The 57671-nt window shown below is 60.7% G+C and carries 48 protein-coding genes and 1 other RNA gene (2 of these 49 only partly in view); 25 read left to right on the top strand and 24 right to left on the bottom strand.

Annotated features, from left to right (window positions below):
- From alg8 to KW849_RS00755, 11 genes are all read left to right on the top strand, one after another.
- On the top strand, positions 1-242 hold the 3' portion of the coding sequence (alg8, locus tag KW849_RS00805; protein ID WP_371319101.1) for a mannuronan synthase. 1240 nt of this gene lie to the left of the window's left edge; only the last 242 of its 1482 coding nucleotides appear in the window; its start codon lies off the left edge, out of view; it ends in the stop codon at positions 240-242.
- A gap of 36 nt (positions 243-278) precedes the next feature.
- Positions 279-1448, top strand: a complete 1170-nt coding sequence (locus KW849_RS00800; protein WP_218426804.1) for an alginate biosynthesis protein Alg44 — start codon at positions 279-281, stop codon at positions 1446-1448.
- A 153-nt stretch (positions 1449-1601) separates the two neighbouring features.
- Positions 1602-2981, top strand: coding sequence for an alginate biosynthesis TPR repeat lipoprotein AlgK (gene algK, locus KW849_RS00795; protein ID WP_256357038.1), 1380 nt, complete (start codon positions 1602-1604; stop codon positions 2979-2981).
- Entirely contained in the window at positions 2978-4459 is a 1482-nt protein-coding gene (locus KW849_RS00790) for an alginate export family protein (protein ID WP_108214946.1), read from the top strand. The genes algK and KW849_RS00790 overlap by 4 nt, the downstream gene beginning before the upstream one ends.
- 26 nt (positions 4460-4485) lie before the next feature.
- Positions 4486-6072, top strand: a complete 1587-nt coding sequence (gene algG, locus KW849_RS00785; RefSeq protein WP_108214945.1) for a mannuronan 5-epimerase AlgG — start codon at positions 4486-4488, stop codon at positions 6070-6072.
- Between the two features lie 10 nt (positions 6073-6082).
- Positions 6083-7534, top strand: coding sequence for an alginate O-acetyltransferase (locus tag KW849_RS00780; protein WP_218426799.1), 1452 nt, complete (start codon positions 6083-6085; stop codon positions 7532-7534).
- An 8-nt stretch (positions 7535-7542) separates the two neighbouring features.
- On the top strand, positions 7543-8667 hold the full coding sequence (locus tag KW849_RS00775; RefSeq protein ID WP_218426797.1) for a mannuronate-specific alginate lyase: 1125 nt from the start codon (positions 7543-7545) through the stop codon (positions 8665-8667).
- 151 nt (positions 8668-8818) lie between these two features.
- Positions 8819-10384, top strand: coding sequence for an MBOAT family protein (locus tag KW849_RS00770; RefSeq protein WP_218426795.1), 1566 nt, complete (start codon positions 8819-8821; stop codon positions 10382-10384).
- Positions 10385-10395: 11 nt separating this feature from the next.
- Positions 10396-11571 carry an alginate O-acetyltransferase gene (locus tag KW849_RS00765; protein ID WP_218426793.1) on the top strand — a complete coding sequence of 392 codons (1176 nt, stop codon included), beginning with the start codon at positions 10396-10398 and terminating at the stop codon, positions 11569-11571.
- 14 nt (positions 11572-11585) lie between these two features.
- Positions 11586-12242 carry an alginate O-acetyltransferase AlgF gene (locus KW849_RS00760; protein ID WP_218426791.1) on the top strand — a complete coding sequence of 219 codons (657 nt, stop codon included), beginning with the start codon at positions 11586-11588 and terminating at the stop codon, positions 12240-12242.
- 208 nt (positions 12243-12450) lie between these two features.
- A complete protein-coding gene (locus KW849_RS00755) occupies positions 12451-13902 on the top strand; it encodes a mannose-1-phosphate guanylyltransferase/mannose-6-phosphate isomerase (RefSeq protein WP_218426788.1) in 1452 nt (483 codons plus the stop codon).
- Positions 13903-13997: 95 nt separating this feature from the next.
- Here KW849_RS00755 and KW849_RS00750 read toward each other — a convergent pair whose 3' ends face one another.
- Positions 13998-16694, bottom strand: a complete 2697-nt coding sequence (locus tag KW849_RS00750; protein ID WP_371319100.1) for an RHS repeat domain-containing protein — start codon at positions 16692-16694, stop codon at positions 13998-14000.
- Between the two features lie 172 nt (positions 16695-16866).
- Between KW849_RS00750 and KW849_RS00745 the strand changes: the two genes are divergently transcribed.
- The 3 genes from KW849_RS00745 (at position 16867) to KW849_RS00735 (ending at position 18715) form a co-directional block, all read left to right on the top strand.
- Entirely contained in the window at positions 16867-17331 is a 465-nt protein-coding gene (locus KW849_RS00745) for a multidrug transporter (RefSeq protein WP_108214937.1), read from the top strand.
- A 34-nt stretch (positions 17332-17365) separates the two neighbouring features.
- A complete protein-coding gene (locus KW849_RS00740) occupies positions 17366-18190 on the top strand; it encodes an SDR family oxidoreductase (protein WP_218426786.1) in 825 nt (274 codons plus the stop codon).
- A gap of 135 nt (positions 18191-18325) precedes the next feature.
- The gene (locus tag KW849_RS00735; protein ID WP_218426784.1) at positions 18326-18715 is read left to right on the top strand and encodes a DUF4440 domain-containing protein; all 390 of its coding nucleotides are present in this window, start codon (positions 18326-18328) and stop codon (positions 18713-18715) included.
- A 122-nt stretch (positions 18716-18837) separates the two neighbouring features.
- Here the strand turns inward: KW849_RS00735 and KW849_RS00730 are convergent, their stop codons facing one another.
- From KW849_RS00730 to KW849_RS00715, 4 genes are all read right to left on the bottom strand, one after another.
- Positions 18838-19701 carry an HlyD family secretion protein gene (locus KW849_RS00730; RefSeq protein ID WP_057395860.1) on the bottom strand — a complete coding sequence of 288 codons (864 nt, stop codon included), beginning with the start codon at positions 19699-19701 and terminating at the stop codon, positions 18838-18840.
- A 39-nt stretch (positions 19702-19740) separates the two neighbouring features.
- Complete coding sequence (locus KW849_RS00725; protein WP_007896379.1) at positions 19741-19941, bottom strand: DUF1656 domain-containing protein; 201 nt, start codon at positions 19939-19941, stop codon at positions 19741-19743.
- Positions 19931-22123 carry an FUSC family protein gene (locus tag KW849_RS00720; protein WP_218426782.1) on the bottom strand — a complete coding sequence of 731 codons (2193 nt, stop codon included), beginning with the start codon at positions 22121-22123 and terminating at the stop codon, positions 19931-19933. Before KW849_RS00720 ends, KW849_RS00725 begins: the two co-directional genes overlap by 11 nt.
- Before the next feature lie 183 nt (positions 22124-22306).
- A complete protein-coding gene (locus KW849_RS00715; RefSeq protein WP_218426780.1) occupies positions 22307-23806 on the bottom strand; it encodes an efflux transporter outer membrane subunit in 1500 nt (499 codons plus the stop codon).
- A gap of 201 nt (positions 23807-24007) precedes the next feature.
- Between KW849_RS00715 and KW849_RS00710 the strand changes: the two genes are divergently transcribed.
- From KW849_RS00710 to KW849_RS00680, 7 genes are all read left to right on the top strand, one after another.
- The gene (locus tag KW849_RS00710) at positions 24008-24976 is read left to right on the top strand and encodes a LysR family transcriptional regulator (RefSeq protein ID WP_218426778.1); all 969 of its coding nucleotides are present in this window, start codon (positions 24008-24010) and stop codon (positions 24974-24976) included.
- A gap of 344 nt (positions 24977-25320) precedes the next feature.
- Positions 25321-26481: an efflux RND transporter periplasmic adaptor subunit gene (locus KW849_RS00705; protein ID WP_218426776.1), complete on the top strand. Its 1161-nt coding sequence runs from the start codon at positions 25321-25323 to the stop codon at positions 26479-26481.
- On the top strand, positions 26478-29579 hold the full coding sequence (locus KW849_RS00700) for a multidrug efflux RND transporter permease subunit (protein ID WP_218426774.1): 3102 nt from the start codon (positions 26478-26480) through the stop codon (positions 29577-29579). The genes KW849_RS00705 and KW849_RS00700 overlap by 4 nt, the downstream gene beginning before the upstream one ends.
- Positions 29580-29588: 9 nt before the next feature.
- Positions 29589-30266 (top strand): heavy metal response regulator transcription factor, encoded by a 678-nt coding sequence (locus KW849_RS00695; protein ID WP_218426772.1) that lies wholly within the window; start codon positions 29589-29591, stop codon positions 30264-30266.
- Positions 30256-31620: a heavy metal sensor histidine kinase gene (locus KW849_RS00690; RefSeq protein WP_218426770.1), complete on the top strand. Its 1365-nt coding sequence runs from the start codon at positions 30256-30258 to the stop codon at positions 31618-31620. The genes KW849_RS00695 and KW849_RS00690 overlap by 11 nt, the downstream gene beginning before the upstream one ends.
- A gap of 196 nt (positions 31621-31816) precedes the next feature.
- Entirely contained in the window at positions 31817-32041 is a 225-nt protein-coding gene (locus tag KW849_RS00685) for a hypothetical protein (protein ID WP_218426768.1), read from the top strand.
- A 246-nt stretch (positions 32042-32287) separates the two neighbouring features.
- Positions 32288-33790: a sensor domain-containing diguanylate cyclase gene (locus tag KW849_RS00680; RefSeq protein WP_218426766.1), complete on the top strand. Its 1503-nt coding sequence runs from the start codon at positions 32288-32290 to the stop codon at positions 33788-33790.
- Positions 33791-33948: 158 nt separating this feature from the next.
- Here KW849_RS00680 and lpxC read toward each other — a convergent pair whose 3' ends face one another.
- The 18 genes from lpxC to rsmI form a co-directional block, all read right to left on the bottom strand.
- Complete coding sequence (gene lpxC, locus KW849_RS00675) at positions 33949-34860, bottom strand: UDP-3-O-acyl-N-acetylglucosamine deacetylase (protein WP_007939852.1); 912 nt, start codon at positions 34858-34860, stop codon at positions 33949-33951.
- Between the two features lie 112 nt (positions 34861-34972).
- A complete protein-coding gene (ftsZ, locus tag KW849_RS00670; RefSeq protein ID WP_108214923.1) occupies positions 34973-36166 on the bottom strand; it encodes a cell division protein FtsZ in 1194 nt (397 codons plus the stop codon).
- Between the two features lie 65 nt (positions 36167-36231).
- On the bottom strand, positions 36232-37491 hold the full coding sequence (gene ftsA / locus KW849_RS00665; protein ID WP_007989901.1) for a cell division protein FtsA: 1260 nt from the start codon (positions 37489-37491) through the stop codon (positions 36232-36234).
- Between the two features lie 15 nt (positions 37492-37506).
- Entirely contained in the window at positions 37507-38376 is an 870-nt protein-coding gene (locus tag KW849_RS00660; RefSeq protein WP_218426764.1) for a cell division protein FtsQ/DivIB, read from the bottom strand.
- Positions 38377-38380: 4 nt separating this feature from the next.
- Positions 38381-39364 (bottom strand): D-alanine--D-alanine ligase, encoded by a 984-nt coding sequence (locus tag KW849_RS00655; RefSeq protein ID WP_218426762.1) that lies wholly within the window; start codon positions 39362-39364, stop codon positions 38381-38383.
- Positions 39361-40821 (bottom strand): UDP-N-acetylmuramate--L-alanine ligase, encoded by a 1461-nt coding sequence (gene murC, locus KW849_RS00650; protein ID WP_108214920.1) that lies wholly within the window; start codon positions 40819-40821, stop codon positions 39361-39363. The genes KW849_RS00655 and murC overlap by 4 nt, the downstream gene beginning before the upstream one ends.
- Positions 40814-41884, bottom strand: coding sequence for an undecaprenyldiphospho-muramoylpentapeptide beta-N-acetylglucosaminyltransferase (gene murG / locus KW849_RS00645; protein ID WP_218426759.1), 1071 nt, complete (start codon positions 41882-41884; stop codon positions 40814-40816). Before murG ends, murC begins: the two co-directional genes overlap by 8 nt.
- Positions 41874-43091, bottom strand: a complete 1218-nt coding sequence (ftsW, locus tag KW849_RS00640) for a putative lipid II flippase FtsW (protein ID WP_046041925.1) — start codon at positions 43089-43091, stop codon at positions 41874-41876. Before ftsW ends, murG begins: the two co-directional genes overlap by 11 nt.
- A complete protein-coding gene (gene murD, locus KW849_RS00635; RefSeq protein WP_218426757.1) occupies positions 43088-44434 on the bottom strand; it encodes a UDP-N-acetylmuramoyl-L-alanine--D-glutamate ligase in 1347 nt (448 codons plus the stop codon). The genes ftsW and murD overlap by 4 nt, the downstream gene beginning before the upstream one ends.
- A 6-nt stretch (positions 44435-44440) precedes the next feature.
- On the bottom strand, positions 44441-45523 hold the full coding sequence (mraY, locus tag KW849_RS00630) for a phospho-N-acetylmuramoyl-pentapeptide-transferase (RefSeq protein ID WP_108214916.1): 1083 nt from the start codon (positions 45521-45523) through the stop codon (positions 44441-44443).
- Positions 45523-46890, bottom strand: coding sequence for a UDP-N-acetylmuramoyl-tripeptide--D-alanyl-D-alanine ligase (gene murF, locus KW849_RS00625; RefSeq protein WP_218426755.1), 1368 nt, complete (start codon positions 46888-46890; stop codon positions 45523-45525). The genes mraY and murF overlap by 1 nt, the downstream gene beginning before the upstream one ends.
- The gene (locus KW849_RS00620) at positions 46883-48346 is read right to left on the bottom strand and encodes a UDP-N-acetylmuramoyl-L-alanyl-D-glutamate--2,6-diaminopimelate ligase (RefSeq protein WP_218426753.1); all 1464 of its coding nucleotides are present in this window, start codon (positions 48344-48346) and stop codon (positions 46883-46885) included. Before KW849_RS00620 ends, murF begins: the two co-directional genes overlap by 8 nt.
- Positions 48346-50085, bottom strand: coding sequence for a penicillin-binding protein 2 (locus KW849_RS00615; RefSeq protein WP_218427855.1), 1740 nt, complete (start codon positions 50083-50085; stop codon positions 48346-48348). The genes KW849_RS00620 and KW849_RS00615 overlap by 1 nt, the downstream gene beginning before the upstream one ends.
- Positions 50085-50378 carry a cell division protein FtsL gene (ftsL, locus tag KW849_RS00610; RefSeq protein ID WP_057398001.1) on the bottom strand — a complete coding sequence of 98 codons (294 nt, stop codon included), beginning with the start codon at positions 50376-50378 and terminating at the stop codon, positions 50085-50087. The genes KW849_RS00615 and ftsL overlap by 1 nt, the downstream gene beginning before the upstream one ends.
- On the bottom strand, positions 50375-51322 hold the full coding sequence (gene rsmH, locus KW849_RS00605; RefSeq protein ID WP_007972589.1) for a 16S rRNA (cytosine(1402)-N(4))-methyltransferase RsmH: 948 nt from the start codon (positions 51320-51322) through the stop codon (positions 50375-50377). The genes ftsL and rsmH overlap by 4 nt, the downstream gene beginning before the upstream one ends.
- Entirely contained in the window at positions 51319-51774 is a 456-nt protein-coding gene (gene mraZ, locus KW849_RS00600; protein ID WP_090286131.1) for a division/cell wall cluster transcriptional repressor MraZ, read from the bottom strand. Before mraZ ends, rsmH begins: the two co-directional genes overlap by 4 nt.
- A 452-nt stretch (positions 51775-52226) precedes the next feature.
- Positions 52227-52580: RNase P RNA component class A (rnpB, locus tag KW849_RS00595), an RNA gene on the bottom strand.
- Between the two features lie 75 nt (positions 52581-52655).
- On the bottom strand, positions 52656-53561 hold the full coding sequence (rsmI, locus tag KW849_RS00590) for a 16S rRNA (cytidine(1402)-2'-O)-methyltransferase (protein WP_218426751.1): 906 nt from the start codon (positions 53559-53561) through the stop codon (positions 52656-52658).
- Between the two features lie 177 nt (positions 53562-53738).
- Between rsmI and KW849_RS00585 the strand changes: the two genes are divergently transcribed.
- The 4 genes from KW849_RS00585 to KW849_RS00570 all read left to right on the top strand — a co-directional run bounded on the left by KW849_RS00585 (position 53739) and on the right by KW849_RS00570 (position 57185).
- Positions 53739-55550, top strand: a complete 1812-nt coding sequence (locus KW849_RS00585) for a penicillin-binding protein activator (protein WP_218426749.1) — start codon at positions 53739-53741, stop codon at positions 55548-55550.
- The gene (locus KW849_RS00580) at positions 55550-55912 is read left to right on the top strand and encodes a YraN family protein (RefSeq protein WP_218426747.1); all 363 of its coding nucleotides are present in this window, start codon (positions 55550-55552) and stop codon (positions 55910-55912) included. The genes KW849_RS00585 and KW849_RS00580 overlap by 1 nt, the downstream gene beginning before the upstream one ends.
- Positions 55913-56016: 104 nt before the next feature.
- Positions 56017-56610 carry a phosphoheptose isomerase gene (locus KW849_RS00575; RefSeq protein WP_007972584.1) on the top strand — a complete coding sequence of 198 codons (594 nt, stop codon included), beginning with the start codon at positions 56017-56019 and terminating at the stop codon, positions 56608-56610.
- Positions 56607-57185 (top strand): BON domain-containing protein, encoded by a 579-nt coding sequence (locus tag KW849_RS00570; protein ID WP_108214909.1) that lies wholly within the window; start codon positions 56607-56609, stop codon positions 57183-57185. The genes KW849_RS00575 and KW849_RS00570 overlap by 4 nt, the downstream gene beginning before the upstream one ends.
- Before the next feature lie 165 nt (positions 57186-57350).
- Here KW849_RS00570 and KW849_RS00565 read toward each other — a convergent pair whose 3' ends face one another.
- Positions 57351-57671 carry the 3' portion of a ClpXP protease specificity-enhancing factor gene (locus tag KW849_RS00565; RefSeq protein WP_085715923.1) on the bottom strand. 93 nt of this gene lie beyond the right edge of the window, so 321 of the gene's 414 nt are visible here — the last part of the coding sequence; its start codon lies beyond the right edge, outside the window; the stop codon is at positions 57351-57353.

The raw sequence follows: 57671 nt of genomic DNA, 5'->3' as shown, positions 1-57671 counted from the left end.
CGTGCTCCGGACACCGGATCGGCCCGGCCTACCCGGCGATTCTCTATTACAACCAGATCGTCGGCGCGCTGGTGAAGATCTACGTGTTCTTCCGCCTCGATAAACAGTCCTGGACTCGCCAGCCCACTTCTCTGACCCGTGATCTCGCCAGCTTTCAACGTTGGTTCAACACCTGGTCGTCTCGGACCATGACCTTCTCTGCCGGCAGCATTTTTGTCGCCGTGCTGCTGTTGATGGTCTGACCGAACTCGCCTGAATTAACTAGGAAAACGCCCCCTATGAATACCGCCGTCAACGCCAACGTAGTGCATGAATCCGAAGCCCAGCGCCAACACGCCCGCGTGAAAATCCCGGCCAAGCTGCGTTTCTTCGGCCCCGACCGGACACCGGTCGAAGCCCGGGTGATCGACCTGTCCGCCGGTGGCCTGGCGTTCAACGCCGGTCAATTGCCGCTGAAGATCGGTGACGTGTACAAGGCCCGCCTGCAATTCCTCATCGACAACCTCGGCCTGGCCATTGACGTCGAATTGCAGGTCCGCTCCTTCGATCGCGAGACCGGACGCGCCGGCTGCCAGTTCCAGAACCTGGAACCACGGGACATCTCGACCCTGCGCCACCTGATCACTTCGCACCTGGCTGGCGACATCGTCAGCGTGGGTGAAATGCTGGCGACCCTGCAGCGCGACAACTTCACCAAGGCTCGCAAGATGAAGGACGGCGGCCACGGCATGACCGCGTTCGGCCGCCTGAAAGCCGTGACCTTCAGCCTGGGGGTCTTCGTTGTCGGCCTGACAGCATTCGGCTTTGTTTTCAAATCGGTGTACGGCATGTACTTCGTCAGCCACGCCCAGGCCGGTCTGGTCAGCGTGCCGGGCGTGAACATCACCATGCCTCGCGACGGTACCGTGCAGAGCCTGGTGAAAGCCGACGGCGTGGCCGCCAAGGGCGCACCGCTGGCGACCTTCAGCACCAGCATGCTCGACGTGCTCAAGGGCCATCTGGACGAAGACCAACTGGCCCCGGCCAAGGTTGCAGAACTGTTCGGCAAGCAGATGACCGGCACCCTGACCTCGCCGTGCGACTGCACCGTGGCCCAGCAAATGGTTGCCAACGGTCAGTACGCCAGCAAGGGCGACGTGATCTTCCAACTGGTCCCGCGGGGCGGCGAAGCCAACGTTGAAGCGCGCTTCTCCTATCGCCAGTTCGGCGACGTGCGCCCGGGTACTTCGGTGCGCTTCCAGATCGCTGGCGAGGACAAGAGCCGCACCGGCAAGATCGTCAGCAGCACCAGCCTGAAAAGCGCCGATCTGTCTTCGGACATCCGCGTGCTGATCCAGCCGGACGAAACCCTGGACAGCTCCCTCGCCGGCCGCCCGGTGGAAGTCAACAGCGACCGTGGCCCGAACCTGAACTGGCTGATCGACAAAGCCATGGCTGTCGGTCTTTAAGTCGAGGACATGCTTGTGACCATCACAAAAATCTCGAACACACCGCAATCCCTGTGGGAGCGAGCCTGCTCGCGATGGGCCGGGGTCGCGCTCGACCGACGCGGTCTGTCTGATGTACCGAGTTGCCTGCATCGCGAGCAGGCTCACTCCTACATGGGAACACTGTGTGCAGTGGCATTGGCGGTGAGCCTGGCCGGTTGCGCCGGCCTGCCCGACCAGCGCCTGGCCAACGAAGCGCTCAAACGTGGCGATACCGCCACCGCCGCGCAGAACTACCGGCAACTGGCAGACCTGGGCTACAGCGAAGCGCAGGTCGGCCTGGCCGACATCCAGGTCGACAGCCGTGACCCGGCGCAGATGAAACAGGCCGAGGCGACTTACCGCGCTGCAGCCAGCGTTTCGCCGCGCGCCCAGGCACGCCTCGGTCGCTTGCTGGTGGCCAAGCCCGGTTCCACCGAAGCGGAACAACACGAAGCTGAAACCCTGCTGAAAAAAGCCGCCGCCGCAGGCGAAGGCAACACGCTGATCCCGCTGGCGATGCTGTACCTGCAATACCCGCACAGCTTCCCCAACGTGAATGCGCAACAGCAGATCAGCCAATGGCGTGCCGAGAACAAACCGGAAGCAGGTCTGGCGCAGGTGCTGCTCTATCGCACCCAGGGCACCTACGACCAGCATCTGGATGACGTGGAAAAAATCTGCAAGGCCGCACTCAACACCAGCGACATCTGCTACGTCGAGCTGGCCACGGTCTATCAGAAACAGGCCAAGCCAGAGCAACAGGCCGAGCTGATCAAGCAGATGCAAGCGGCGCACGCCCAAGGCACCGTTTCGGCGCAGCGCGTCGACAGTGTCGCCCGCGTGCTCGCCGATGCGTCCCTGGGCAAGACCGACGAGAAAACCGCACAGTCACTGCTCGAACCGATCGCACCGGGCTACCCGGCGTCGTGGGTCAGCCTCGCGCAACTGCTCTACGACTTCCCGGAACTCGGCGACGTCGACCAGATGATGAAGTACCTGGACAACGGCCGCGCCGCCGACCAGCCCCGCGCCGAACTGTTGCTGGGCAAGCTCTACTTCGAAGGCAAACTGGTGCCGGCCGACGCCAAGGTCGCCGAAGAGCATTTCCAGAAAGCCGTCGGCCGCGAAGTCGCTGCCGATTACTACCTCGGCCAGATCTATCGCCGTGGCTACCTGGGCAAGGTCTATCCACAGAAGGCCCTCGACCATCTGTTGACCGCTGCGCGCAACGGCCAGAACAGCGCCGACTTCGCCATCGCCCAATTGTTTTCCCAAGGCAAGGGCACCAAGCCTGATCCGCTGAACGCCTACGTCTTCAGCCAATTGGCCCTGGCCCAGAACACCCCGCAAGCCACCGAGCTTGCGCAAACAATCCAAACGCAATTGCCGCCCGACCGGTTGGCCGAAGCCCAACGCCTGTTGAAACAAGAACAGGCCGTGCGCGGTGCCCTGAGCCCGAACACGCCGGAACTGCACACCCTGCAAGAAGAAGTCAGCGAGGAATCCCAATGAAGTTGAATCCATTCATGAAGGCCGGCATCGGCCTGACATTCGCGCTGATCTGGTCTTGCCCGACGCTCGCTGCGATGACTGAAACCAAGAACTTTGGCCTGGACGTGAAAATCACCGGCCAGTCCGAAGACGACCGCGACCTCGGCACCGCTCCCGGCGGCGACGTCAACGGCGTCGGCCTGGACCTGCGTCCGTGGGTCTACGGCGAAAGCGGCGCGTGGAGCGCCTACGCCATGGGTCAGGCGGTGACGTCCACCGACATCATCGAGACCGACACCCTGCAACAATCCGATGGCGCCGAGAACACCGACAACGGTGATCGCGAGACCAAGAAAAACTACCTGGCCATGCGCGAATTCTGGGTCGGCTACAGCGGCTTCACGCCCTACCCCGGCGAGATCCTGAAACTCGGTCGCCAACGCCTGCGCAACGACGACGGTCAATGGCGCGACACCAACATCGAAGCCCTGAACTGGACCTTCGACACCACCTTGTTACGCGCCAACGTCGGTATCGCCGAACGCTTCAGCGAGTACCGCACCGACCTCAAGGAGTTGTCGCCGCAAGACAAGGATCGCCTGCACGCCTACGCCGATGCCGCATACCAGTGGACACCCGGCAACTGGGTCGGCATTCGCGGTCATCACACCCATGACAATGGCAAGCTCGACTTCCCGGAGCCAGGTGTGCCGACAGATTCGCTGGACAAGAAACAGAACGGCGACATCAGCTGGCTCGGCCTGACCGCCGACAGCGACGCCTACAACTGGCGCAATACCAACACCGTCAATTACTGGGGCAGCATCACCGGCATGAGCGGCGACATCGACAAGGTCAACCCGCTGAACGCCGATGGCACGCCGCCGGCTGAAGCCAAGCGAGGTGAAAACCTCAATGGCTGGGCTACCGATCTCGGCGTGCGTTTGCGCCTCGATCCGCAATGGCAAGTCGGTGCCGCCTATGCCCGCGCCAGCGCGGAGTACGAACAGAACGGACTGGAAAGCAACCGCTCGAACTACACCGGCACCCGCTCGCGGGTACACCGTTTCGGCGAGGCCTTCCGTGGCGAAATGAACAACATGCAGAGCGCCACCCTGTTCGGTTCGTGGATGCTCAACGACGAATACGACGCCAGCCTGATCTACCACAAGTTCTGGCGCGTCGACGGCAACAAGCCGGTCGGCAGCAATGGCATCAACGCCGTCCAGAACAACACCGACGACGTCACCGGCGCGATCCTCTCCAGCACTTCGCTGCCGCTGAACGATGGCGAGAAAGACCTCGGTCAGGAAATGGACCTGGTGGTCACCAAGTACTTCAAGCAAGGCTTGTTGCCCGCGTCGATGAGTCAGGCGATCGATGAGCCTTCGGCCCTGGTGCGCTTCCGTGGCGGCGTGTTCAAGCCGGGCGATGCGTACGGCAAGGAAGTCGATTCGTACATGCACCGTGCGTTCGTCGATGTGATCTGGCGCTTCTGATGCGAACCGCGAAGGGAGTGCCCGACATGAACAGTGCCAAGAAAGGTTCCTTGACCTTGCTGGCCGGCGCAATGCTGCTGGCCAGCGCGGCTGCCTTCGCCAATGTGGAGCCGGCGGTGCCTCAACAAGGCAAGCCGGCCACCGTCGCCAAGGGACTGCAACAGGCCAAGACCTACACCGTCAGCAGCGCACCGACCGCGCCGCTGGAACTGGCCAAGCCGAAACTGCCGGACGTTTCCGGCTACACCGCTGAGGCTATCGCCGCGAAAATCGTGCGCAGCAAGGCCGGCAAGATCAGCGTGCGCCGGATGATGCAGGAAGACGCCCTGAAGGACTTCATCGGTGGTGACAACAAGATGGCCGAGTGGGTGGTGCGTCAGCACGGCATCCCCCAGGCGATCTTCGTCGACGACGGCTACATGAACCTCAAGGACCTGGCGAAGAAGCTGCCCAAGCAGTACTTCAGCGAAACCTCGCCGGGTGTGTTCCTCTCGCGGTTGCCGATCGTGGTCGGTCGCCACGGCATCCTGGAAATCGACAAGCAGACCCAGGAACTGCGCCTGTCCCAGGAGGCCGGTACGTTCCTGGTCAACGACGGCCAGCTGTTCGTTCGCGATACCAAAATCACTGGCTGGCGCGAGAAAGACAACGGCCCGGCGACGTTCACTTCGCCCAAGGAATTCCGTCCGTTCCTGCTGGCCTGGGGCGGTACCGAGACCTACATCGCCAACAGCAAGATCGCCAGCTTCGGCTACGCCAACAGTAAGTCCTATGGCGTGAGTATTTCCCAGTACACGCCAAACATGGCCAAGGTGCTCAAGCGCCCTGAGCCGACCGGCTGGATCGTCGGCTCCGAATTCTCGGACATGTGGTACGGCTTCTACTGCTATGAAACCCGCGACTTCGTGGTCAAGGGCAACACCTACAAAGACAACATCGTCTACGGCATCGACCCGCACGACCGTTCCCACGGCCTGATCATTGCCGACAACACGGTGTATGGAACGAAGAAGAAGCACGGGATCATTATTTCCCGTGAGGTCAACGACAGCTTCATCTTCAACAACCGCAGCTACGACAACCACCTCTCGGGGCTGGTGATCGACCGTAACAGCGTCAACAACCTGATTGCCCACAACGAGATCTACCAGAACCACACCGACGGCATCACCCTCTACGAGAGTGCTGACAACCTGCTGTGGGGCAACCGCGTGTTGAGCAACAAGCGCCACGGCATCCGCATTCGTAACAGCGTGAACATTCGCCTCTACGAAAACGTCGCCATGGCCAACGGCCTGACCGGCGTCTACGGGCACATCAAGGACCTGAGCAACACCGACCGTGACATCAAGCTCGACCCGTTCGACGCCCAGGTGTCGCTGATCGTGGTCGGCGGTGAGCTGGCGGCCAACGGCAGTGGCCCGCTGTCCATCGACTCGCCACTGAGTGTCGAGCTGTATCGCGTGTCGATGCTCGCGCCGACCAAATCCAGCGGCATCAGCTTCACCGGCATCCTTGGCGAGCGCCAGGATGAAATTCTCGACCTGCTGGTGCGCCAGCAGAAAGCCGTGCTGATCGACCCCGTCGAACGCCAGACCGAAATGCGGGACTGAGGATAATCTTATGCACCCACACCTGATCAAATTACTCAGCCTGTCGGCCCTGACCGCCGGCATTCTCGCGGCCAGCGGTGGCGCGCGTGCCGATGAAGTTGCCCCACCAAAATTCTCTGCCGAACCGTGCTGCAGCCTGTGCCCGGCTGCTCACGATCCGAAGAACTACACCACCCGTTACCAGCAGAACTTCACCACGCTGGTACAGGCCCAGGGTGACTGGTTGTTCCGTACTCAAGAAGACTTGCGCACCGAATTCGACACCACGCCCGCCGGCTACAAACGCATGAAGCAACTGCACGATGCGTTCAAGAGCAAAGGCGTGGAGCTGGTTGTCGTGTACCAGCCGACCCGTGGCCTGGTGAATCGCAACAAGCTCAACCCGGCGGAGAAAGCCAGCTACGACTTCGACAAGGCACTGAGAAACTACAAGTCCATGCTCGGTCGTTTTGCGCAGATGGGCTACGTCGTTCCGGACCTGTCGCCGCTGACCAACGAGTCGTTGCCCGACACCCTGCCCGCCCACGATTTCTACTTCCGCGGCGACCAGCACTGGACCCCGTACGGTGCCCAGCGCACGGCGAAAATCGTCGCCGAGAAGGTCAAGCAATTGCCTGAATTCGCCGACATTCCCAAGCGCGAATTCGAGACCAAAAAGTCAGGTCGCATGGGCAAGACCGGCACCTTGCACAACATGGCCGGCCAACTCTGTGGCACCAGCTACGCAATCCAGTACATGGATCAGTTCACCACCGAGCCGAAGGGCGAAGCGGGCGATGGCGACTTGTTCGGCGAGTCCGGTAACCCGCAAATCACCCTCGTGGGTACCTCCCACAGTGGCAAGAACTACAACTTCGCCGGCTTCCTCGAAGAGGCCATCGGCGCCGACATCCTCAACGTAGCGTTCCCCGGCGGCGGCCTGGAAGGTTCGATGCTGCAGTACCTGGGCAGCGACGAGTTCCAGAAGAACCCGCCGAAGATTCTCATCTGGGAATTCTCGCCGCTGTACCGCCTCGACCAGGAAACCATCTACCGCCAGATGATGGCGCTGCTGGACAACGGTTGCGAAGGCAAGGATGCGCAGATGTCCGGCAGCGCCACGCTCAAGCCGGGCAAAAACGAATTGATGGTCAACAGCAAGAACCTGGACCTGCGCAACGGTAGCCACCAGGTCGACATCCGCTTCGCCGACACTTCGGTGAAAACCCTGCAAGCCACCCTCTGGTACATGAACGGTCGCCACGAGGACATCAAGATCGACAAACCGGAAACCTCCGAAACTGACGGGCGTTTCGCCTTCGAGTTGCGCACGGACGAAGACTGGGCCTCGCAGAACCTGCTGGCCGTCGAAGTCCAGGGCCCGGAACAAGCCGGTGCCGCGCCACAGAAAGTCGAAGCGAAAATTTGCAAACGCAACGTTTTCCCGGGCGCCGAGCAGCGTACTGCTTCGGTCGGGCAATGAGGTCTGCCATGCGCAATCCGAAATTTTCAACACTGTTGGCACCGACGCTCTTGAGCCTGGCGATGTTCGCCGGGGCCACGCAAGCGGCTGCGCCACTGCGTCCACCCCAGGGCTATTTTGCGCCTGTGGATAAATTCAAGACGGGCGACAAGAGCGAAGGCTGCGATGCAATGCCGACGCCGTACACCGGCTCGTTGCAATTTCGCAGCAAGTACGAAGGTTCGGACAAGGCACGCGCGACCCTGAACGTGCAGTCGGAAAAAGCCTTTCGCGAGAGCACCGCCGACATCACCAAGATCGAGCGCAGCACCAGCAAGCGCGTGATGCAGTTCATGCGTGACGGCCGTCCGGAACAGCTGGAATGCACGTTGAGCTGGCTTGCTACTTGGGCTCGGGCGGATGCATTGATGTCCAGGGACTTCAACCACACCGGCAAGTCGATGCGCAAATGGGCGTTGGGCAGTATGGCTTCGGCATATATCCGCCTGAAGTTTTCCGACTCCCACCCGCTGGCCACCCATCAACAGGAAGCCCAGTTGATCGAAGCCTGGTTCAGCAAGATGGCCGACCAGGTGGTCAGCGACTGGGACAACCTGCCGCTTGATCAGACCAACAACCACTCGTACTGGGCCGCCTGGTCGGTGATGGCAACGTCCGTCGCCACCAACCGCCGCGACCTGTTCGACTGGGCGGTGAAGGAATACAAGGTCGGCGCCAATCAGATCGATGCCGACGGCTACCTGCCCAACGAACTCAAGCGTCAGCAACGGGCGCTGGCTTACCACAACTACGCCCTGCCGCCGCTGGCGATGATCGCCAGTTTCGCCCAGGTCAATGGCGTGGACTTGCGCCAGGAAAACAATGGCGCACTCAAACGCCTGGGTGACCGGGTACTCGCCGGGGTGAAAGACCCGGATGAGTTCGAGGAAAAGAACGGCAAGGAACAGGACATGACCGACCTGAAAGAGGGCATGAAATTCGCCTGGCTCGAACCGTTCTGCTCGCTCTACACCTGTACGCCGGACGTGCTGGAGAAGAAGCACAAGATGCAACCGTTCAAGAACTTCCGCCTCGGCGGTGATCTGACCAGGGTCTACGACCCGGCCAATGAAAAGGGCAGCAAGGGTTCTTAGACCAGACACCCCCCCTGTAGGAGCAGCCTTCGGCAGCTCCTACAGGGTCGGTGTCGAAAGTAGGTTTTGTGAGTTAGCCCCCCGGATTTCTGTGGGGGGTTTGGGGGGGCCGTTGGCCCTTGACTGTTGGTTCAAACAAGGAGAGACCGGGATGGTTTTTTCATCCAACGTGTTCCTGTTTTTGTTCTTGCCGATCTTCCTCGGCTTGTACTACCTGAGCGGGCAACGCTATCGCAATCTGCTGCTGCTGATTGCCAGTTACGTGTTCTACGCCTGGTGGCGTGTGGACTTCCTCGCGCTGTTCGCCGGCGTCACGCTGTGGAACTACTGGATCGGCCTGAAAGTCGGTGCCGCCGGGGTCAGGACCAAACCGGCGCAGCGCTGGCTGCTGCTCGGCGTGGCCGTCGACCTGTGCATCCTCGGCTACTTCAAGTACGCCAACTTCGGCGTCGACAGCATCAATGCGATGATGACGTCGGTGGGTCTTTCGCCGTTCATCCTGACCCACGTGCTGTTGCCGATCGGCATCTCGTTCTACATCTTCGAGTCCATCAGCTACATCATCGACGTCTACCGTGGCGATACCCCGGCGACCCGCAACCTGATCGACTTCGCGGCGTTCGTGGCGATTTTCCCGCACCTGATCGCCGGCCCTGTACTGCGTTTCCGCGACCTGGCCGACCAGTTCAACAACCGCACCCACACCCTCGACAAGTTCTCCGAGGGCTGCACGCGGTTCATGCAGGGTTTCATCAAGAAAGTCTTCATCGCCGATACCCTGGCGGTGGTGGCCGACCACTGTTTCGCCCTGCAAAGCCCGACCACGGGCGATGCCTGGCTCGGCGCACTGGCGTACACAGCGCAGCTGTATTTCGACTTCTCCGGTTACAGCGACATGGCCATCGGCCTGGGCCTGATGATGGGTTTTCGCTTCATGGAAAACTTCAAGCAGCCTTACGTCAGCCAGTCGATCACCGAGTTCTGGCGGCGCTGGCACATCAGCCTGTCGACCTGGCTGCGTGACTACCTGTACATCACCCTCGGCGGTAACCGCAAAGGCACGCTGATGACCTATCGCAACCTGTTCCTGACCATGCTGCTCGGCGGTCTGTGGCACGGCGCGAACATCACCTACATCGTCTGGGGTGCGTGGCACGGCATGTGGCTGGCGATTGAAAAAGCCATTGGTCTGAATACTTCTCCACGCAGCTTCAACCCGATCCGCTGGGTGATGACCTTCCTGCTGGTGGTGATGGGCTGGGTGATCTTCCGCGCGGAAAACCTGCACGTCGCCGGGCGCATGTACGGCGCGATGTTCAGCTTCGGCGACTGGTCGCTGTCGGAACTCAACCAGGCCAGCCTCACCGGCCTGCAAGTGGCAACGCTGATCGTGGCTTATGTGACCCTGGCGTTCTTCGGCCTGCGCGATTTCTACACCAATCAGCCACCGGCCAAGACCAAGCCGGCCGTGAACGTCGATGCCGACGGCCCGGCTGCTGCGACACCGGGAACGATCAAGGCCGTGCCTGGGGATAACCCGGCGAGCATCCACCAGCCTGGCTACACCGTCGGCGTCGAAGCCCAGGTGCAACCGGCCTACTGGACCGCTGACTGGTCGCGCTACGTGATGCGCGCCCTGGTGCTGCTGCTGTTCATTGCCTCGATTCTCAAACTCTCGGCGCAAAGCTTCTCGCCGTTCCTTTACTTCCAGTTCTGAGGGATCTGACCATGACCCGCTCATTACGCATCTTCTACATCGCGCTGTTCCTGGTGACCCTGCTGGTGCTCGGTCTGTGGTCGGTGCGCAGCTTCTTCGGTTTCAGCACCAACGCCGACGCGACGGTGCTCAACGGCCGCTGGAGCAAAGCCGTGGAAACGCACTACGACGACGAGTTCCCGATCAAGCGCCTGGGCACCAACCTCTGGGCCGCGCTGGATTTCAAACTGTTCAACGAAGGTCGTCCGGGCGTGGTGCTCGGTCGCGACCAGTGGTTGTACAGCGATGAAGAATTCCACCCGGTGGTCAACGAAGAGCTGAACCTGCAAGGCAACTACGCGCTGGTCGAAGGCGTGCGCCAGACCCTGAAAGAGAAAGGCGTGCAACTGGTAATGGCGGTGGTGCCGGCCAAGGTGCGCCTGTACCCGGAACACCTCGGTGAGGTGAAACCGGCGAGCATCCACGCCAACCTCTACAAGGACTTCCACCAGCGCCTGGCCGCCGACCGGATTCCGGCCCCTGACCTGCTCGGCCCGCTGCAACAGGCCAAGCAGGATGGCCAGCAAGTGTTCCTGCGCACCGACACCCACTGGACGCCGCAAGGCGCCGAGATCGCCGCCAACCGACTGGCCAAAACCATTGCCGACAAGTACCCGCTGAGCGGCGAGCCGCAGCGTTTCGTCACTGAACCTGCGGAAACCATCACCCACAAGGGTGACCTGCGTCTGTTCCTGCCACTGGACCCGCTGTTCGAAAACCTGATGCCCAAGGAAGAACCCTTGCAGAAGCGCAATACGGTCGCGGCTGAAGATCAGCCCGCCGGCGACGACGCGCTGTTCGCCAACACCGAAGTACCGGTGGCCCTGATCGGCACCAGCTACAGCGCCAACCCCAACTGGAACTTCGTCGGTGCGCTCAAGCAAGCGCTGCACAGCGACGTGGTCAATTACGCCGAAGACGGCCACGGCCCGATTCTGCCGATGCTCAGCTACCTGAAAAGCGATGCCTTCAAGAACAGCCCGCCACAGGTGCTGATCTGGGAGTTCCCTGAACGATATCTGCCTGTGAACAACGAAATCGGCGACGCCGACCCGCAGTGGGTCGCAGAGCTTAAACAAGCCGGCGCCCGCCAACAAAACGTAGCCATCACCAACAAATCCGAGACGCCCGACCGGGCGCAAAACTGAAAGAGAGGTACACCATGACTTTCACTACAACTCCTCGTCGTCTCGCTAAACGCTTTGCCCTGGTTGCCGGCCTCAGCGTGCTGTCGGTACAGGCTTTCGCCGCTGGCGACGCCGCCCTGTACGGCCCGGTCGCGCCGAAAGGCTCGACCTTCGTGCGCATCTACAACGCCAGCAACGCCGAAGTCAGCGCCACCGTCGGCAGCACCAGCCTGAGCGACGTCGCACCACTGTCGAGCAGTGACTTCAGCTTCATGCCGGGCGGCGACTACAGCGCCAAGGTCGGCAGCCAGACCCTGCCGGTCAAACTGGCCGGCGACCACTATTACACCCTGGTCAACAACGCCAGCGGCGCACCACAACTGATCGAAGAGCCGCCGTTCAAGAACAAGCAGAAGTCCCTGGTACGCGTGCAAAACCTCAGCGACAAGGCGCTGACCCTGAAGACCGCCGACGGCAAGACCGACGTGGTTCCGAACGTGGCAGCCAAAGGCCGTGGCGAGCGTGAAATCAACCCGGTGAAGGTCAGCCTGGCGCTGTATGACGGCACCACCAAAGTCGGCGACGTGAAACCGGTCGCCCTGGAACGCGGTGAAGCCGCGGTGCTGTACGTCACCGGCAGCGGCAGCAGCCTGTCGCCGGTCTGGGTCAAACGCCCGGTGTCGACGCGCTAATCAATTTTCCGCAGAGGTAACGTCGATCTCTGTAGGAGCTGCCGCAGGCTGCGATCTTTTGATTCTCGGCGTCATTGAATACGCCAAAAGATCGCAGCCTTCGGCAGCTCCTACACAGGCAGCGCAACCCCTGCGACACGGAACAAAAACAAGAGTGAAACGACAGAACGCAGTAGCTCTAACCAATCGATATTCAAGGAGTAACAACATGATTCCGGTGATCTTGTCAGGTGGTAGTGGCTCACGTCTTTGGCCGCTTTCCCGCAAACAATTCCCTAAGCAGTTCCTGGCCCTGACCGGCGAACACACCCTGTTCCAGCAAACCCTGGAACGCCTGGTGTTCGAAGGCATGGACTCGCCAATCGTGGTCTGCAACAAGGACCACCGTTTCATCGTCAACGAGCAGCTGGCCGCCCGCAAGCTGGAATCCCAGCGCATCCTGATGGAACCGTTCGGTCGCAACACCGCGCCGGCCGTGGCCCTGACCGCGATGATGCTGGTCAGTGAAGGTCGCGACGAGCTGATGCTGGTATTGCCGGCCGACCACGTGCTGGAAGACCAGAAAGCCTTGCAACGCGCCCTGGCCCTGGCCACCGTCGCCGCCGAAAACGGTGAAATGGTGCTGTTCGGCGTGCCGGCCACCAAGCCGGAAACCGGTTATGGCTACATCAAGTCGACCAACGACTCGCTGCTGCCTGAAGGCGTCAGCCGCGTCTCGCATTTCGTCGAAAAACCCGACGTGAAGCGCGCCACAGAGTTCGTCCAGTCCGGCGGTTACTTCTGGAACAGCGGCATGTTCCTGTTCCGCGCCAGTCGCTTCCTCGAAGAGCTGAAAAAGCACGATCCGGACATCTACGACACCTGCCTTCTGACCCTGGAACGCAGCCAGCAGGATGCCGACACCATCACCTTCGACGAAGCCACCTTCGCCTGCTGCCCGGACAATTCCATCGACTACTCGGTGATGGAAAAAACCCAACGCGCCTGCGTCGTGCCATTGACCGCCGGCTGGAGCGATGTCGGTTGCTGGTCGTCGCTGTGGGAAGTCAATAAAAAAGACGCCAACGGTAACGTCACCAAAGGCGACGTGGTCATCCAGGACAGCAAAAACTGCATGATCCACGGCAACGGCAAACTGGTGTCGGTGATCGGCCTGGAAAACATCGTCGTGGTGGAAACCAAGGACGCCATGATGATCGCCCACAAGGACAAGGTCCAAGGCGTGAAACAGATGGTCAACACCCTCAACGAACAGGGCCGCAGCGAAACCCAGAACCACTGCGAGGTCTACCGTCCGTGGGGCTCCTACGACTCGGTGGACATGGGCGGGCGCTTCCAGGTCAAGCACATCTCGGTCAAACCGGGCGCGTGCCTGTCGCTGCAGATGCACCACCACCGCGCCGAACACTGGATCGTGGTCAGCGGCACCGCTGAGGTGACCTGTGACGAGAACGTGTTCCTGCTGACCGAGAACCAGTCGACCTACATTCCGATCGCTTCGGTGCATCGCCTGCGTAACCCGGGGAAGATCCCGTTGGAGATCATCGAAGTTCAATCGGGCAGCTACCTGGGCGAAGACGATATCGAGCGGTTTGAAGATATCTACGGGCGGTCTACGCCGATTGAGCGTGGGGTTGCGGTGAAGACTATCGCGCAGTAAGGGTTCAGCAAAAAACGGCCCCCATCCAGCTCACTGCGTTCCCTATCCGCAGTGGGTTGGATGGACCTTTTTTGACTGCCGTTGAACAAATGACCTCAGCTAAAATAGTCAGGAAAAATATTCATCCCCAAAAATAGGAAATTGAAAGGAGTCAGCTGTATTTCCTTATGCATTTTCAATTCGATGAACGGACTACCCTGAGTAATCGAACCTAAATCTTCCGGGACCTGGTCGGTACTAAAAATCACCATGTAGTCACCACTGCCCTTGTAACGCTCGTTACCTAAAAACAGCAGGCTCTCGACATTCTCATTATTGAACTGCTGACCTGGTGGATTGACATAGACGCCTCCCTTTGAACCAGCGCGTTTTTCACCTCGAGCTCTGTCATTGATACTTTTCTCACGAGAGATAGCTTCAGCACCCAAAGCGCTGGTGTAGTGAATATAGACAGGTTGACCATTGTGGATACCTGAATCCAGCACAGACAACCACTGCGGATCGTTTATGAGTTCCGCAGTAATGGGGGTTTTCTTGCTCTCAAGGCTCCTCTCCATCTCGGTTTTCGAGCGTTCTTTTTTACCACCCCGGGATGATGGTTGTGATAACGACATATTCGAAAGATCAGCTTCAATTTTTCGGGTTTTAAGGGCAAAGGCTTTCTTTGAGACTCGCTGGACGGCGTTTAATGAAACCGCCTGTTCACTTGACTGCAACTGCTCAAGCACCTGTTTTGCAGACGAAGCTTTTGTAGATTTTTTGACTGTGAAATTTGCGTTGTCGGTTAACTTTCCAGATAACGATCTCTTATTCGCACTCAGCCCGACAGAGTCAGTCAAAAGCATTGGATTATTCCTGACCATCCAATAGAAATTAAGACCGTCAATCGCTCCGGCAGGATCAGCATTAATCCATCGCTGCCATCCAGCCACGTAATACCTGAACCCATAGTAATAAAGCCCTGTCGCATCCCGCTCCTTCCCCGAATAACGCACCGTTCGGTAGCCCGCCTCAACCTCCCCGCGCCCTGCGAACCACGCGGTGGTGCCGTACGGGTGATAACGCTCCTGGCTGATCAGTGCTCCGTCGTCGTCGAGTTCCAGGGTGCAGGAACTCAGATGATCATTCAGGTGGTAGCGGTATTGATCATTGGCGCTGTCCTTCGGTGGCGCCGATTCCCAGTGCAACACCCGTACACTGCTGCGCCCGGTCTGCACGCTGATCACCTGTAACACTTCGCCCGTGCCACTGTAATTGCGCAGCTCCAGGTTCGGCAGATAGCGGGTTTCAGCGATCAGCGTCCGGGCATTGGTGTGGGCCTCACGGACTTTGCGCAGGCGCATGCCATCGGCACCGTAGACGTAGCGTTCGCGGTCATTGAGGCCCGAATCGCGCTCCACCGGCCGCACTTCGCCCAACTGGTTGGGCAGGTCCCATGCCAAGGGCTGCCCCGGTTGCAGGTTGAGCAGGTTGCCGTTGCCATCGAAGCCTCGATGGAAGGCCTCTTCGTCCGGTTCCACGCCTTCCAGCACCGGCAGGCAACGGTTGCCGTGCGCCGCCGCGACCAGTCGATGGCCATGGCTTTGCGGGCCTTCGTGGACCAGTTCCAGCAAGTTGCCGCCCGCGTCGTAGCGATAGGTCTGGTGGTAATTGGCGCGGGGCGCGGGGTCATCAAAGGTCGAAAACTGCGGGCCTTTATTGGGGCCGCCCGCTTCCCAGCCAGTGGCTTCGATCAGTTGCGACAGGCTGTCGTAGGAGTAGCGATTGACCGGTTCGATCCGCTGGTTGGCGAAGTAGTAAACCGGCAACGCGGCATCCTCGATGCTCAGCACATTACCCACCGGGTCGTAGGCATAGCGCAGGTCTTGCAAGGCTTCGGTGCCGCGTTGGGCGTTGAGGCGGATCAGGCGGCCATCCTGCGCGTCGTACTCCTGCGTGGTGATTACGCCATTGCCGGCTACTTCCCGTTCGGTCTGGCCATGGGCGTTGTAGGTGATGGCGCTGACCAGCGTTTTCAGGGTGGGTACGCCGTTGAGTTGCAGGCTGACCGCGCACAATTGGCCGTCGAGGGTCTGACTGAACAACTGGCGGTGGCCTTTGGCATCGGTTTGATTGATTGTTTCGCCCAATGCATTGACGTGCGAACGGGTGATCGCACCCTCGCCCGGTTCCAGAAGCAATTCGCGCTCCACTATCGACTCGGGCCAGTCCGGTAGCGTTAACGCTTGCAGAAAATGCCGCGTCTGCTCCAATGCCGCGCCGTGCAATCCGAACTCGGTAAACCGCTGCGTGCCCGCCGGGTCATCATGGCGAATCAATTGGCCGCACTGGTTGCGCTCGGCAAAAGTCGGTCCGCTCGCGCCGTAACTCAAACGCTCCGCGCAAAGCGCTTCGCCGTCCATCGCCTGTTCGAACACCGATTCCGGGCGCATCTGAGCGTCGTATCGCAGCCAGCGCTGCGAACCCCGGCCATCCCAGGCATGAACCGCTTGCCCCGCCTCACCCAACAGCGCCACACGCCACCCGGCATCGACACTATTGGTACTCAACACCGCACCGGACAGGGCATGAATCGTTTGCAGATTAGGCGGCGCCGAAGCGTCCAGAAACAACCGCGGGTCCCACTGCGCAATCGCTCGCCCCGCCCAATCATGGACCGTACGGTTGACCCGTGCCTGGGGGGACACGTCGTCGATATCACGCCAATAACCGACCGCGCGCACCGCCAGCCCCCGAGGATCAATCGCGATCAAGGTCGGCGTGTGGCGGTGGATTGAAAGGGTCGCTGGCACAGTAGCCGCTCCTGGAGCACTGGCCTCAACTAAACCCGCCGCTCAGACACCTGCCTACTGTCAGAAATTACAGATCAGACGGACGGCCTAAAAGCCATGATCTTGTCCCGCCCATCGCCAACCCCACCTGCGCTTAGGTAGGATGACCCTCTCTACTCCCGAGACTTACGTCATGTTCATCGGCGTCCTTCTGGTCATCACCTGGCTGATCCTGTTGCTGCGCTACCCGGCCAAGGCCTTGCCCGTTTCCATGGCTGCCGCCGCGGGGTTGGGCATCGTCGCCACCTGGGTCATCTGGATGGATCACCGCGAACTCAAGCAGCTACAACGCCTGGAGTTGCGCATCAGTTACGCGCCACAACAATGTCCCGCCGATCGGCCACTGCAATTGACCCTGAACAACGGCAATGACGTGCCGCTGACTGAGCTGCGCTGGCGGGTCGCGGCTTATGCACCGGGCGATACGGTGAACCTGGCCGACAACCAATACACCGCCCCACGCTATCGTGGCCCCGGCGAATTGCAGGCCGGTGGCAACTGGGAAGATTGCTTGCCGCTGCCGCCACTGCGCCCTGGCTACCGTCCGGAAACCCTGGAGTTTCGCGCCGAGCGATTGCAGGGTAGTTTTTCCGACTGATCCCTCCCCCATTTTTTTGCACAAGGAATGCGCCATGCCCGTTGCGTTGATTACCGGTTGTTCCAGTGGCATTGGCCGTGCTCTTGCCGATGCGTTCAAGGGCGCCGGCTATGAAGTCTGGGCCAGTGCGCGCAAAGCCGAAGATGTCGCCATGCTGAGCGCTGCCGGATTTACCGCCGTGCAACTTGACGTAAACGACGGTGTTGCCCTTGAGCAGTTGAGCGACCGCATCAACCAGGAATGCGGTGGTCTAGACGTGCTGATCAACAACGCTGGTTATGGCGCCATGGGACCGCTGCTCGATGGTGGTGTGCCAGCCATGCAACGCCAGTTCGAAACCAATGTGTTCGCCATCGTCGGCGTCACTCGAGCGATGTTTCCTGTGCTGCGCCGGACCAAAGGATTGGTCGTGAATATCGGCAGCGTTTCGGGGGTGTTGGTCACGCCATTCGCCGGCGCCTACTGCGCCTCGAAAGCCGCAGTGCATGCCTTGAGCGATGCCTTGCGCATGGAACTGGCGCCGTTCGGCGTGCGGGTCATGGAAGTCCAGCCGGGGGCTATCGCGTCCAGTTTCGCCAGGAATGCCGGCCATGAAGCCGAGCAACTGATCAGTGAGCAATCGCCATGGTTCCCGCTGCGTGAAGGCATTCGCGCCCGGGCCAAAGCCTCTCAGGACAACCCGACTCCGGCCAATGAATTTGCCGCCGGGTTGCTCAAGGCTGTGCAGCAGAACAAACCTGCGCGACTGGTGCGCCTGGGCAATGGCAGTCGTGCATTACCGCTGATGGCCAGTTTGTTGCCCAAGGGGTTGCTCGAATCCGGGCTGATGAAGCGGTTCGGGTTGCGTGGGCAGCTCTGAGACCGATTCGGTCGAGCGCGACCCCGGCCCATCGCGAGCAGGCTCACTCCTACATTGAAATGCGTTTCCCTGTAGGAGTGAGCCTGCTCGCGATGGCGTCAGAACAGACACTGCAAAATTTCAGGAATGACTTCCATGACCGACTACACCGAATACTTCGACGAAGTGATCCAGGCCCACGTGGCCATCGAACAATGGCTGGCCGAAGAACGGGACGCGTCCGAACTCGAACAACTGCTGACCCGTTTTTCGCCGCAATTCTCCATGGTCTCGCCGCTCGGTCGGGTGCTGGATTTTGACGCGCTGAACGAACTGTTCACGTTGGCGGGTGGCAAGAAACTCGGGTTCCGCATCGAGCTCAGCGAGTTGCGTGGCATTGCGTTGTACGATGGCGGCGCCACCGTGAGTTATCGTGAGCAACAGACCGATGCCACCGGGCTGCATTCGGATCGTCGCTCCACGGTGGTGTTCGAGAAGGTAGATGACAGGATTCTTTGGCGGCATTTGCAGGAAACTTTCTGCTGAAACCGAGGGCGATCAACTGTAGGAGCGAGCTCGCTCGCGATGGACGTCAACGATAACGCGGACATTCGGGTAAGCCTGCGTCGCTCTCCGGTTTTTCGCGAGCGAGCTCGCTCCTACAAGGGTTAAGCACCATCACCTTGCTTGACCACCACCGTACACGTAATCCCCGCCGCCAACAGCACCCCCTCCGGCACTTCATCGATGTGAATGCGTACCGGCACCCGTTGCGCCAGGCGCACCCAGTTGAAGGTCGGGTTTACATCGGCGATCAACTCGCGGCTCTCCGGGTTGTCGCGGTCGTAGATGCCACGCGAGATGCTTTCCACGTGGCCCTTGAGCACTTCGCCGCTCATCAGTTGCATGTCGGCCTTATCGCCGACGCGCACATGGGGCAGCTTGGTTTCTTCGAAGAAGCCGTAGACCCAGAACGAGTTCATGTCGACCACGGCCATTTTCGCCTCGCCGATGCGCGCGTAGTCGCCGCGATGCACGTTGAGGTTGGTGACGTAGCCGTCCACCGCCGCGCGCACTTCAGTGCGCTTGAGGTTGAGTTCGGCGGCTTCCAGTTGCGCCTGGGCCTGCTGGTAATCCGCCAGGGCCGAGTCGGCGAGATTACTGGCATCGTCGCGGTTTTCCCGGGAGATCACCAGGTTGTCCATATCGGCGCGACGATGGGCGTTGACCTTGCGCATCTCCCAGGTCGCCTTGCGCGATGCCACCAGGCTTTGCGCCTGCTTGACTGCAAGGCGGTAGTGTTCGGGGTCGATCTGCATCAGCAAATCGCCCTTCTTCACCAGTTGGTTGTCGCGCACCGGCACGTCTACCACTTCACCGGTGACGTCGGCGGCGACGTTGATGATATCGGCGCGCACACGGCCGTCACGGGTCCATGGCGTGTTCATGTAGTGCTCCCACAAGGAGCGGCCGATCCACAGCGCGAGGGCCAGCACCAACAGGGTCGCGAGCAGGCTGAAAAACTTTTTCATCGGGGCATTCTTCAGAGATAGAGAGTCAGTGATAGAGAGTCAACGGTAGACAGTCAGCGCCAACGCGCCGAACAGACAGGTAAACAGGCTCAGGCGCAGCAACGCCGGATGCCAGAAAAAACGGTACAGGTCGAACCCGGACAGGAACCGGTCCAGCGCCCAGGCAAGCGCCGCCGCGATGAAAAACATCAGGGTCATGGTCGGCATGTACACGCCGTGGAAGGCGATTTCACGAGGCATGTGCAAGTCCTTGGGAATGACTGTTTGCGAACGTAGCAAGCGGTGATTGCGGATCGAGCAGCGAGGTACGGATGAAGTGCAGATAGCTCTTCACCCGGCGCAACGCCGAGGTATCGAAGTGCGGGGCGAAAGGTTCGTCAGTGGACTGCACACGACTGATCGCGTGATCGACGGCGACCAACGCGCGTTCGAGGTTGCTGCTGTTCGGTTGCAGGAACAGCCGCACCAATGCACGCCCCATCACCCGGATCGCCTGGCGCCATGGCTGGGATTCGGCATAGGCCGGATGCACCGGCAGAATCACCTGCTCCTTGCGCAGCTCGATAATCGCGTGGCCGACCTCCAGCACCACGAACATCCAGCGCAGCAAGTCCCGCTGCACTTGGGGTTGCCCCGCCGCGAAGCCGTAGGCCTGATGCACCAGATCGCGGGTGCGGCTTTCGAAACTCGACGCCAAACCCTTGAGCTTGCCACTGATGGCGTACACCACCTGAGCGCGCAAATCCTGCTCCAATCGGCGCCACAGCCAGCGACTGTTGGGCGGCAGAATGATCGCCCCGGCCGCTGCGCACACCAGCATGCCCATTACCATGGCGATGTAGTCGTTGATGAAGGTGTAGGGGTTGTAGACCGTGAGGTTGTCCGGCACCGAACCGGTGCTGAAGAAGATCAGCAAGCCCAGGCCGACGCCGACGTATTGCGGCCGCGAAGTCAGGAACGAGCCCAGTACGATCACCGGTGCGAGCATCACGCACAGCAACGCAAATCCGTCGATCCACGGGAAAATGAAAAACATCTCGACGAAGCCGATCAGCGCCCCGAGCAACGTCCCGCACGCCATCTGAAAGGCCATGCGTTTCGGGTTCGGGGTGGCGGCGGACAAGCCCACGGTCGCAGCAGCGATCAGGGTCATGGTCGCGCCGCTCGGCCAGGCGGTTGCCACCCAGTAGCTGCCCAAAACCACCAGGATGAACGCCGCGCGAATCCCCGATGCCGCCGCCGCCATCCAGTTGGTTTGCGGGGTGAACGGCTCGTCCCAGCGCTCCCGTTCGTGACTGTGATCGGCCAGGGAGGCGTGGGTCTGCGCATAACTGTGCAGATCGTCGACGAAGCGATAGAGCAACTCGTACGCAGTGTGGAAATCCAGTTGTTCGGCATCGCTCGGGCTGCTCTGCTGGAACGTCGCCCGCAGACAGCGTACCCGCGCCGGCAAGCCTTCCTTGTAGGCGCTCAGCACTGTGACCAACCGCGCCGCATCGGCGCTGGTCAGGGCACGACCGCTGAAACCGTCGAGCAGTTCGGCGAGGTCTTGCAAGCCCGGTTTTATCGCCGCCACGGCATGGTCCGTATTGTTGTTGTGCAAGCGTTCGAGCAACTGATGCAGGGCATTGAAGCGCGTGGTGATGCCCATGAACTCACTGTTCAGGCGACTGAGTCGTCCATTGCGCCGACGCATGTGCGGGTCTTCGAACACGGTGACGCTGCGCAACCCTTCCAGTCCGACTGCCTCGGCAATGAAACGCACGTTGCCGGTCTCGAACGCCTCGCGCTGACTGCGGCCACGCAAGCCGTCGGTGACGAACAGGGCAAACACGCCGAAGCGCTGATACAGGGCGTTGCGCATGGCGGCGCTGGCGGTTTGCGGCAGGATTGCAGCGCTGACCAATGTCGAACAGAGAATGCCCAATGAGATTTCCAGCACCCGCCAGACCGCCGCCATGAACGCACCCTCCGGATGGGCCAACGCGGGCAAGCCGACCATAGCGGCGGTGTATCCGGCGAGTACGAAACCGTAGGCGCGGAAGTTGCGGCAGCGGGCGGCGCCGGCCGTGCAGATACCGACCCAGATCGCCAGCGAACCGAGGAACAATTCTGTGTTCTGCGCAAACAGCGCGATCAGCGCGACCATCACCGCCGACCCGGCCAGGGTGCCGAGGAAACGATAGAAACTCTTGGCGAACACCTGGCCGCTTTGCGGCTGCATGACGATGAACACGGTGATCATCGCCGTGCGCGGTTGCGGCAGTTCCAGGCGCATGGCCAGCCACAGCGTCAGGAATGCCGCGAACAGCACCTTGAAGATATAAACCCAGGTCACGCCGTCGCTGCGTGCCCAGTCGAAGAACCCCCGGCGCCATTCCAGGGAGTACAGCCAGCGCAAGGGTGCGGGCAAGGGAGTCATCAAATCCTGCTCAGTTAGAAAAGACTTGGCATGAGGGAAATCCCGTGGCGAGCGAGCTTGCTCGCGCTGGGCTGCGTAGCGGCCCCAAAACTCCGGCACCCCGTGAACATTTTGTGAGTGCTGCGCACTCAAGCGGGAGCAAGCTCCCTCGCCACAAAAGCGGGTGTGCCTGAAACAATCTGGTCACTTCAAAAGACTCGGGGTTTTCGGCGCTTGTGTCTGGCTATCTTTCGGCACATTGTCGCCCGCGCCCAAACCACCGCCCAACGCCGTCACCAGTTCGGCGTGAGCACTCAAACGCGCCGCCTGAACCTGCTGTTGCACCTGCTGCTGCTTGAACAACAAGGTCTGGGCATTAAGCACGTTGAGGTAGTCGGTCAGGCCACGCTGGTAGGCGATCATCGCGATGTCGTAGGTCTTCTGCGCCGTGGCCACCGACTCGGCGGCGAAAGCCTGTTGCTTGTCCATGGACTCGCGGCGGATCAACTGGTCGGAGATGTTTTTCAGGGCATTGACCAGGGTCTGGTTGTACTTGGCCACGGCGATGTCATACCCGGCCGAGGCTTCGCCCAGTTCCGAACGCAAACGCCCGCCGTCGAAGATCGGCAGCGAAATCGCCGGCCCCACGCTGTAGTTGAGTTTCTTGCCGGTCAGGAACTCCAGCGCCCCGCCGCCGGTGGCCATGTAGCCGAGGCTGCCGACCAGGTCGACGTTCGGGTAGAAACCGGCATGGGCGACATCGATGCCCCGTGCCTGCGCCGCCACTTGCCAGCGACTGGCGACCACGTCCGGACGCTGCCCGAGCAATTGCGCCGGCAGCGAAGACGGCAGTTTCAGTGGCGCCCCCAACGACAACGTTGGCCGCTGCAACTGCGCGCCCTCCCCCGGCCCCTTACCGGCGAGGGCCGCGAGTTGGTTGCGACTCAGGGCGATCTCTTCGTCGAGGGCGTCGATCTGGCGATGGGTTTCCGGCAAAGGCGTCTGGGCCTGGCTGACCTCGAAATGAGTGCCGATACCCCCGCTCAGGCGTTTTTGCGCCAGCTCGAGGATCTGCTGTTGCTGCTTCAAGGTCGCGGCCACGATGTCCCGTTGCGCGTAATGCAACGAGAGCTCGATGTAAACCCGGACGATGTTGTCCTGCAATTCGAGCTGGGCCTGCCGCGCTTCAGCCACGGTCATGTGCGCCAGGTCCACGGCGCGCTCGGTGACATTGCTTTCGCGGCCCCAGAGGTCGAGGGCATAGCTGAAGCCCAGCGCGGCATTGTTGTCCCAAGTGGTGCTGTTGGCCAGTTCGCCAGGGCCATAGAACTGGTCGGTCGGCCAGTTGTGGCGCTTGAGGGTGGATTCGCCATTGATCTGCAACGACTCGGCGGCTTCGGCCACGCCGGCCATGGACCGGGCCTGACGCACCCGGGCGGTGGCCATGGCCAGGGTCGGGCTGCCTTGCAGGGCGAGGTCGATCCAGCGATTCAGTTGCGGGTCGCCATAGGCTTTCCACCATTGCGCGGTGGGCCAGTGCGCATCTTGCGCGGCGCTCTGGATCGCTTCGTCGGTGGCCAGTGAATTGGCCTCCAGCGCCTTGCCCTGTGGGGCAATACCTCCGGTTCCGATGCAGCCGCTGACTGCCAGGGTTAAAGCCAAAACACTGAGCGGCTGAAGCGCTCTGCTGATGCGACGCGGCACTGCTGCGATTTCCTGAGGTGGAGAGATGTTCGGGGCGTAAGAGGTGAGCGCAATTCTATGGGGCGGCCTGAAGGGCGATAAGCTCGGATTCTTGTGAATCTTTGTTACCGTTAACGAGATAATCCGTAGGTACATCCTTAGTCGCCTGTAAATAAACAGAAACTTCGTGTCACAATTTGTCATTCGACGAGAGAGCACCCCATGGACACTTTGCAAAACATGCGCGCCTTCAGTTACGTGGCCGAAGCCGGCAGCTTCACCGCCGCCGCCATCCAACTGGACACCACCACGGCCAACGTCTCGCGCGCGGTCTCCAACCTGGAAGCCCACCTGCAAACCCGTCTGCTCAACCGAACGACCCGCCGTATCGCCCTGACCGAAGCCGGCAAGCGTTACCTGCTGCGCTGCGAGCAGATCCTGGCCTACGTCGAAGAAGCCGAAGCCGAGGCCAGCGACGCCCATGCCCGCCCGGCCGGGCAACTGAAAGTGCACACCATGACCGGCATCGGTCAGCACTTCGTGATCGACGCCATCGCCCGCTACCGCAAGACCCACCCGGACGTAACCTTCGACCTGACCATGGCCAACCGCGTGCCGGACCTGCTCGACGAAGGCTACGACGTGTCCATCGTCCTGGCCCGCGAACTGCCGGACTCGGGTTTCGTCTCCCAGCGCCTGGGCATCACCTACAGCATCGTTTGCGCCTCGCCGGCCTACGTCAAAGCCAACGGCTGCGCACAAAAACCCAGCGACCTGCTCAACCACGCCTGCCTGCGCCTGGTCAGCCCGGTGATTCCGCTGGAGAAATGGGCCTTCGACGGTCCTGACGGCCAGGAAATGGTCACCATCAACAGCTCACCCTTCCTGGTGAACTCCGCCGACGCGATGAAATCCGCGATCATCAGCGGCATGGGCGTTGGCGTGCTGCCGCTGTACGCCGCGATAGAAGGCCTGCGCAACGGCACGCTGGTACGCATGATGCCCAAATACCGCTCGCAGGAACTGAACCTGTACGCCATCTACCCGTCGCGCCAGTACCTGGATGCGAAGATCAAGACCTGGGTCGAGTATTTGCGCGGATCGTTGCCGGAATTGCTGGCGGCGCATCAGGCGGAACTGGCGGCGTATGAATTGAGCGGGAGTCTGGGTGGGGTTCGGGTGGCGAATTGACAGGTCCCACGTAGGAGCTGTCGAGTGAAACGAGGCTGCGATCTTTTGATCTTGTTTTTAAAAGGCAAGATCAAAAGATCGCAGCCTTCGGCAGCTCCTACCAGGCTTCGCTCCGGTTCTGCGTAGTGGGCAACCCGGCATGGATGGGCGGAACCATAAGCCGCCACTACCGAAGAAACGGATATGTACTCGGTCAACCAATAACCTGGTCGGCCCAGAGGCCGCCAAGACCAGGCCAAATCGCAAACTGACAGCGCCGTCAGTTAGCCGTCACCCTCCTGACCGGCAAACAGGTTTATAAAGGAAAATACCAACCGCCCCCCCAGCCCCGGCGCCCCACTCGCATGCGAATCCAGAAAAAATCGGCCCTGCTCGTCGCCCTTCTGATCGTCCTGGCAGCGCTGGGCCTGTGGTATGCCGCCAAACCGGCCAAAGCCAAACTCGCCCCCCCCACCGCCATCCCCGTGCGCGTGGTCGCCGTCGCCGAAAAAGACGTGCCGCGCTACGTCAGTGGCATCGGTTCGGTGTTGTCCCTGCACAGCGTCGTGGTCCGCCCGCAAATCGACGGCATTCTCACCAAAATCATGGTCAAGGAAGGCCAACTGGTGAAAAAAGGCGACCTGCTTGCCACCATCGACGACCGGTCGATCCGCGCCAGTCTCGACCAGGCCCGGGCACAACTGGGCGAAAGCCAGGCGCAACTGCAAGTGGCGCTGGTCAACCTCAAGCGCTACAAACTGCTGAGCGTCGACGACGGCGTGTCCAAGCAGACTTACGACCAGCAACAGGCGCTGGTCAACCAGCTCAAGGCCACAGCCCAAGGCAACCAGGCGTCGATTGATTCCGCCGAGGTACAGCTTTCCTACACACAAATCCGCTCACCGGTCAGCGGTCGTGTCGGTATTCGTACGGTGGACGAAGGCAACTTCCTGCGCATGACCGACACCAAGGGCCTGTTCACTGTCACCCAGATCGACCCGATCGCCGTGGAGTTTTCCCTGCCGCAGCAAATGCTGCCGACCTTGCAGGGCCTGATCAACGATCCACAGCACGCCCAGGTCAAGGCCTACATCGGTGCCGACACCGACGGCGAAACCGGCAACCTGCTCGGCGAAGGCCACCTGACCCTGATCGACAACCAGATCAACGCCAGCACCGGCACCATCCGCGCCAAGGCCGAGTTCGACAATCCAGGGCAGAAGCTCTGGCCGGGCCTGCTGGTGACGGTAAAGATTCAGACGGCCCTGGAGAAAAATGCGCTGGTGGTGCCGCCGACAGTCGTACAACGCGGCCTCGACCAGCACTTCGTGTACCGGGTCAATGGCGACAAGGTCGAAGCCGTGCAGGTGCAGATGGTCTATCAAGGCAGCGGCCAGGACATCATCAAAGGTGTGAAGCCCGGTGATGTGCTGGTCAGCGATGGTCAGTCGCGGCTCAAGCCCGGCGCTACTGTGCAAGTGCTGACCGAGCCGCCGCAAGTGGTGCGATCGGAGGCGGCGCAATGAAGGGTCATGGTTCGATTTCAGCCTGGTGCATCGACCACCCGGTGGCCACGGTCCTGCTGACGTTCGCCCTGGTGCTGCTGGGTGTCATCGCGTTTCCGCGCCTGCCGGTAGCGCCGTTGCCGGAGGCAGAATTCCCGACCATCCAGGTGGCCGCGCAACTGCCCGGCGCCAACCCGGAAACCATGGCTTCCTCGGTGGCCACGCCTCTTGAAGTGCAATTCAGCGCCATTCCCGGCGTGACCCAGATGACCTCGAGCAGTGCACTGGGCTCGACCATCCTGACCCTGCAATTCACCCTCGACAAGAGCATCGACACCGCCGCCCAGGAAGTGCAGGCGGCGATCAACACTGCCGCGGGCAAGCTGCCCAAGGACATGCCGAACCTGCCGACCTGGCGCAAGGTCAACCCGGCGGACAGCCCGGTGCTGATCCTCAGCGTCAACTCCTCGCTGATGCCCGGCCCGCAGCTCAGCGACCTGACGGAAACCCTGTTGTCCCGTCAGCTCAGTCAGGTCGACGGTGTAGGCCAGGTCGTCATCACCGGTCAGCAGCGTCCGGCGATCCGCGTCCAGGCTTCGGCGGACAAGCTCGCGGCCATTGGCCTGACCCTCGCCGACATCCGCCTGGCGATCCAGCAGACCAGCCTCAACCTGGCCAAGGGTGCGCTGTACGGGGAGTCGAGCATCTCGACCCTGTCCACCAACGACCAGTTGTTCCACCCGGAGGACTACAGCCAGCTGATCGTTTCCTACAAAGACGGTGCACCGGTTCATCTGCGCGATGTCGCCAAAGTCGTCAACGGCTCGGAAGATGCCTACATCCAGGCTTGGGCAGGCTCGCAACCGGGGGTGAACCTGGTGATCTTCCGCCAGCCGGGGGCCAACATCGTCGAAACCGTGGACCGCATCCAGGCCGCCTTGCCGGCGCTGGAAGCGATGCTCCCCGCCTCGGTGCAGGTCAAGACGCTGATCGACCGCACCCAGACCATCCGTGCCTCGCTGCATGAAGTGGAAATCACGCTGCTGATTGCCATCATGCTGGTGGTGGCGGTGATGGCGCTGTTCCTGCGCCAGTTGTCGGCGACCTTGATCGTCTCGGCGGTGCTGGGGGTTTCGCTGATCGCCAGCTTTGCCCTGATGTATGTGATGGGCTTCAGCCTGAACAACCTGACGCTGGTGGCGATCGTGGTGGCCGTGGGCTTTGTGGTCGACGATGCGATCGTGGTGGTGGAAAACATTCACCGGCACCTGGAGGCCGGCGAAGGCATGCGCGAAGCGGCGATCAAGGGTGCCGGGGAGATCGGCTTCACCGTGGTGTCGATCAGTTTCTCGCTGGTGGCAGCGTTCATTCCGCTGCTGTTCATGGGCGGCGTGGTCGGGCGGTTGTTCAAGGAGTTCGCTCTGACTGCCACCTCGACCATCATGATTTCGGTGGTGGTATCCCTGACCCTGGCGCCGATGCTGGCCGCGCTGTTCATGCGCGCGCCGGTGCACCACGCCCACGACAAACCGGGCTTCGGTGAACGCCTGTTGGCCTGGTACGAAAAAGGCCTGCGCCATGCCCTCGCCCACCAGAAAACGATGATCGGTGTGTTCGCTTTATCGCTGGGTCTGGCCGTCGCCGGTTACATCTTCATTCCCAAGGGTTTCTTCCCGATCCAGGACACCGGTTTCGTTTTCGGCACCACCGAAGCTGCTGCCGATATTTCCTATGGCGACATGGTGAAAAAACACCTGGCGATGGCCGAAATCGTCGCTGCCGATCCCGCAGTCGAAACGTTTTCACATTCCGTCGGTGTCTCGGGCAGCAACCAGACCATCGCCAATGGCCGCTTCTGGATCACCCTGAAAAAACGTGGCGACCGCGACGTCTCCGCCAGCCAGTTCATCGACCGGATTCGTCCGCAACTGATGAAAGTACCGGGTATCGTCCTGTACCTGCGCGCCGGCCAGGACATCAACCTCAGCTCCGGCCCAAGCCGTGCCCAGTACCAATATGTACTCAAGAGCAACGACGGCGGCACACTCAGCACCTGGACCCAGCGCCTGACGGAAAAACTGCGCGCCAACCCGGCCTTCCGCGACATTTCCAATGACTTGCAACTGGGCGGCAGCATCACCCATATCAGCATCGACCGTAGCGCCGCGGCCCGTTTCGGCCTGACCGCCAGCGACGTCGACGAAGCGCTGTACGATGCGTTCGGCCAGCGCCAGATCAATGAATTCCAGACCCAGGTCAACCAGTACAACGTGATCCTGGAACTGGACACCAAGCAGCGCGGCAAGGCCGAGAGCCTCAATTACTTCTACCTGCGCTCGCCCCTGAGCGGGGAAATGGTGCCGCTGTCGGCCCTGGCCAGGTTTGATGCGCCAACCATCGGCCCGCTATCCATCGCCCATGACGGCATGTTCCCGGCGGCCAACCTGTCATTCAATCTGGCCCCCGGCGTGGCGTTGGGCGATGCGGTGATCATGCTCAACCAGGCCAAAGTCGACATCGGCATGCCGACCGCCATCAGCGGCAATTTCCAGGGCGCGGCCCAGGCGTTCCAGAGTTCGCTGGCCAGCCAACCGTGGCTGATCCTGGCAGCGCTGGTGGCGGTGTACATCATTCTCGGCGTGCTCTACGAGAGCTTCGTACACCCACTGACGATCATTTCGACCTTGCCTTCAGCGGGCCTCGGCGCGGTGATCATGCTGTGGATCTGCGGCCAGGACTTTTCGATCATGGCCTTGATCGGCCTGGTGCTGCTGATCGGTATCGTCAAGAAAAACGGCATCCTGATGATCGACTTCGCCCTCGAAGCGCAGCGCAATGGCGGACTGTCGCCTGAAGAAGCGATCTTCAAGGCCTGCATCACGCGTTTCCGGCCGATCATCATGACCACCCTCGCCGCCCTGCTCGGCGCCCTGCCGCTGATGATCGGCTACGGCACCGGCGCCGAATTGCGCCAGCCCCTGGGGATCGCGGTGGTCGGCGGTTTGCTGGTGAGCCAGGCGCTGACGCTGTTCACCACGCCGGTCATATACTTGTGGCTGGAGCGTCTGTTCCATCGGCCTAAACCTTCGCCAGTACCGGCGCTGGCGAGCACAGACTGAGGCGGGGTCATGCGCGTTCTGATTATCGAAGACGAAGAAAAAACCGCGGACTATCTGCATCGCGGCCTGACGGAACAGGGTTTCACCGTGGATCTGGCCCGCGATGGTGTGGAAGGCCTGCACCTGGCGCTGGAGAGCGACTACGCGGTGATCGTCCTCGACGTGATGTTGCCGAGCCTCGACGGCTTCGGCGTGTTGCGCGCCCTGCGTGCGCGCAAGCAAACCCCGGTGATCATGCTCACCGCCCGCGAGCGTGTGGAAGATCGCATCAAGGGCTTGCGTGAAGGTGCCGATGACTATCTGGGCAAACCGTTTTCCTTCCTGGAACTGGTGGCGCGCCTGCAAGCGCTGACCCGGCGCAGCGGCGGTCATGAACCGGTGCAGGTGAACATCGCCGACCTGTGGATAGATTTGATCAGCCGCAAGGCCACCCGCGCCGGTACACGCCTGGACCTGACCGCCAAGGAGTTCTCGCTGCTCAGCGTGCTGGCCCGGCGCCAGGGCGAAATCCTTTCGAAAACCGCCATTGCCGAAATGGTCTGGGACATCAATTTCGACAGCGACGCCAACGTGGTCGAAGTCGCAATCAAACGCCTGCGGGCCAAGCTCGACGGGCCGTTCGAAGAGAAACTGCTGCACACCATACGCGGCATGGGTTATGTGCTGGAGAGCCGTGGTGTCCAGTAATTCCATCGCGCTGCGTTTAAGCGGCATGTTCACGCTGGTGGCGCTTCTGGTCTTTCTGTTGATCGGGTGGGCGCTGTACCAGCAGGTCGACAAGGGCCTGGGCCTGTTGCCCGAAGCCGAACTCGATGCGCGCTACAGCGTGCTCGAATCCACGGTCGGCCGTTACGGCACGCCCGAGCATTGGGTGAAGATCAACAACAAGCTCAATCTGCTGAGCGAAGAAGACAAGCGCATCCGTTTCTGGATCATCAGCGGCGATCCACACTACGAATACGGCAACCCGACACCGCAAATCCGCGCCTTTGCCCAAGGGCCGCTGGGCACCCGCGACATGCATCTGCCGGATCACCCCTATCCGCTGAAAGTGCTGGTCAGCGAATTCCCGGCCAAGGATCAGCGTCCACCGCTGCGTTTCATGATCGCCATCGACACCGAGTCGTTTTTCCAGACCCAGCATCATCTGCTGGTCGCGCTGATCAGCCTGGCGATTGTCGGTGTGTTGCTGGCTTCGGCACTGGGCTATTGGGTGGCGCGGATCGGGCTCAAGCCGCTGATCAAACTGTCCCAGGAAGCCCAGCGCCTGGCCCCGCCGTTGCGCTCGGGGCGCTTGCGACTCTCACCGTTGCCGCCGGAACTCGATCAATTCGTCAGTTCGTTCAACTCGACCCTGGAACGGGTTGAACAAGCGTACTCGCGCCTTGAGTCGTTCAACGCCGACGTCGCCCACGAACTGCGCTCGCCACTGACCAACCTGATCGGCCAGACCCAGGTCGCATTGACCCGCGGACGCTCCGCCGAGCATTACTTCGAAGTACTGCAATCGAACCTCGAAGAGCTTGAGCGGCTGCGTTCGATCATCAACGACATGCTGTTCCTCGCCAGCGCCGATCAGGGCAGCAAGGCGACCAAACTCACCTCAACCTCACTGGCCGATGAAGTGGCCACGACCTTGGAGTACCTGGATTTCATTCTCGAGGACGCTCAGGTCCGGGTTGAGGTCAGTGGTGACGCGCAAGTGCGGATCGAGATCGCTCATCTGCGCCGGGCGTTGATCAATCTGCTGAACAACGCAGTGCAACACACCGCGCCCGGGCAGGTTATTCAGGTGCGCATTGAAGCCGCAGAACACCAGGTCAGCATCGGCGTCGCCAATCCCGGTTCGCCGATTGCCCGTGAACACCTGCCACGGCTGTTCGAGCGCTTCTACCGGGTCGATGCCTCGCGCAGCAACAGCGGTCAAAACCATGGATTGGGACTGGCCATCGTCAAGGCCATTGCGTTGATGCATGGCGGCGATGTGTTTGTGCGCAGCGACCATGGGATGAATACGTTCGGTATCCATCTCCCGGTCTGACACACCTGGAAAGTCAAAAGATCGCAGCCTGCGGCAGCTCCTACAGTTGGACTGTTTTTCTGTAGGAGCTGCCGCAGGCTGCGATCTTTGCTTTTAGCGTAATAGTCCTTTCATGAATCCACTCTTTTTCCCCTCGCCCCATATCCTTATCTTTGCCCGCACCAAACAGCACTTGCCAAGCAAGAAGGTTTTAAAGATGTCCAACAGTATGGGTATTGCCAGCGCTTTCGTTTTGTCCTCTTTGTTCCTGTCGCCGTTGGCGATGGCGGAAGAATCGCAGACTTTCGTCGCGCATAACACCGCACGCGCTACGGTGTTCGAAGAGCATCGGATCGAGATGACCGCCAAGGCTGCGCAAAACGCCCAGGTCCCGCAAGCATCCAGCACCCAGGCGCAGCCACGGGCCGAGAAAGACAGCTGATCTGCACTGTTCACTCACGCTTCCCTCGACACTTTTCATCGGCTCTTCCCTTTGAAAAGTTGTCTTCAAAGCCGCTGCTGTCAGCGGCTTTTTTTTAGCGGCGACTCAACCTTCATTGCAACTTTTGCAACGAAAGTCACTGACGCCCACCCCATCGATCAATCGTTCGAGCAACAGAAACGATTCACTCGGCTGCTACGTTTATGCAACTACGCTTACAACGTCCCTCTAGCAGACGCCAGCCCTATGACCGCAAGCCGCACCCCACACTTTCAAGGCCCGCCCGGGCGACCCGAGATCATGGTGATCCTCGGCAGCACCCTGACTGTCATCTCGATCCTGTGCATTGTCACTTACCTGCTGATCCGCGAGCACGCCAATGCCCAGCTGACCGCCACACGCAGTGCGACCACCATTGCGCAACTGATCGATGCCGATGTCCTGCGTACGGTCGAGCTCTATGACTTGACCTTGCAGGGCCTGATCGCCGCCGCCCAACGGGACGACCTGAAACAGGTTTCGCCGCAAATCCGTCACCTGGTGCTGTTCGACCGCTCCACCACCGCGCGCTACAAGGGCGACATCCTGCTGCTGGACAAGCACGGCGACGTGCTGGCCGACTCATCGTTGATCGAACCGAAACCGGGCAACTTCGCCGACCGCGATTATTTCCTGGCCCATGTCTTCAATCGCGACGCCGGCATGTTCATCAGCCGTCCGTTCAAGACACGTTGTGACTGCGATGACAGCGACGAATGGCGCATCAGTTTCAGCCGACGCATTTCCTCGCCCACAGGTGAATTTCTGGGGGTCGCGGTGGCGTCGATGCGCATGAGCTACTTCGACCAGCTGTTCAACAGCCTCGAAATCGGCTCCGGCAGTACGCTGGGCATCATCAACGACGACGGGATTCTCCTGGCGCAGAAGCCGTACCGGGAACAAAACGCCATCGGCAAAAACTTCTCCAGCCGCCCCAACGTCGCACGCATGCTGCAGGAGCGCAGTGGGACCTTCGAAAGCGTGTCGAGTGTCGACCATCAACGGCGCCTGTATACCTTTACCCGGGTCGGCAATCTGCCGCTGACCGTCATCGTGGCCCTTTCCATCGATGAAGTGTTCGCCACCTGGAACCGCACGGCCTATGTGATCAACGGTGCGACGGGGGTTTTGTGCATCGGTCTGTTGTGGCTGACCTGGCTGCTCTGCCGCGAACTGCGACTGCGCCAATATGCCGAGCTTGAATTGTCGCAATTGGCGGCCACCGATGCCTTGACCGGCGTGGCCAACCGTCGATCCCTTGATCAGACCCTGCGCCATGAGTGGTTTCGTGCGCAGCGCAGCGGCAAGCCGTTGTCGTTGCTGATGATCGATGCCGATCACTTCAAGGCCTTCAATGACCGGCACGGGCATCAGGCCGGCGACGACGCCTTGCGGGCATTGGCCGAGGTCATCCGCGCCAGTGTCCATCGCCCGGCAGACCTGGTGGCTCGCTATGGTGGTGAAGAGTTTTCGGTGATCCTGGCCGAAACTGACAGCGAAGGCGCGCGGCGGATCGCCGAACAAATCCGTGAGGCGGTGCAAAAACTGCTGCTGGCGGATGCCGGTGAACCGCCGATGAGCGTGAGTATCGGTATTGCCACCTGGACTGAAGCCAGCGATATCAACCTGGAGCAATTGCTGTTCAGTGCCGACAAGGCGTTGTATCAGGCCAAGGAAGGGGGGCGTAATCGGGTGGTGTGCGCGGATTAAAGCAAAGATCAAAAAGATCGCAGCCTTCGGCAGCTCCTACAGGGAAATGCGTTCCAAATGTAGGAGCTGCCGAAGGCTCGGTTCGCGCTCGGGCGATCTTTTGCTTCATAAAAAAAGGCCACCCGAAGGCAGCCTTTAAAAACTAGAGAGGTTTTTACTTACACGGCCGCAACCGGACGCATGTAAGAGATCGGTGCAGTGCTGGCGTCTTCGAACGTCACGACTTCCCAGGCATCTGTCTGCTCAATCAACTTGCGCAGCAGCTGGTTGTTCAGTGCGTGGCCGGACTTGAAGCCCTTGAACTCACCAATCAGGCTATTGCCCAGCAGGTAGAGGTCACCAATTGCATCGAGGATCTTGTGCTTCACGAATTCGTCTTCATAGCGAAGGCCGTCTTCGTTCAGTACGCCATCGGCGTCGACCACAATAGCGTTTTCAACGCTGCCGCCGAGTGCGAGGTTGTGCTTGCGCAGGTACTCGATGTCACTCATGAAGCCAAAGGTACGGGCGCGGCTGACTTCTTTTACAAACGAAGTGCTGGAAAAATCCACGCTTGCACTTTGTGTGCGGTCACGGAAAACCGGGTGATCGAAATCGATCTCGAAGCTCACCTTGAATCCTTCGAAAGGGACGAAAGTGGCGCGCTTGTCGCCGTCTTCCACTGTCACTTCACGCAGGATGCGGATGAACTTCTTGGCGGCGTCCTGTTCTTCCAGTCCAGCCGATTGAATCAGGAATACGAAAGGTCCAGCGCTACCATCCATGATCGGGACTTCGGACGCGGAGAGCTCGACGTAGGCGTTATCGATGCCCAGGCCTGCCATGGCCGAGAGCAGGTGCTCTACCGTGTCCACTTTGACGTCACCGTTAACGAGCGTGGTCGACATAGTGGTTTCACCAACGTTTTCCGCGCGGGCAGGAATCTGCACCACGGGGTCGAGGTCGGCGCGACAAAACACAATGCCGGTGTCGACAGGCGCTGGCTTGAGGGTCAGGTAGACCTTCTCCCCGGAGTGCAGGCCGACACCTGTGGCACGGATAATATTCTTCAGGGTGCGTTGTTTAATCATGGCATGGGCCGCTTCAGCGCAAATTGCGAACTGGTATCAACAAAGGCTGGCGATGATAGCAGACCAGACCTTTGCTGAACACCAATCACCCTAATACCCCTGATACATTTCATCAATCGGCCTGACGACGCAGGAATGCCGGGATGTCCAGGTAGTCCAGGTCATCTTGCGGATTCATCTTCGCGGCAGCCGCAGCACCGGCCTGGGCCTGGTTACGCATGACGGTCGGACGGTCCAGGTCACGGTAGTTCACCGCTGGAGCTTCATGACGAACAGGGGCCTGTTGTTGTGGCTGTGCAGCCATCGAAGTATGGACGGTGTTGTCGATGACCTTTACAGGCTTCTCGATTTTGGCGCCCAGACCCGTGGCAACGACCGTCACGTGCAGCTCGTCGCGCATGTCCGGATCGATAACGGTACCGACCTTGACCATCGCGTGCTCGGAAGCAAACGCCTCGATGATGCTACCCACGTCGGAGTATTCGCCCAGAGACAGATCGGGACCTGCGGTGATGTTCACCAGGATGCCGCGAGCGCCTTGCAGGTTCACGTCTTCCAGCAGCGGGTTACGAATGGCCGCTTCGGTGGCTTCGCGTGCACGGTTCGGACCGCTGGCGCAGCCAGTGCCCATCATCGCCATGCCCATTTCGCTCATCACGGTACGCACGTCGGCGAAGTCGACGTTGATCATGCCCGGACGCTTGATGATGTCGGAGATACCGCGAACGGCACCGGCCAGTACATCGTCAGCCTTGGCGAAAGCCGACAAGAGGCTTGCGTCTTTACCGAGGATGGTCAGCAGCTTCTCGTTGGGAATGGTGATCAACGAGTCGACGCTTTCAGACAGCAGACGAATACCTTCGTCGGCAATCTGCATGCGCTTGCGGCCTTCGAACGGGAACGGACGAGTCACCACCGCAACGGTGAGAATGCCCATTTCCTTGGCCACTTCGGCGATGATCGGCGCAGCACCGGTACCGGTACCACCGCCCATGCCCGTGGTGATGAACACCATATTGGTGCCCTGCAGGACTTCGGCAATGCGCTCACGATCTTCGAGAGCGGCCTGACGACCTACTTCAGGGTTGGCGCCAGCGCCGAGACCTTTGGTCACACCAGTGCCCAGTTGCAGGATGGTCCGCGCGCCGATGCTTTTCAGCGCTTGGGCATCAGTGTTGGCGCAGATGAATTCAACGCCTTCAATGTTGCTCTTGACCATGTGGTTGACAGCGTTGCCGCCGCCACCGCCGACACCGATAACTTTGATTACCGGGCTTGCGGGGATGTTGTCTACGAGTTCGAACATTTTCCCTCTCCTTTACATTCTCTAGTTTTTTCGCCTACTGCGTGCTTCGGTGTAACGGTAAATCTTCAGAAATTGCCCTGGACCCACTTCTTCAGGCGGTCCAGCAGCGGAGCCTGTGGCTCTTCGTTGCTGTAGCTGTCGCGGCTGCCGATGCCCGAGAACGAGATGCCGTCGGACTGCTTCTGCAGGCCGTACATCAACAGGCCGACGCCGGTGGAATAGATCGGGTTGCGCACCACGTCATCCAGACCTTTCACGCCGTGAGGCACGCCCAGACGCACCGGCATGTGGAAGATTTCCTCGGCCAGTTCGGTAGCGCCTTCCATCTTCGACGTACCGCCGGTCAGCACGATGCCGGCCGGGATCAGATCTTCGTAGCCGCTGCGGCGCAGTTCGGCCTGGATCAGCGTGAACAGTTCGTCGTAGCGCGGCTCGACCACTTCGGCCAGGGCCTGGCGGGACAGCTCGCGTGGTGGACGGTCGCCAACGCTTGGCACCTTGATGGTTTCACCGGCACCGGCCAGTTTGGCCAGGGCGCAGGCGTAGCGAATCTTGATTTCCTCGGCGTACTGGGTCGGAGTGCGCAACGCCATGGCGATGTCGTTGGTCACCTGGTCGCCGGCAATCGGGATTACCGCGGTGTGACGGATCGCGCCTTCGGTGAAGATCGCGATGTCGGTGGTGCCGCCGCCGATGTCCACCAGGCACACGCCCAGCTCTTTCTCGTCATCGGTCAGTACCGAGTACGCGGAAGCCAGTTGCTCGAGAATGATGTCGTCGATTTCCAGGCCACAGCGGCGCACGCATTTTTCAATGTTCTGTGCAGCATTGACGGCGCAGGTGACCACGTGGACCTTGGCTTCCAGACGCACGCCGGACATGCCCAGTGGCTCGCGGACGCCTTCCTGGTTATCGATCACGTAATCCTGCGGCAGGGTGTGCAGCACGCGCTGGTCAGCCGGGATCGCCACGGCCTGGGCCGCGTCGAGTACACGCTCAAGGTCCGCCGAGCTGACTTCGCGATCACGAATCGCCACGATGCCGTGGGAGTTCAGGCTGCGGATGTGATTGCCGGCCACGCCGACGAACGCCGAGTGAATGCGGCAACCCGCCATCAGCTGCGCTTCTTCGATGGCGCGCTGGATCGATTGCACGGTGGATTCGATGTTCACCACCACGCCTTTTTTCAGGCCACGGGACGGATGGGTACCGATCCCGACGATTTCCAGCGTGCCGTCGTCCGCGACCTCGCCCACCAGCGCCACCACCTTGGAGGTGCCGATATCGAGACCGACGATCATTTTGCCGCTTTGCACGTTTGCCATGGGTCCTGCCTCTTCTTAATTCTTCGCGACAGCGGGTTGGGCTGCCGTGGGCGCTACAGGTTCTCGCCAGCCAACAGCGAGGCCGTTGGCGTAGCGCAGATCGATGCGCGCAATGTTCGTAATCTGTTCTTTGAGCGTCTTGTCATAGATGGCGATGAAACGGCGCATCTTTTCCACCTGGTTGCCGCGTCCCAGCAGCAGTTCGATCCCGGGACCCGCGCTGCCGGGGCCGGTGGTCAGGAACCAGCTGCCACGATCACGCAGTTCCAGGCGTGCGATCGAGAAGCCCAGCGGCCTGAGCATCTGGCTCAGCACCTGGTATTGCTGCATCACTTGCTGTTGAGCCCGCTGCGGGCCGAACAGCTGAGGCAAGTGTTCGTAGTTCGCCAGCTCGCGCGGGGTGAAGGCCTGGCCCTGGTTGTTCAACAGCGACTCGTCGCCCCAACGGGCCACCGGCAGTTGTTCTTCCAGGCGGATCACCACTTGATCCGGCCACACCCGGCGCACTTCGGCGTGGGCAATCCATGGCATCGTTTCCAGCTCGGTGCGCATGCTCGCCAGGTCGATGGTGAAGAAGCTCGACGCCACGTACGGGGCGATCCGCTGCTGCACCGCTTGCTGGCTGATGTAACTCAAGTCGCCCTGCACGTTGATTCTGGTGATCGGCCGGTCGGCATACGGCAACAGCCGTGTCGCGCCTTCGTAAGTACCGAACCCCAAAGCCACCAGCACTACCGGCCAGAACAGCGCTTTGAGAAAACCGAAGTTGGCTTTCGGCAGGCGCGCGGACATCGGCTCTTTGGCCACCATTCGGCTGGCACCCCGCGGCACCGGCTTGCGGCCGGGCGATGCGGAGGGCTGATGTCTGAGCTGAGCGCCTTGCATGGCCTTAACCTCTCGTCGACTCTTGGTTACCGGCAGTGTTGCCGGCAACGCTCTCGGCCAGAATGGCCAGTACCAGTTGCTGGAAATCCAGACCGGCGGCACGGGCCGCCATCGGCACCAGGCTGTGATCGGTCATGCCCGGTGCGGTGTTGACTTCCAGGAACCAGAACTGCCCGTCGGCGTCCTGCATCACGTCTGCCCTGCCCCAACCGGCGATACCCAGCGCTTCACAGGCTTTCGCCGTGAGGTCCATGAGTTCCTTTTCCTTGGCGCTGTCCAGACCGCACGGAATGCGGTACTGGGTATCGTTGGCGATGTACTTGGCGTCGTAGTCGTAGAAGCTGTGCGTCGTGCCCAGGGCAATCGGTGGCAACACCTGGTCACGCAGGGTGGCTATGGTGAACTCCGGACCGTGAATCCATTGCTCGACCAGCACTTGCGAATCGTAGGTACTGGCCGCTTTCCATGCGTCGATCAATTCGGACGCGGAACTCACTTTGGCCATACCGATACTTGAACCTTCATGGGCCGGTTTGACGATCAAAGGGAAGCCCAGTTCCGTCGCCGCCGAAATACAATCGGCTTCGCTGCTCAGTACCGCGTGACGCGGGGTCGGAATGCCCAGGCTGTGCCAGACCTGCTTGGTGCGCAGTTTGTCCATGGCCAGCGCCGAAGCCAGGATGCCGCTGCCGGTGTACGGAATGCCCAGGCATTCGAGCAGGCCCTGCATGCTGCCGTCTTCACCGCCACGGCCGTGGAGGATGATGAAGGCGCGGTCGATCTTTTCATTGAGCAGTCGCTGCAGCAGGTCATCGCCCACGTCGAGACCGAACGCGTCCACACCGGCGCTTTGCAGTGCGTCCAGAACGGCGTTACCCGACTTCAGGGAGACCTCACGCTCGGCACTCTTGCCGCCGAACAGCACGGCGACGCGGCCGAAGTCTTTCGGCGCGATCGTGGAGACCAGGTTGGCGTAGGCAGCAGTCATTTCAACTTCCCCTTCTCCGGCGCGGCAACGGCACCGGCGAACAACTCGCTTTTCAACAGTTTTGGTGCAAGACCGCCGATATCGCCGGCGCCCTGGCACAGCAGGATGTCACCGGCGCGCAGCAGCGGCTTGACCACTGGCGCAAGGTCGACACCACGCTCGATGTAGATCGGGTCGAGCTGGCCACGCTGACGGATGCTGTTGCACAGCTTGCGGCTGTCGGCGCCCGGAATCGGCTCTTCGCCGGCCGGGTAGACTTCCATCAGCAGCAGTACGTTGGCGTCGGCCAGCACATTGACGAAATCGTCGTACAGGTCACGGGTGCGGCTGTAACGGTGCGGCTGGTAGACCATCACCAGGCGGCGTTCCGGCCAGCCACCGCGCACGGCCTTGATCACGGCCGCGACTTCGGTCGGGTGGTGACCGTAGTCGTCGACCAGCATCACATTGCCGCCGTCTACCGGCAGTTCGCCGTAGACCTGGAAGCGTCGGCCGACACCCTGGAACCCGGACAGGCCCTGGACGATGGCTTCATCGCTGACGCCTTCGTCGGTGGCGATGCAGATGGTCGCAAGGGCGTTCAATACGTTGTGGTTGCCCGGCATGTTCACCGAAACATCCAGTGGCTCGCGGTCGGGACGCAGTACGGTGAAGAAGGTCTGCATGCCTTGTTGGCGCACATTGATGGCGCGCACGTCGCAGTCTTCGCCGAAGCCGTAGGTAACGGTCGGACGCTTGACCTGCGGGAGGATTTCACGCACCACCGGATCGTCCAGGCACACCACCGCCAGACCGTAAAACGGCAGGTTATGGAGGAATTCGACGAAGGTTTTCTTCAGTTTGTTGAAGTCACCATCGTAGGTCGCCATGTGATCGGCATCGATGTTGGTGACCACGGCCACCAGCGGCTGCAAGTGCAGGAAGCTCGCATCGCTTTCGTCGGCCTCGGCGATCAGGTAGCGGCTGGTGCCGAGCTGGGCATTGGTGCCCGCGGCATTCAGGCGGCCACCGATCACGAACGTCGGGTCCAGGCCACCGGCGGCGAACACCGAAGCGATCAGGCTGGTGGTCGTGGTTTTGCCGTGGGTACCGGCAACGGCGATGCCGTGGCGATAACGCATCAGCTCAGCCAGCATCTCTGCGCGCGGCACCACCGGAATGCGGCGCTCCAGTGCGGTCGCGACTTCCGGGTTGGACGTGTTCACGGCGCTCGACACCACCAGCACATCGGCGGCAGCAGCGTTCTCGGCGCGGTGGCCGATGAAGATCTGCGCCCCAAAGGACTCCAGACGCTCGGTCACTGGCGAAGCCTTCAGGTCGGAACCGGACACTTCATAGCCCAGGTTCAACAACACTTCGGCAATCCCGCACATGCCCACACCGCCGATACCGACGAAGTGGATGCGACGGATACGGCGCATTTCCGGTTGCGGCATGGCTTTCTGACTCTCAACCATGGGCCACCTCCAGGCAGCTGTCGACCACGTTACGGGTGGCATCGGGTTTGGCCAGGCGGCGCGCCGCGGTAGCCATTTCATTGAGTCGTTGTGGTTGCATCAGGACCTCTGTCAGGCGAGCGGCAAGATCCGCTGCGCCAGTCGTTCTTTGCGGCATCAGGAAGGCTGCGCCTTCACGGGCCAAATATTCGGCGTTGCGGGTCTGGTGATCGTCGATGGCATGAGGCAAAGGCACCAGCATCGAGGGCAGACCGGCGGCGGCCAGTTCACTGATGGTCAGCGCGCCTGCGCGACATACCACCAGGTCGGCCCAGCTGTAGGCTTGGGCCATGTCTTTGATGAAGGGCTGCACCTGCGCCTCGACGCCAGCCGCGCGATAGCGCTCTGCAGTCACTTCATCGTGGTTTTTGCCGGCCTGATGGAACACTTCCGGACGCAAATCGACAGCGACTTGCGACAGGGCTTCAGGCAGCAACTTGTTCAACGGTTCTGCGCCCAGGCTTCCGCCCAGGATCAGCAAACGCGCCTTGCGACCGGCCAGGGCAGGTCGCGATGTCTCGAGGAACAGCTCGGTGCGCACCGGATTACCGGTGGTCCGGCGGCTGCTCGACAGGGTAAAGGTGTCGGGGAACGCTTCACAGACTCGGGCGGCCAACGGCACCAGCAACCGATTGGCGGTACCGGCCACGGCGTTCTGCTCGTGAACAATCACCGGCACGCCGGCCAGTTTGGCGGCAACGCCACCAGGACCGGTCACATAACCACCAAAGCCGACCACGCAGACCGGCCGCAGCCGACGAATGATCGCCCGCGCCTGCCAGACCGACTTGAACAACATGAACGGTGCCTTGAGCAGGGACAATTTGCCCTTGCCGCGCAGACCGCTGGCGTTGATCCGATGCAACTCGATACCGGCCGCCGGCACCAGATCGTTCTCGATGCCACGCGGGGTGCCGAGCCAGTGCACGGTATAGCCGCGCGCCTGGAATTCGCGGGCACAGGCCAGCGCCGGGAACACGTGGCCACCGGTGCCGCCGGCCATGATCATGACGTTAGCGCCCATGGTTCGGCTCCTCGGCGAAGTCGCTCTCATGGAACTCCATCTCCTCACTGCCCAGGTGGGTTCGACTTTCCCACTCGATGCGCAGCAACAAGCCGAGACAGGCACAGCAGATCACCAACGAACTACCGCCATAACTGAGGAACGGCAGGGTCAGACCCTTGGTCGGCAGCAGACCGACGTTTACACCAATGTTGATCAGGAACTGACCAATCCACAGGAACGACAGACCGTAGGCGACATAAGCAGCAAAAAACTGCTTGGCCTTTTCAGCCCATAGTCCGATGTACATGCCACGAATACACACGAAGACGAACAATGCCACGGTGCACAGCGAACCCACCGCGCCCAGTTCTTCGGCCAGGACCGAGAATACGAAGTCAGTGTGGGCTTCCGGCAGGTAAAACTGTTTCTGCACGCTGTTGCCCAGGCCAACGCCCAGCCATTCGCCACGGCCGAAAGCAATCAATGCCTGGGACAACTGATAGCCGGCGCCGAACTGGTCGGCCCACGGATCGGCAAAGTTGGTCAGACGCGCCATTCGATACGGCTGCATTTGAATCAACAGCACCACCGCGCCGACGGCCAGCACCACCATCAGGGAAAAACGGAACAGCCCGACGCCGCCAAGGAACAGCATCGCCGCCGCCGCCCCCATCATCACCACGGTGGCACCGAAGTCCGGCTCCATCAGCAGCAGGCCCGCCATCGGCAGCAGCACGATGAACGGTTTGAAGAAGCCCATCCAGCTTTCACGCACTTCCTTCTGGCGACGCACCAGATAACCGGCGAGGTAGATCACCACGAACACCTTGGCGATCTCGGAAGGCTGGACGTTGAAGAAACTGAAGCCGATCCAGCGCATCGAGCCGTTAACCTCACGACCGATTCCCGGGACGATCACCATCACCAGCAAGCCGAACGCACCCAGCAGCATCAACCAGCCCAGGCGTTGCCAGGTGGCAATCGGGATCATCATGGTGACGATGCAGGCACCCAGACCCAGCACCACGTAAATAAGGTGGCGAATCATGTAATACAGGGCGCTGCCAGACTGCACTGCCGCCACTTCGGTCGATGCCGAGGCAATCATGATCAGCCCAAGACCGAGCAGCGTCAGGCAACCGGCAAGCATCGGGAAATCGAGGTCGATACCGCGCCCGGTGATGAGCGGCGATGGATACGGCTTGATGATGCCTTTGAGACTCATGCCAGATCCTCCACGGCTTGGACGAACTGGTGACCACGGTCTTCGTAGTTTTTGAACATGTCAAAACTGGCGCAGGCTGGCGACAGCAGCACCACGTCGCCCGGCTGGGCGGCGGCACGGCATTGCTCGACGGCGTCGACCAGGGAGCCGGCGCGGATCAGCGGTACAGCATCGCCGATGGCTTCGCCGATCTTGTCGGAGTCACGCCCCATCAGCACCACGGCGCGGCAGTTGGCCGCCACCGGATCGCGCAGGTCATTGAACTCGGCACCCTTGCCGTCGCCACCGGCGATCAGCACGATCTTGCCCTCGATGTCCGCACCCAAGCCTTCGATGGCGGCCAGTGCGGCGCCGACGTTGGTGGCCTTGGAGTCGTTGTAATAGGCCACGCCGTCGAGGTCGCGGACCCATTGGCAGCGATGTTCGAGACCGGCGAAGGTACGCAGGCTCGACAGCATGGCATCGAATGGCAGGCCGACCGCATGGCCCAGGGCCAGGGCCGCCAGCGCGTTGGACTGGTTATGGGCACCGCGAATCTTCAATTCGCGCACCGGCATCAGGTTCTGGAACTCGAAGGCCAGGTATTTTTCGCCGTCTTCTTCACGGATACCGAAGGATTTGAAGTCGGGTTTGCTCAGGCCGAAGGTCCAGCATGGCTGCCCTTCTCCCATCAACGGACGACTCAGGGCATCCTGACGATTGACCACGAACTGTCTGGCGCCACGGAAGATCCGGTGCTTGGCCAGGTGATAGGCCGGCAGACCGCTGTAACGGTCCATGTGGTCTTCGCTGATATTGAGCACGGTGGCCACTTCGGCGTTGAGCTGATCGGTGGTTTCCAGCTGGAAACTCGACAACTCCATCACGTACAGCTCGACGTCGTCGCGCAGCAGATCCAGCGCCGGCGTACCGAGGTTGCCGCCGACGGCAACACGCTTGCCCGCCGCAGCAGCCATCTCGCCGACCAGCGTGGTCACGGTACTTTTCGCGTTGGAGCCGCTGATGGCCACGATCGGCGCCTTCGCGTTACGCGCGAACAGTTCGATGTCGCCGGACAATTTCACGCCACGGGCGGCAGCGGCCTGCAGGGCCGGGGTCGCCAGCGCCAGACCGGGGCTGATGTAGAGCTCGTCGGCACGGCACAGGAACTCGACGTCCAGCTCGCCACAACGCACTTCCACGTGCGGATAGTCACGCTTGAGCGTGGCCAGTTCCGGTGGATTTTCCCGCGTATCGGCCACGGCAAACGCCACGCCCCGGTTCGCCAGGAAGCGAACCAGGGACATGCCGCTCTTGCCGAGGCCGACAACGATGCGGAAGTGGTCAGAAGCGATCAGAGACACGAGTTTCTACCTCAGCTTCAGGGTGGCAAGGCCGACCAGCACGAGAATCACGGTGATGATCCAGAAACGGACGATCACGCGTGGCTCGGGCCAGCCCTTGAGTTCAAAGTGGTGGTGAATCGGTGCCATGCGGAATACGCGGCGACCGGTCAGTTTAAAAGAGGCAACCTGAATGACCACTGACAGGGTTTCCATCACGAACACGCCGCCCATGATGAACAGGACGATTTCCTGACGGACGATCACCGCGATGGTGCCCAGGGCCGCGCCCAGCGCCAGTGCGCCGACGTCGCCCATGAAGACTTGTGCCGGATAGGTGTTGAACCAGAGGAAGCCCAGGCCGGCTCCGATCAGTGCGCCACAGAACACGATCAGCTCACCTGCGCCCGGTACGTAAGGGATCAGCAGGTATTCGGCGAATTTCACGTTACCCGACAGGTAGCAGAAAATGCCCAGGCCGCCGCCCACCATCACCGTCGGCATGATCGCCAGGCCGTCGAGGCCATCGGTCAGGTTGACCGCGTTGCTCGAACCGACAATCACGAAATAGGTCAGGACGATGAAGCCGGCGCCCAATGGAATGCTGTAGTCCTTGAGCATCGGCAGGATCAGCGTGGTTTCCACCGGCGTGGCGGCGGTTACATACAGAAAGATCGCTGCGCCCAGACCGAATACCGACTGCCAGAAATACTTCCAGCGACTTGGCAGCCCCCGAGAGTTTTTCTCGATGACCTTGCGGTAGTCGTCGACCCAGCCGATGGCGCCGAACAGCAGGGTCACCAACAGTACGACCCAGACGTAACGGTTGCTCAGGTCAGCCCAAAGCAGGGTGCTGACACCGATGGACGACAGAATCAGTGCGCCGCCCATGGTCGGTGTACCCGATTTGGACAGGTGTGACTGCGGGCCGTCATTGCGAACGGACTGACCGATCTGACGGTTCTGCAGGGTGCGGATCATCCACGGGCCATAGCACAGCGACAAGACCAGCGCGGTCAGTACACCGAGAATCCCGCGCAGGGTCAGGTACTGGAAGACCGCGAAGCCTTTGTAGAACTGTTGCAGATACTCCGCTAGCAGCAGCAGCATTAATGTTTCTCCAGACTGGACCCGCACAAGGCGGCAACGACGTTTTCCATCGCAGCGCTGCGCGACCCCTTGATCAAAATGGTGGTGTTTGTGTCTTGTTCGGCGCCCAGGGCCTTGATCAGCTCAGCCTGCGTGCTGAAGTGAAAAGCCTTTGGACCGAATGCGTTCACGGCGTGAGCCATCATTGGCCCGACGGCGTACAGCGCAGAAACCTTGCCACGGGCGTACTCGCCCACGTCGCGGTGCCCCTGCTCCGCCCATTCGCCCAACTCGCCGATATCCCCGAGCACCAGGACGGTGCGACCGGAAAAGCCGGCCAGTATATCAACGGCAGCGCACATGGAGGTGGGATTGGCGTTGTAAGTGTCATCGATCACGCGCATGCCATTGCTGGCCAATTGCGCAACGGTGCGACCCTTGACCGGTTGCACCGCGCCAAGGCCAGCGGCGATACCGGACAGCGACACACCCAGGGCATGGGCGGCAGCGGCGGCGGCCATGGCATTGGCGACGTTGTGGGTGCCGAGCAGGTTCAGTTGAACGCGCGCCACACCTTCAGGACTGTGCAGGTTGAACGCCGGGCAGCCGCGAGCATCGGTGGCCAGGTCACTGGCATGGAAATCGGCGCTGGCGTTGCTCAACGCAAACGTCAGCACTTTGCGGTCACCGGCGCGCGCTTTCCAGATACCGAATGCCTTGTCGTCAAGATTGAGAACGGCGACGCCATCGGCATCCAGCCCTTCGATAATCTCGCCCTTGGCTTCGACGATTTTTTCCGGACCGCCGAACTCGCCGACGTGGGCGGTCCCGGCGTTATTGAGAACGGCCACATGGGGTTTGGTCATGCTCACGGTGTAGGCAATTTCGCCTAGGCGCGAGGCACCCAGCTCGATCACCGCAGCGGTATGTTCCGGCGCCAGTTCGAGCAGGGTCAGCGGAACGCCAAGGTCGTTGTTCAGGTTCCCACGAGTCGCCAGCACTGCGCCGCGCGTGCGCAGGATGCTCGCAAGCATTTCCTTGACCGTGGTCTTGCCGCTGGAACCGGTAACGGCCGCGACCGGACGGGTGTAGGCGGCGCGATTCAGCGCGCCTAACTGGCCAAGGGCCTGGCGAGTGTCGCTGACCAGCAATTGCGGCAGCGTGCTGTCGGCGACTTCACGCTCGACCAGCGCAGCCACGGCGCCCTTGGCGGCGACTTCATTGAGATAGTCATGACCGTCAAAACGCGGACCGGCCAGGGCAATAAACAGCTGACCCGGCTTGATTGCACGGCTGTCGATACTGACGCCGTCGAAGCTGGCATCGGCAGACACCAGACGAGCATTCAGCGCACCGGTCAGTTCACTCAGTCTCAAGGCCTTAAGCATGGGCCACCTCCCACGCGGTCAAGGCACGACCGGCCTCGACCAGATCGGAAAAGGCATGGCGTTCGCCGTTGATTTCCTGATAGTCCTCGTGACCTTTACCGGCCAGGACAATCACGTCATCCACCGAGGCACCGGCGATCAACCGGGCAATCGCCTGACCGCGACCGGCAACGAACTCCACTTTATCCTCAGCCGTGAAACCGGCGCGGATGTCATCGAAAATCACCGATGGATCTTCAGTGCGCGGATTGTCATCGGTCACCAGTACGCCATCGGCCAGGCGCTCGACCACTTCGGCCATCAATGGACGCTTGCCGCGATCGCGGTCGCCGCCACAGCCGAACAGGCACAGCAACCGGCCCTTGGCGTGTGGACGCAGGGCCAGCAGTACTTTTTCCAGCGCATCCGGGGTGTGGGCGTAGTCGACCACCACCAATGGCTGCGAGCCACCGCCCAGACGCTGCATGCGCCCGGCAGGGCCTTCGAGCGCTGGCAGCACCTTGAGGATTTCGTCCAGTGCGTAATCCAGTCCGAGCAACGCGCCGACCGCCGCCAGGACATTGCTCAGGTTGAAGCGACCGAGCAAGGTGCTGCGCAAGAGGTGCTCGCCCTGTGGCGTGACCAGCGTGGCGCGCACACCTTCGTCGTCGAATTGCGCCTGGCGGCAATACAGGTAGGCGCGGGAATCTTCCAGGCTGTAGGTGATCAATCGCGATTCGAGCTTGTCGGCAGCCAGTTGCCGGCCAAACTCGTCGTCGAGGTTGATCACGCGGCATTTCAAGTCATTCCAGGCAAACAGCTTGCCCTTGGCTTCGCCGTAAGCTTGCATGGTCCCGTGGTAATCCAGGTGATCGCGGGACAGGTTGGTCATCACCGCCACATCGAAGGCCAATGCCGTTACACGGCCCTGGTCCAGGCCATGGGAAGAAACCTCCATCGCCACGGCTTTGGCCCCGGCCTTCTTCAAGTCCGCCAGGGTCGCTTGCACGGCAATCGGATTCGGCGTGGTGTGCAGGCCGCTTTCCAGCGCGCCGTAGAAACCGGAACCGAGTGTGCCGACCAGGCCGCAGTGCTGGCCGAGCAGGTCCAGTGCCTGGGCGACCAATTGCGTCACACTGGTCTTGCCGTTGGTGCCGGTTACGCCCACCAGGTTCAGGTGATGGCTCGGCTCGCCATAAAAACGCCCGGCGATGTCCGACAGTTGAGCCGCCAGGCCCTTGACCGGAATCAGCGGCACTTCGGTGATTGGCAGGATCGTGGCGCCTTCTACTTCATAGGCCACCGCAGCCGCGCCGCGTTGCAAGGCGTCGGCAATATGTGCGCGCCCATCGAACTTCCCGCCCGGGACGGCCAGGAACAGATCACCTGCGCGCACATTACGGCTGTCCAGGGCGAGTTCGCGAATCAGCAGATCGTGGCCGGCGTGAGGGAAAATCTTGTTCAGGCTCAGAGACATCAGCCGCGCCCTCCATTGGCTTTCAGCGGAACGACCGGTGTTGCGTTCGCTTGTTGAGTAGGTGGCAGGTTGTCCGGTGTAATGTTCATCAGGCGCAGGGTGCCCGACATCACGCGGCTGAACACCGGCGCGGAAACCAGGCCACCGAAGTAACCGGCCTTGGTCGGCTCGTCGATCACCACCACGATGGCGTAACGCGGATCGCTCATCGGGCCGAAGCCGGCGAACAGCGAACGGTAGGAATTCTCGGCATAACCTTTGGTGCCGACCGAAGTTTTACGCGCAGTACCAGACTTGCCGCCTACGTGATAGGCCGGCACCTGTGCACGGAACACACCGCGCGGCGCTTCGATCACTTGCTGCAGCATGCCTTGCATGGTTTTCGCGACGGCTTCCGGCAGCACCTGGGTGGTCTGCGGCGCCTTGTCGGTTTTGATCAAAGTCAGCGGTGCAAGGCGACCGTTGTTGGCCAGGGCCGAGAAGGCGTGGACCAACTGGATCGCCGTCACGGAAACACCGTAGCCGTAGGACAGCGTGGCAGTTTCAGCCTTGCGCCAATCGCGGTAGTTCGGCAGGTTGCCGACACGCTCGCCCGGGAAGCCAAGGCCGGTATCCTGGCCAAGACCGACTTTCTGGGCGAGGCGGAAAATCGTCTCGCCACCGATATCGAACGCGATCTTGCTCATGCCGACGTTACTGGAATTGATCAGGATGCCGGCCAGGTCGAGCACTGGACCTTCGCTCTTGGATACGTCCTTGATGGTGTACTTGCCAATCTGCAAGGAGCCCGGATACACCTCGACAGTGTCGCTCGGTTTCCAGCGCCCGGTTTCGATGGCCGCGGCCATCGAAATCGCTTTCATGGTCGAACCCGGCTCGAACACGTCGATCATCGCGCGGTTACGCATCATCGCCGGTTGCAGGTTGCGACGGTTGTTCGGGTTGTAGGTCGGCTGGTTGACCATCGCGAGAATCTCGCCGGTCTTCACGTCCATGATCACCAGGCTGCCGGCCTTGGCGCCGTTCTCGATGATCGCGTTGCGCAATTCGCGGTTGGCCAGGTATTGCAGGCGCAGGTCAATGGACAACGCCAAGGGCTTGCCGGCCTTGGCGTTTTTGGTGACCTGGACATCCTTGATCAGCCGGCCGCGCCGGTCCTTGATCACCTGACGCTTGCCAGGGACCCCGGCCAGCCATTCGTCGTAGGCCAGTTCGACGCCTTCACGACCGTGATCGTCGATGTCGGTAAAACCGACCATATGGGCGGTGACCTCGCCGGCAGGATAAAACCGCCGGAACTCTTCGATGCCGTAGACACCTGGCACCTTCAGGTCGAGCACGGCCTGGCCCTGCTCAGGCGTCAGCCCGCGCACCAGGTAAATGAATTCCTTGTTGGCCTGGGCTTCGAGACGTTCGGCCAGGGCTTTCGGGTCCTGCCCCAAGGCAGCCGCCAGTGCCGGCCACTTCTCTTTGGCCGTTTGCATTTCCTTGGCATTGGCCCAAAGGGTGGTGACCGGAGTACTCACGGCCAAGGGCTCGCCGTTACGGTCGGTGATCAGACCACGGTGAGCCGGAATTGGAATATGACGAACACTGCGGGCATCGCCCTGACCTTTGAGGAAGGCACGGTCCACCACTTGCAAATCGATGATGCGCCAGGCAATCGCGACCACCATGATGCCGAGCAAACCCAGCACCACGCGGAACCGCCAAGGAAAGAGTGCACCTTCGAGTTTCATCATGGCGCCACCATCTTCACGTCAGCGGCACCGGGGATGTGCATTTTCAATTGTTCGGTGGCCAGCACTTCAATACGGCTGTGGGCGGTCCAGGTGCTCTGCTCCAGAATCAACCGGCCCCACTCGGCTTGCGCCTTGTCGCGCACGCTCAATTCGTTGTACAGCGAATTCAATAGCTGACGGTTCCAGTGAGCGCTGTAGGACACGCCAATGGCCGAAATGAGCACGCCGACAAACAGCAGCAGCATGAAGAAGCTTCCGCCGGGCAATGGCTTGGCGAAAAGCTTGCTCACCGCAGCTTCTCCGCCACACGCATGACAGCACTACGGGAACGTGGGTTGGCTTTGAGTTCGGCGTCGGAGGCCGTCTGCGCTTTGCCATGGACTTTGATTTTCGGTTCGAAGGCGACATGCCGAACCGGGAGGTTGCGCGGCAGGTTGTCGGCTTCGCCTTTCACCAGCTTGCGCATGAACAGTTTGACGATACGGTCTTCCAGCGAGTGGAAGCTGATGACGACCAGGCGACCGCCCACTTCCAGGCATTCCAGCGCGGCTTCGAGGCCGGTTTCCAGATCACCCAGTTCGTTGTTGACGTGAATACGCAAGCCCTGGAACGCACGGGTTGCAGGGTTCTTGCCCTTTTCCCACGCCGGGTTGGCGACCTTCAGGACTTCCGCCAGGTCACCGGTGCGCTCAAATGGCTTGATGTCGCGGCGCTCGGCCACTGCTCGGGCCATGCGGCCGGAGAAACGCTCTTCGCCATATTCCTTGAACACCCGCGCGATTTCTTCCACGGGAGCGGTGTTGACGAACTCGGCGGCGCTGATGCCACGGGACGGATCCATGCGCATGTCCAGCGGACCATCATTGAGGAAGCTGAAGCCGCGCTCAGGATCGTCGAGCTGTGGCGAAGACACGCCCAGATCCAGCAGCACGCCGCTGACCTTGCCGGCCAGACCGCGTTCGGCGACTTCCGAACCGAGCTCGGCAAAGCTGCGCTGCACAACGACAAAGCGGCCGTCTTCGGCCGCTAGCGTTTGCCCGGTGGCAATCGCTTGTGGATCTTTATCGAATCCGAGCAACCGACCATCGGGACCGAGCTGACTGAGGATCAACCGGCTGTGTCCGCCGCGTCCGAACGTGCCGTCCAGATAGCAGCCATCAGGACGTACGGCGAGAGCCTCGACGGCTTCGTCAAGCAGTACGGTGATGTGGTTAAAGCCGCTATCAATAGTCACAGGATCAAATCACGCAGTTCATCAGGCATAGCGCCCGGTTGTTGAATGGCAGCCAGGTCAGCGGCAGAAACCGCGTTCCAGGCATCCTCGTCCCACAATTGGAACTTGTTCAGTTGGCCTACCAACATCGCGCGCTTATCCAACCTGGCATATTCACGAAGACGCGGCGGAACCAGAAAACGACCACTGCCATCGAGCTCGAGGTCGACGGCATTACCAATCAGTAAACGTTGCAGGCGACGGTTCTCTTCGCGAAGCGAAGGCAGTGCGCGCAGTTTGGTTTCAATAATTTCCCACTCATCGAGGGGGTAAACACACAAACATGGATCAACGGCATCAATCGTGACGATCAACTGCCCGGAACTCCGCGAATCGAGCTCGTCACGGTACCGGCTCGGCATTGCGAGACGGCCCTTTGCATCGAGACTGATAGCGTTGGCTCCGCGAAACACGTCAGCGCTTCTCCAAATTCTAGCGTTTTGAGTTCAAAAAACCCACTTCATGCCACTTTCCGCCACTTACGCACACTATAGGAATGCCCCCACCACACCGTCAAGGCGCGGATTAAAGGAAAATCCTTACAGAACTGAGATTTAGGAGCATTAACGGAGGGGTAACGAAAATCTGGCAGATGAATCCGCCCGATAACTTGAATCAGCACAGAAGGCTGCGTTATGAAGTTAAAGTAATTTATTAAGAGTAAGATTTTTTTGGTATTACAAAAGAGGTTCTGCGGATGATTGTGTAAGGAGGGAAACCGGTGCTGCGTGGAGTTTATGCGATCACTACAAGCGCGGGCTAATCGATATCACAAAACCGCTTCTCCTGACGACTGTGCAAGGAGGGAAATTGCTACCACCGACACACTCTGCCTAATAACTTACAGCAGAGAGGAGAAAAAAAGGTGGAGAGTCGATCTGTAAGCCGGGTTCTGTCTTGAACAGTCATTCGTCTACGATGGCCATCACTGGACATCTTTAGCAACCTACCCGGTCCCAGCGCGGGCCACGCCTTGGGACCCTATTTGGTCTTGCTCCAAGTGGGGTTTACCTAGCCACGAACTGTTGCCAGACGTGCGGTGCGCTCTTACCGCACCTTTTCACCCTTACCGGCGCCGAAGCGCTTAGGCGGTTATTTTCTGTGGCACTTTCCGTAGGCTCGCGCCTCCCAGGCGTTACCTGGCACTTCGCCCTATGGAGCCCGGACTTTCCTCCCCCCCCTAATTTTCATAGGAGGCAGCGACTGTCCGATCGACTCTCCGCCGCGAAGGTTACCGGCAGAGCGCCCGAAGAACAAGCACCAAGCGCCATAGAGCACGCCTGTGCGTCGGGTTTTACTCGCCTTTCTGCTGATCCAGCGCGATCTGGTACAGCACATTCTTTCGCTCGCCGGTGATTTGCGCCGCCAAAGCCGCCGCACGCTTGAGCGGCATTTCTTCGAGCAACAGGTTGAGGATGCGCATCGCCTCGCTGCTGACGGCACCTTCCTCCTCCGGCGCGGACCAGCCCGCCACCAGCACCACGCACTCGCCGCGCTGCTGGTTGCTGTCCAACTCTACAAACTCGCGCAGCTCAGCCATTGGCAGGCCCTTGAGGGTTTCAAACGTCTTGGTCAACTCACGGGCAAGCAGCGCCGGACGCTCGGGACCGAACACCAGCTCCATGTCTTGCAGGCATTCAAGGATGCGATGCGGAGCCTCGTAGAAGATCAAGGTGCGCGGCTCTTCCTTTACCTGCTCGAGACGCGCCCGCCGCCCCACCGCCTTGGCCGGGAGGAAACCTTCGAAAATGAATCGGTCGGAAGGCAGACCCGCCGCCGACAACGCTGCAATCAACGCGCAGGCACCTGGAACCGGCACTACATTGATGCCTGCTGCCCGAGCCTGCCGGACCAGGTGATAACCCGGATCGGAAATCAGCGGCGTCCCGGCGTCGGAGATCAACGCCACGTTGTCACCGGCAAGCAGGCGAGTGATAAAGCGGCTACCTTCATCCCGCTCGTTGTGCTCATGGCAGGCCGCCAATGGCGTGGCAATGCCGAAGTGTTGCATCAGGCGCTGGGAATGGCGGGTGTCTTCCGCGGCAATCAAGGCCACTTCACGCAGGATCTTCAGCGCCCGCGCACTGATGTCATCCAGGTTGCCGATGGGCGTCGCCACCACATAAAGCGAGCCAGCAGCGGAATTCAAAGCACCTGGAGCAGTCAAAGCGCACACCTCATGATCGGTAAAAGTCGCCATTGTAACGCGTCGCGAGACTCACGATACGCGCAACCAAAGGAGGTCTCGGCGACTATTTGTGCGCTGGCGCAACATTTACACCAGCTAAATTGATCGATTCACACCAGTAACATCGCGCCCCGGCCAGTGCTTGGGTACAATTCCACGCTAATTTGATCGAGTATCAGGAACGCTTACATGATCGCTTGCCTGCGGCTGTTATCTGCCCTCTGCCTCGCTGCCTTGCTGGCGGCTTGCGCCAGCTCGCCCTCCTCCAGCCTTGGCGAACTTCCACGGACACCGGATGCCAGTATCGAGCAACTGCTTGAGAAGGCCTCCCAAAGCAAATCGCCGGAAGATGCCGCCTTGCTGCGCTTGAGCGCTGCCGACCTGGCCTATCGCCAGGGCAATGCCGGCCAATCCGCGCAAATCCTGCAACAGGTTCCGACCGAGCAGCTCAAGCCGGGCCAACAGATTTTCGCCAACACTCTGGCGGCTGAACTGGCCATGACCCGCAACCAGCCCAAGGCCGCACTGACGGCCTTGAGCCATCCGAGCATGCAACGCTTGAGCGAACTGCCCGTAGAGCAACAGGTCCGCACCGGCACCGTTCACGCCCGCGCCCTTGAAGCCGATGGCCAGACCCTCGCCGCTGCTCGGGAGCGCATTTTCATCGCACCGATGCTAGAAGGTGAAGCCGCGAGCAAAAACCACGAAGCTATCTGGACGCTGATCGCTTCGCTGCCGACCGAGCAATTGCAACCGAACACCACCGACGATCTCGGCGGCTGGATGGCCCTCGCGCTGGCCGTGAAATCCGCCGGCACCCTGGAGCAGCAACAAGCCGCCATCGACAAATGGCGCGCGCAGAATCCGAAACACCCGGCAGCCATTCAATTGCCGCAGCCACTGACCCAACTCAAGGAACTGGCCAGCCAGCCCCTGAACAAGATCGCCCTGCTGCTGCCTCAGGACGGTCCCTTGGCCTCGGTCGGCAAAGCACTGCGCGACGGCTTCATGGCTGCTCACTACCAGGCACAACAGGCCGGGCAGAAACCACCCGCCATCGAGTTCTATGACAGCTCGCGCCTGACCTCCATGGACGAGTTCTACCGCAAGGCCCAGGCCGATGGCGTGCAACTGGTCGTCGGCCCACTGGAGAAGCCGCTGGTCAAACAGCTGAGCGCTCGCCCGCAATTGCCGATCACCACACTCGCGCTGAACTACAGCGAAGGCGATCAGGGTCCGGCGCAGTTGTTCCAGTTCGGTCTTGCCGCTGAAGATGAAGCCCGTGAAGTGTCGCGCCGCGCTCGCGCCGACGGCCTTCACCGCGCAGCCATCATGGTGCCAAAGGGTGAGTGGGGCGACCGCGTACTCAAGGCGTTCAGCCAGGACTGGCAAGCCAATGGCGGCACCATCGTCGCCACCGAACGCGTCGATCAACCGGTCCAGTTGGCCCAGCAGATTGCCGACATGTTCCAGCTGCGTCAGAGCGAAGGTCGCGCCAAGAGCCTGCAAAGCACCGTTGGCTCGCAAGTCGCGGCCCAGCCATCGCGCCGCCAGGACATCGAGTTCATCTTCCTCGCGGCAACACCACAACAGGCCCAGCAGATCAAACCGACCCTGAACTTCCAGTACGCAGGCGATGTACCGGTCTACGCCACCTCTCACGTGTTCAGCGCCAGCGGCGACGTCAACCAGTACAACGACATGAATGGCATCCGCTTCTGCGAGACGCCATGGTTGCTGGACGCCAACGACCCGCTGCGCCGCCAGGTCACCGCCCAGTGGCCTCAAGCCGCCGGCAGCCTGGGGCGCCTGTATGCCATGGGTGTGGACGCCTATCGCCTGGCACCGCGCCTGGGCCAACTCAAGTCTCTGCCGGACAGCCGCATCAACGGTGAATCGGGCAGCCTTGGCATGTCTCAGAGCCAGCGGGTCGTGCGCCAGTTGCCATGGGCCGAGTTCGCCAATGGCCAGGTCCAGCGCCTGCCGGATACCACTCGCTGATGCCTGACAGGTCACGCCAGCAAAGCGGCAGGGATGCCGAGCGCCATGCGCTCGAGCATCTTCAACAACAGGGTCTGCGCCTGCTGGCGCAGAACTGGTTGTGCAAACGCGGCGAGCTTGATCTGGTCATGCTAGATGGCGATACAGTAGTATTCGTTGAAGTCCGCTACAGAAAAAACACTCAATGGGGTGGCGCGCTCGACAGCATCGATGAGCGCAAACGGCAAAAACTGATTTTCGCCGCGCAATATTTTCTTCAGCGCGAGTCGCGCTGGGCCAATTCCCCTTGCCGCTTCGACGTGATTGCCATCGACAGCCACCTCGATCAGTTGAACTGGCTACAGAATGCCTTCGACGGCTGATCGCCGGCAGTGCGAACCGGACACTATCACCGAACACTTTTGCTCTTTGCTTTGCGGGCTGCACATTCATGTGCCGAACAGCCGCGCCACTTAAGGTCACACAGATGGACATGCAATCCCGAATTCGCCAGCTTTTTCAGGCCAGTATCGACACCAAGCAACAGGCGATGGAAGTACTTGCACCGCACATCGAGCAAGCCAGCCAGGTCATGGTCAACGCCCTGCTCAACGAAGGAAAAATGCTTTCCTGTGGTAACGGCGGCTCTGCCGGCGACGCCCAGCACTTCTCGTCCGAGCTGCTCAATCGCTTTGAGCGCGAGCGTCCGAGCCTGCCGGCCATCGCCCTGACGACCGACAGCTCGACGATCACCTCGATCGCCAACGACTACAGCTACAACGAAATCTTCTCCAAGCAGATCCGCGCACTCGGCCAACCGGGCGATGTGTTGCTGGCTATCTCCACCAGCGGCAACTCGGCCAACATAATTCAAGCGATCCAGGCCGCACATGATCGCGAAATGATTGTCGTAGCATTGACGGGACGTGATGGCGGCGGCATGGCGTCGCTGCTGTTGCCCGAGGACGTCGAGATTCGCGTACCGGCCAACGTCACCGCTCGTATTCAAGAAGTCCACCTGCTGGCGATCCATTGCCTTTGCGACTTGATCGACAGCCAATTGTTCGGGAGTGAAGAATGACCCCTAATCGCCTTGGCCTACTGGCCTTGACCCTGTGCCTCGGCATCAGTGGCTGCACCTCGGTGGTGACTGCCAGCCGTGAAGCACCGATTGAAGATGACCGCGGCACCCGCACACTGGGCAGCAAGATCGACGACTCCCTGATCGACACCAAGGTTGGCGTGAACATCGCCAAGGCTGACCCGGCCCTGGATAAGGACTCGCACATCGTCGTCACCAGCTTCAACGGCGTCGTGCTGCTCGCCGGGCAAACACCACGTGCAGATCTCAAAGCCAAGGCCGAACAGGCCGCCGCCGCTGTTCAGCGCGTGAAGCAGGTGCACAACGAACTGCAAATCCTGCCACCCTCCAGCTTCCTGGCCCGTCAGAACGACACCTGGTTGACCTCCAAGATCAAGGCCCAGATGCTCGCCGATGCCAACATCCCCGGTTCGCGCATCAAGATCGTCACTGAAAACGGCATTGTCTACATGCTGGGCCTGCTGACCAAACAGGAAGCTGCACAGGCGACCAACCTGGTGCAAGGTGTTTCCGGCGTGCAGAAGATTGTGAAGTTGTTTGAGTACATCGACTGACACACGCCACCTGTAGGAGCTGTCGCAGGCTCGGGCCGCGTTCGGACGATCTTTTGATCTTAAAAAACAAAATCAAAAGATCGCAGCCTCGTTTCACTCGACAGCTCCTACGTTTGAAGGTGGTGAAGTAATAAAAAAGGCGATCCTCTCGGATCGCCTTTTTTATTACTTCACCACCTTCAAACTGGGTCGACCGCTTGGACGCGGCGGCTCACTGTCGGGTGGTGGAAGATCGTCATCCGGCTCGATCTCTTCGTCCTCGCCCATCGGCGATTCCAGATCAAACACCATGCCCTGACCATTCTCCCGGGCGTAGATACCCAGGATCGATGCAATAGGCACGTACAAGGTGTGCGGCACTCCACCAAAGCGCCCCTCGAAACTGACCGCCTCGTTATCCATGTGCAAGTGGCGCACGGCCTGCGGCGATACGTTCAGGACGATTTGTCCGTCACTGGCAAACCCCTGAGGCACCTGTACCGACGG

Source organism: Pseudomonas sp. PDM26, assembly GCF_019219185.1.
GTDB lineage: Bacteria > Pseudomonadota > Gammaproteobacteria > Pseudomonadales > Pseudomonadaceae > Aquipseudomonas.
This window is presented reverse-complemented; position numbering and strand designations above follow the sequence as displayed.

What these genes read in the sequence shown, in the direction of transcription:
- KW849_RS00800 (WP_218426804.1), top strand. Translation starts at nt 279, where the DNA reads ATGAATACCGCCGTCAACGCCAACGTAGTGCATGAATCCGAAGCCCAG.
- algK (WP_256357038.1), top strand. Translation starts at nt 1,602, where the DNA reads ATGGGAACACTGTGTGCAGTGGCATTGGCGGTGAGCCTGGCCGGTTGC.
- KW849_RS00790 (WP_108214946.1), top strand. Translation starts at nt 2,978, where the DNA reads ATGAAGTTGAATCCATTCATGAAGGCCGGCATCGGCCTGACATTCGCG.
- algG (WP_108214945.1), top strand. Translation starts at nt 4,486, where the DNA reads ATGAACAGTGCCAAGAAAGGTTCCTTGACCTTGCTGGCCGGCGCAATG.
- KW849_RS00780 (WP_218426799.1), top strand. Translation starts at nt 6,083, where the DNA reads ATGCACCCACACCTGATCAAATTACTCAGCCTGTCGGCCCTGACCGCC.
- KW849_RS00775 (WP_218426797.1), top strand. Translation starts at nt 7,543, where the DNA reads ATGCGCAATCCGAAATTTTCAACACTGTTGGCACCGACGCTCTTGAGC.
- KW849_RS00770 (WP_218426795.1), top strand. Translation starts at nt 8,819, where the DNA reads ATGGTTTTTTCATCCAACGTGTTCCTGTTTTTGTTCTTGCCGATCTTC.
- KW849_RS00765 (WP_218426793.1), top strand. Translation starts at nt 10,396, where the DNA reads ATGACCCGCTCATTACGCATCTTCTACATCGCGCTGTTCCTGGTGACC.
- KW849_RS00760 (WP_218426791.1), top strand. Translation starts at nt 11,586, where the DNA reads ATGACTTTCACTACAACTCCTCGTCGTCTCGCTAAACGCTTTGCCCTG.
- KW849_RS00755 (WP_218426788.1), top strand. Translation starts at nt 12,451, where the DNA reads ATGATTCCGGTGATCTTGTCAGGTGGTAGTGGCTCACGTCTTTGGCCG.
- KW849_RS00745 (WP_108214937.1), top strand. Translation starts at nt 16,867, where the DNA reads ATGTTCATCGGCGTCCTTCTGGTCATCACCTGGCTGATCCTGTTGCTG.
- KW849_RS00740 (WP_218426786.1), top strand. Translation starts at nt 17,366, where the DNA reads ATGCCCGTTGCGTTGATTACCGGTTGTTCCAGTGGCATTGGCCGTGCT.
- KW849_RS00735 (WP_218426784.1), top strand. Translation starts at nt 18,326, where the DNA reads ATGACCGACTACACCGAATACTTCGACGAAGTGATCCAGGCCCACGTG.
- KW849_RS00730 (WP_057395860.1), bottom strand. Translation starts at nt 19,701, where the DNA reads ATGAAAAAGTTTTTCAGCCTGCTCGCGACCCTGTTGGTGCTGGCCCTC.
- KW849_RS00725 (WP_007896379.1), bottom strand. Translation starts at nt 19,941, where the DNA reads ATGCCTCGTGAAATCGCCTTCCACGGCGTGTACATGCCGACCATGACC.
- KW849_RS00720 (WP_218426782.1), bottom strand. Translation starts at nt 22,123, where the DNA reads ATGACTCCCTTGCCCGCACCCTTGCGCTGGCTGTACTCCCTGGAATGG.
- KW849_RS00710 (WP_218426778.1), top strand. Translation starts at nt 24,008, where the DNA reads ATGGACACTTTGCAAAACATGCGCGCCTTCAGTTACGTGGCCGAAGCC.
- KW849_RS00705 (WP_218426776.1), top strand. Translation starts at nt 25,321, where the DNA reads ATGCGAATCCAGAAAAAATCGGCCCTGCTCGTCGCCCTTCTGATCGTC.
- KW849_RS00700 (WP_218426774.1), top strand. Translation starts at nt 26,478, where the DNA reads ATGAAGGGTCATGGTTCGATTTCAGCCTGGTGCATCGACCACCCGGTG.
- KW849_RS00695 (WP_218426772.1), top strand. Translation starts at nt 29,589, where the DNA reads ATGCGCGTTCTGATTATCGAAGACGAAGAAAAAACCGCGGACTATCTG.
- KW849_RS00685 (WP_218426768.1), top strand. Translation starts at nt 31,817, where the DNA reads ATGTCCAACAGTATGGGTATTGCCAGCGCTTTCGTTTTGTCCTCTTTG.
- KW849_RS00680 (WP_218426766.1), top strand. Translation starts at nt 32,288, where the DNA reads ATGACCGCAAGCCGCACCCCACACTTTCAAGGCCCGCCCGGGCGACCC.
- lpxC (WP_007939852.1), bottom strand. Translation starts at nt 34,860, where the DNA reads ATGATTAAACAACGCACCCTGAAGAATATTATCCGTGCCACAGGTGTC.
- ftsZ (WP_108214923.1), bottom strand. Translation starts at nt 36,166, where the DNA reads ATGTTCGAACTCGTAGACAACATCCCCGCAAGCCCGGTAATCAAAGTT.
- ftsA (WP_007989901.1), bottom strand. Translation starts at nt 37,491, where the DNA reads ATGGCAAACGTGCAAAGCGGCAAAATGATCGTCGGTCTCGATATCGGC.
- KW849_RS00660 (WP_218426764.1), bottom strand. Translation starts at nt 38,376, where the DNA reads ATGCAAGGCGCTCAGCTCAGACATCAGCCCTCCGCATCGCCCGGCCGC.
- KW849_RS00655 (WP_218426762.1), bottom strand. Translation starts at nt 39,364, where the DNA reads ATGACTGCTGCCTACGCCAACCTGGTCTCCACGATCGCGCCGAAAGAC.
- murC (WP_108214920.1), bottom strand. Translation starts at nt 40,821, where the DNA reads ATGGTTGAGAGTCAGAAAGCCATGCCGCAACCGGAAATGCGCCGTATC.
- murG (WP_218426759.1), bottom strand. Translation starts at nt 41,884, where the DNA reads ATGGGCGCTAACGTCATGATCATGGCCGGCGGCACCGGTGGCCACGTG.
- ftsW (WP_046041925.1), bottom strand. Translation starts at nt 43,091, where the DNA reads ATGAGTCTCAAAGGCATCATCAAGCCGTATCCATCGCCGCTCATCACC.
- mraY (WP_108214916.1), bottom strand. Translation starts at nt 45,523, where the DNA reads ATGCTGCTGCTGCTAGCGGAGTATCTGCAACAGTTCTACAAAGGCTTC.
- murF (WP_218426755.1), bottom strand. Translation starts at nt 46,890, where the DNA reads ATGCTTAAGGCCTTGAGACTGAGTGAACTGACCGGTGCGCTGAATGCT.
- KW849_RS00620 (WP_218426753.1), bottom strand. Translation starts at nt 48,346, where the DNA reads ATGTCTCTGAGCCTGAACAAGATTTTCCCTCACGCCGGCCACGATCTG.
- KW849_RS00615 (WP_218427855.1), bottom strand. Translation starts at nt 50,085, where the DNA reads ATGAAACTCGAAGGTGCACTCTTTCCTTGGCGGTTCCGCGTGGTGCTG.
- rsmI (WP_218426751.1), bottom strand. Translation starts at nt 53,561, where the DNA reads ATGGCGACTTTTACCGATCATGAGGTGTGCGCTTTGACTGCTCCAGGT.
- KW849_RS00585 (WP_218426749.1), top strand. Translation starts at nt 53,739, where the DNA reads ATGATCGCTTGCCTGCGGCTGTTATCTGCCCTCTGCCTCGCTGCCTTG.
- KW849_RS00580 (WP_218426747.1), top strand. Translation starts at nt 55,550, where the DNA reads ATGCCTGACAGGTCACGCCAGCAAAGCGGCAGGGATGCCGAGCGCCAT.
- KW849_RS00575 (WP_007972584.1), top strand. Translation starts at nt 56,017, where the DNA reads ATGGACATGCAATCCCGAATTCGCCAGCTTTTTCAGGCCAGTATCGAC.
- KW849_RS00570 (WP_108214909.1), top strand. Translation starts at nt 56,607, where the DNA reads ATGACCCCTAATCGCCTTGGCCTACTGGCCTTGACCCTGTGCCTCGGC.